Here is a 56,522-nt window from a genome sequence, read left to right on the forward strand (position 1 = left end):
TGCGCTGCGCGCCCCGCCGTCGGGCATAACACCTTCTGCATACTCAATAGGGATTCTAACTATCTCTGGCCTGCCCGCTATCGGTGCGCTGGCGCCGGTGGCATGTTGACCATATCGCTAATTGCGCGTTGCGTAATTACTCATGCGCCGTGCGCTAGCCGGGCGAGGAGGCGTCCATCCCATTGTTCCTGGTGCCGCTGCGCGGCCGGACCATTGGCCTCAAATCCTGGCAGCCCCGCCTTCCCGGGCATACTCACCTACGACGACGTCTGGAGAAGGGGTTATGCCCCTCGGCGGGGCGCGCAGCGCAACGCTGGAACGGATGAGTGCCTTGTCACTAACGCGGGTGGTGCGAGGGCCCGTCTTCGTGCGGACCATTCCGTGTTGGCCTGAGTGGTGGACACCTAAGGGCTAGCGGTTGTCAGCCCGCTTTCTTTTGCCTACTTTTCTTTGCGGCGGCAAAGAAAAGTAGGTGCCGCCCCGCACAGGGGCAACACAAATAAACCAATAACAAAACAAGGAAAGGCCAACACCGTAGGAACAACAACCAAAACCAAGGCGCCGCAGGCAAAAACCCAAGGCCGCCTGCAAGGCAAAAAAAATCACCCACCCTTAACAACAACAGTACAAGTAATCCCAGCAGACAGCACTACCCCATCCGGCACATGATCAATACGAATCCTCACAGGCACCCGCTGTGCCAACCGCACCCAATTGAAAGTCGGATTCACATCGGCCAGCAACTCCCGGCTCTGCGGATTATCGCGATCATAAATCCCGCGTGAAATGCTCTCCACGTGCCCCTGCAAAACCCCGCCGCTCATCAACCGCATTTCAGCCTTGTCGCCAATCTTGACGTGCGGCAACTTCGTCTCTTCAAAATACCCGTACACCCAGAACGAATGACTATCCACAATAGCCAGCTTCGCCGAGCCGGCAGTCGCATAGTCCCCCTGGAACACCGCCAGATTCGTCACATAACCGTCCACCGGTGACACCACCCGCGTGCGCTCCAGATTCAGCTTCGCCGCATCCAGCGCAGCCAACGCCTGCTGATAGGCAGCTTCCGCCGCCGACGCGGTATGCGTCGCGTTATCGCGGCTTTCCTTCGATACCACCAGGCTGTCCATGTCCGCGCGGCGTTGCGCATCGTCGCGGCGCATCTGCAGTTCGGCCTTGCGCGCCGCTACCGCTGCCTCGGCCTGCTCGACCGCGATCTGGTAGTGCGATGGGTCGATCTGCATCAGCAAGTCGCCTTTCTTCACCAACTGGTTGTCGTGCACGGGCAGCGCCACCACCGCGCCCGAGACGTCCGGCGCAATGTTGACGACGTCGGCGCGTACCCGGCCGTCGCGGGTCCAGGGTTCATCCATGTAATGAACCCACAAGGCGCGGCCTATCAGGATCGCAACAACGAAGACGACGGCTGTCGCGACAAAACCCAGAATATTTCGGATGGTCATGATTCGACTCTGATCAACGATAAACGGCGAGACCCAGCACGCCGCACACACACACGAGCAAGCTGGCCCGGAACAGGTTCGGATGCCATACCACGCGATAAAGCCCCGTATAGGCAATCACGCGATCCAGCAACCAGGTAAGCGCAGCACCGGCAACGAACAGCAGCACGATGGCCGGCACGTAAGCATCAAGGACAGCAACTTCACGTGGCATGGCGAACTCCTTCCTGCTTCTCGCTCCGTTTGCCCACCAGCGTTTCCAGCGGCGATTGCGGATCGAGCAGCGCAGTACGAATGAAATGCAGATGACTCAGGATGCGTTGCAGTTGATGACGTTCCTCGCGCGGCGGCGTGAACGTCGTCAGTACTTGCCGGACGGCGGCAGTGGCGTCGGCCGTCGCCGCGAGCGCGGCGTCCATGCGCTGCGCGCCCGGCCGGTTGAAGAGCGCCGCAAGCGCGTTGCGCATCCTGCGTTCGGCAAGGCGCCACGGCATCGTCGCGGCGTAGCGGGCGTCCGGCGGCAGCGCGGTGATCGCGCGCCGCAAATCGATGATCGCGTTACCCACTTCGAGCACGGCGAACAGCCAGCGCAAGCTGTCGCGCCTGACCTCGGGTTCCTTCTCGGCGAGCGCGTTGATCTGGAACAACAGGTCGCGTGCGCCGCTTTCGAAGCGCGAGCGCACGCGTGTCAGGCGCGCGTTGCACGCCGACACGACATGGCGGCGCAGGTCGGTCAGCAGGTGGTTGCGCATCCACGGCAGCGACGGCGGCAGGAGCAGCGCGAATGCGGCCGCACAGGCCAGCATCGACAGAAACAGCGCCAGTGCATCGTTGATCAGCCCGGTCGGATCGTAATGAATCACATTGTCCGGGCCCGCAAGGAAGCAAAAGAAGATGCAGTAGCCAACCCCGTAACCGGCCAGCTTCGGGCGTGTCGTCATGAACACGCCGAGCAGCAGGAACGGCGCGAGCACGGTGCAAAGCAGAGGAAAACCGTCGACGCGCGGATACAGGCCGAACACCACGATCATCCCCATCAGCGACGACAGGAGCGTGCCGCCCGCCATCTGGAACGCCATGCGGGTCGGGTTCGGCGAGGTGGACGCCAGGGCGCAGGTCGCCGCGCCGACCGGCAGCAGCGTGACGCCGCTCGGCCACGCGGTCGCGATCCAGAATGCGCCCAACAGCGCGATCACGAGCGCCGCGCGCACGCCGGCGACACCCGCGGCCAATGCGTTGGTCTTCGGCTCGTAGCGGTCGATCCAGCGCTCGCGCTCGTGCGTATCGACAGCCAGCGACGCATAGGTGGCCGCGTACGCGTGCAGATCGTCAACGAAGCGGTAGAGCAGTTCGGCGGCGGTATCGAAATCGAGCAGCAGCACCTCGGGCTGAGCCTCCAGCGCTTCGCGCGTTGCGCGCACCCGGTTGGGCAACTCGGCCTTATAGGCTTCGAGCTGCCGGGCTGCGTGCGCGGCGTCGGCGGCGCTGAGGACCGGTTCGCCAGATTTGGCGAGCAGCGGCGCGATCTCCTTGAAATACGGTTCGAGCGCTTCGATTGCAACGGACGCGCCGGCGTCATGCAGCCGGTTCATCAACTGATGCAAGGCGTGAAAGCGCGTCGAGGCGGTCATGAACTCGCTGTTCAGCCGCGCGAGGCGCCCGCCTCTCATTCGCGAGGCGGGTGTTTCGAACACGGCGACGCTGCGAATCGCTTCGAAGCCGACTATGTCCGCGACAAAGCGCGCGTTGGTGGCTTCGATTTGCGCGCGGTCGACCTGTCCCGACAGCGACGCCGACACGTATTCGACGAATCCGCTAAAACGGGCGCGTACCGTGGTGCGCATCTGTTCGCCGGTGAAGCGCGGAAACACCAGCCCGCTGACCGCGCCCGAGCAGACGATGCCGACCACGATTTCCGCGACGCGGGTCATGGCGGACAGGAACGCGCCGTCCGGATTTTGTGCCGCGGGAAAGCCGATCAACGCGGCGGTGTAGCCGGCCAGCACAAAGCCATACGTGCGGAAATTGCGGTTGCGCGCGGCGCCCGCGGTACAGATGCCGACCCAGATCGCCGTCGACACGATGAAGAGCTCCGGCTGCTGGGCAAACAGTCCAATCAGCGCCAGCATGACGACGAGCCCGACCAGCGTGCCGCAGATCCGATAGAAGCTCTTCGCAAACACCATGCCGCTTTGCGGCTGCATCACGATGAACACGGTGGTCATCGCGGTACGCGGCTGCGGCAGGTCGAGCTTCATTGCTACGTACAGCGAAAGGAACGCGGCGGCCAGCGCCTTGAACAGATAGATCCAGGTCAGCCCGTCGCTGCGGGCCCACTCGGCGGCGGCCGTGTAGAAGGACGCAGGCGTGAGCGGCTGGCGCGAGGCGGAGGAAGGGGAGGCGGACATGGTCGGCGTGGTCCCTTACTGCGCGGCAGTCTTGTGAGCGGGCGCCGCGCCGCTGAGCGTCGCCGCGTTAGCGGTGGCGGGTGCTGCGTCCGCCGTGTTGCCGGCTGCCTTCGCGTTCGTCGCTGAGGGCACAGCGGTCGCGCTGCCGGAGGCCGGCGCGGCAAGCGCCGCCGCCTTGCCCTTGCCGTGCGCCGGCAGCGTTTCATCGGCTTTCGGGCCGTCGGCCGGATCGGCGAGACCGCCGCCCAATGCGGTCATCAGCGAAGCGTGGGCGCCGAGCCGGTCGGCCTGCACCCGGGCAACGCCTTCCTGAGCATGCAGCAACTGGTTCTGCGCCACCAGCACGTTCAGGTAATCCGTCAGACCGCGCCGGTAGCCTTCCTTCGCGAGGTCATAGTTCTTGCGCGCCGCCGCAACCGAGCGCTGTGCATCGTTCGCTTGCGTCTCCAGAGAGCGAATGCGGACGACCTGGTCGGCCACGTCCTTGAGCGCGCTGACGATGCTCTGGTTGTACTGTTCGACCGCCGCGTCGTAGCCCGCGTCGGCGGCGCCCAGTTGCGAGCGTAGCCGGCCGCCGTCGAAAATCGGCAGCGACAATGCCGGACCCGCCGTCCAGCCGCCGTTCGCCGAGCGCAGGAACTGGAACAACGGCCCCGCCGCGGCATATCCGCCAATCGACGCCAGCAGGTTGATGTCGGGATAGAAGTTGGCTTTTGCGACATCGATGCCGCGCGCCTGCGCCGCCACCGTCCAGCGCGCCGCGACGATGTCGGGCCGATGGCCGAGCAACTCGGCGGGCAATGCCGACGGCAGGCCGGCGGGCGCGTTCAGCGCGAGCGTCGGACGGGTGATCGCGTCGCCCGCGCCCGGGCCTTTGCCGGCCAGCGCCGCAAGCTGGTTGCGCGCGAGCGCGATCTGCTCTTCGAGCGAGTCGATCTGGCGTTCGTATTCGGGCACCGGCGTTTCGGCCTGGCTCACCTCGAGCTGGGTGCCCAGCCCCCCTTTCAGACGGCGCGTGGCGAGATCGACGATCTGCTGCTGTTGTTGCAGCGTCGCCTGGGCGATGTCGAGCAGCGCGTAATCCATCGACATGCCGATATACGCGCGCACCACATTCGCTTCGAGTTCGAGCTGGGCGGCGCGCTCGTCGGCGGCGCTCGCGTGGGCGGCGTCGAGCGCGGCTTCGGCGGCGTTCTTGTCCTTGCCCCACACGTCGAGGTGGTAGGACAGGCCGATCGTGCCGGTGTTGTCCCAGGTATTCGTGTTGGCGAGGGAGCCCGGGCCGTAATAGATATTGTCGGCCCAGTGTTGACGCTCGATCGACAGATTGCCGTTGACCTGCGGCGCCAATGCCGCGCGGGCCACGCCCGCCATCGACTGTGCCTGACGCACGCGCGCCTGCGCGATCGCGAGCGTCGGATTGCCGGCCTGAGCGGCGTCGATCCAGGCGTCGAGCTGCGGATCGTTATAGGCGCGCCACCAGTCGGCGGCGGGCCATTGCGCGTCGGCGTTGGCGGCGCGAATGGCCGCGCCGGCATCGAGCGTGGACGGCGCGACAGTCCGTGCTTGCGGTGCGAGGCCTCCGGTATTGGCGCAACCAGCGATTGTTAGTGAGATCGTAAGAACGGCGATAAAGGCGATCCCTTTTTGTACCGGAGACTGCACGATTTACCCCTTAATTGACTAAAGAACCTTGTGCGTTATTATATTTTTTGAGTTATTCCTGAATAACCCGTAAAGATGCAAGGCATTTTTACTGAAATTGAGACAATCGCTATTGCAAAGCATGTAACAATCCCCCTGTCTCAGTAAGGATATGTATGGATACGCTTCAAAACATGCGCGTATTTGTCCGCGTCGTCGAAGCGGGCAGCTTCACAGGCGCCGCGCAGCACCTGAATACGACCACGGCATACGCGTCGCGCGCGGTCTCCGATCTCGAAGCGCATCTGCGCACGCGCTTGCTCAATCGCACCACGAGGCGCATTGCGCTCACCGAAGCCGGCGAGCGTTATCTGCAGCGTTGCGAGCAGATTCTGGCGTACGTCGATCAGGCCGAAGCCGAAGCGGGCGACGCTCATGCGCGGCCTTCCGGCAAGCTGAAGGTCTATGGCATGGCGAGTTTCGGGCAGCACTATGTGGTGCCGGCGGTCGGGCGTTATCAGCAGCGCTATCCGGAGGTGCAGGTTGAATTGACGCTGGCGTCGCGCGTGCCCGACCTGCTCGACGAGGGCTATGACGTCGCGCTCGTGCTGGCGCAGGATCTGCCGGATTCGGGGCTGGTGTCGCAGCGTTTGGGCGGTGCGTTCAGCATTGCCTGCGCGTCGCCCGCTTACCTCGAGCGCAACGGCGTGCCGCAGACGCCCTCGGACCTCGCCCGTCACACCTGCCTGCAAATGGTCACGCCGGTGTTTCCGACCAGCGAATGGACCTTCGACGGCCCGAATGGCCAGGAGACCCTCGTGCTCGGGGCGGCGACCTTCCAGGTGAATGTCGCCGAAGCGCTGGCGGTGGCGGTGCGCGAGGGGATGGGCGTCGGCCTGCTGCCGATCTACTCGGCGATCAGCGGCTTGCGCAGCGGCCAACTGGTGTGGGTGATGCCGGAGTACACGTCGCAGGAAATGAATCTGTACGCGCTGTACCCCTCGCGCCAGTATCTCGACGCGAAGATTCGCACCTGGGTCGAATTCCTGCGCGACGAACTGCCGGCGACGCTCGCCGCCGATCAGGCCGAACTGCGCAAGTTCGCGCGCACCTGAGCGCCCTGAGCAGCGCGGCGCTGGGCGGCTGGCGTCGGCTCCCTCCGGTTGACAGGCGGCGCCGGGCGCGCATCACTGGCTGTTACAGATGCGCGGCGTCGCAACATTTCCTTACTTCTGCGGCCGATTTGATTTGATAACGTGGGGTCAACGCGCTGACCGACCGTTGGATTGCCGTCAGCAACTGGATTTAACCGGAATAAAGAGGGACTCATGGATATGCATCTGCTCATCGGCGTGGCCGTCATGCTGGGACTGATTGGCGTTGCCGCCTCGCGTAACCTGCTGCGCAACCTGCGCGCGCAGCCGCAACTGGTGCCGATCCGCGCCGAGCGTCGTGATGCCGCCGGCTATACGCGCCGCGGCTGAGCGGCGTCCCTGGATTTCAACCACCCCTAGATTTCAACCACCTTGTCCCACGCAAACTGCGGATTTTCCGGCTGGCCCGTGCGCCGGTCGAGATAGCCGCGCGGGTTGCACACCACCCGGGTGCCCTCGACGGTGTAATCGAACGCCGTATGCGTATGGCCGTGAATCCATAGCGCGACGGGCGAGCGCACCAGCGTCGGCAGGTGGTTGACGAAACCGGCCGAGACGCGGTCGTCCGCATAACGCGCGGCGAGACTGAGCCGGTGCGGCGCGTGGTGCGTGACGACAATGGTTTTTCCCGCAAACGGTTTGGCCAGTTCGCGCTCGAGCCACGCACGCGCTTGCACGTGCAGGGCGAGCGAGTCGGCGGGGGTGAAGTCGCGTGCGGCCGCGCTGTCCAATGCGGCGGCGCCTTCATGCGGGCGCTCGTCGGTACACTCATGCGGCCATGTGAGCTGGATCAGGCCGCGGAAGTCGAGCATGACGCGTTGGGCCGCGGCGATGGACACCGCGAGCGCTTCGTCGTCGGCGCCGTAAAGCGTGAAGTCGGTCCACAAGGTGGTGCCGAGGACGCGCCATTCACCGGCGGGGTCGACCAGCACCTCGTTGTTCAGCAGATGCACATTGTCGACCGATGCCGCCGCGTCGTGCATCGCCGTTTCCAGCGCGCCGAATTCGCCGTCATAGTATTCGTGATTGCCCGGCACATAGACGACCGGCACGGCGCCGTCGAAGGTCTCGGCGGCCCAGCGCGGTCCGGCTGCGTGATTGTGGATATCGCCGGCAAGCACGATCAGATCCGCCTGCGCGTGCGGAATCACCTCCGGTTCGTCGCACTCCAGATGCAGATCGGACAGCACACGAATCTTCACGGGCGGCACTCCTCTCAGGAAACCATTGGGTTGCGCCGGGTTTGCCTCGCAATCCTAGCGTAGCACCTTGCCGGGGTTCATCAGATTGAGCGGATCGAGCGCGCGTTTGAGCGCACGCATCAATTCCACTTCGACGTCCTGCTTGTAGTGCATCGCCTCGTCGATCTTCAACTGGCCGAGCCCGTGCTCCGCGCTGATGCTGCCGCGATGCTGGTGCACGCTGTCATACACGATCTGGTTGAGCGGGCTCTGATATTCGGCGAGAAACGCTTTTGCGTCGATGCCTTCGGGCGCCTGCACGTTGTAGTGCAGATTGCCGTCGCCGAGGTGGCCGAACGTCACCATTCGCGCGCCCGGCACGGCTTGCGCGATGGCCGCGTCGGTTGCCTCGATGAAGTGTCCAATGCGCGAGATCGGCACGGCGATGTCGTGCTTGATGTTGAGACCCTCTTCGGCCTGCGCGAGCGGAATGTGCTCGCGCAGATTCCAGAAAGCCTGCGATTGCGCGAGGTTTTCCGCCACCACGGCATCCTCCACCAGGCCTTCTTCGAGCGCGGTTTCCATCAGCCGCTCGAACAGGGCGCGCGCATGTTCTTCGCTTTCGCTGTCCGAGAGTTCGAGCAGCACGATTTGCGCATGCGCTTGCGCGAACGGATAGCGCATCTGCGGGAAATGCCGGCCGACGAGCCGCAGGCAGAAATCCGACATCAGCTCGAAGCCGGTCAACAGCGGGCCGGCCAGGCGCTGCGTGAGGGCCAGAAAATCGAGCGCGGCGTGGGGCGAGGCGAGTGCGGCGAGCGCCGTGACGCGCGCGGCGGGTTGCGGATGGAGCTTCAGCACCGCAGCGGTGATGATGCCGAGCGTGCCTTCCGCGCCGATAAACAGATCACGCAGGTCGTAGCCGGTATTGTCCTTGCGCAGTCCACGCAGACCGTCCCACAGCTCGCCTTGCGCGGTCACCACTTCGAGGCCGAGGCACAGCTCACGGCTATTGCCATAGCGCAGCACACCCGTGCCGCCGGCGTTGGTGGCGAGATTGCCGCCGATCGTGCAACTGCCTTCGGCGGCGAGACTGAGCGGGAACAGGCGGCCGGCTTCTTCCGCGCGAGCCTGCACGTCGGCGAGGATCACGCCGGCTTCGACGGTGATCGTATTGTTGTGCGGGTCGATGTCGCGCACGCGGTTCAGGCGGCGCAGGCTCAGCACGGCTTGCGCGCCGCTCGCATCCGGCGTGGCGCCGCCGGCGAGGCCCGTGTTGCCGCCCTGCGGCACCAGCGCGACGCGGTATTCGACCGCCAGCTTCACTAGCGCGGCGACTTCGGCGGGCGTCGACGGGCACAGCACCGCGCACGCCGTGCCGGCATAGCGGCGCCGCCAGTCGGTGAGGTAGGGAGCGGTGTCGTGGGAGTCGGTCAGCACGTGGGCGGTGCCGATGACGTCGCGGCAGGCGGCGATAAAGGCGGCGCTTTGGGCCGTGCCTGCTGCTGTCGGGGTAGTTGCCGGTTGGGAAGCGTGTTGGGTCATGATGGTCGGTCAGAAGAGTGGGGCGAGCACGTGAGGGCGCCTTGTCAGCGCTTCATCGATATGGTGCGCACCCAGGCAGGCAGCATGGCGCATCGTCTCAGGCGGCCCGTCTCGCACGCCGTGCCGCGTGCTTGAACGGTGCGACGTAGGCCAGCGCGCAGACGAAGAAGACCAGCGCAAGCAGGGTCTCGAGCCAGCCGAGCCGGGCGGACAAGCCGCGATCGCTCATGCCGCGCACGATACCCTCGGCAAAATACAGCAAGATCAGCATCGACGCCCATTGCAGTGTGTAGAGACGCCGGCGCAGCACGCCGGGCAGGGCGAGCAGCAGCGGCACAGCCTTGAGAACGAGGGCGGTGCCGCCCGGCCGCAGCGGGGCGAGCCACCATTCCCAGGCCACCGAGAGCGCGATCAGCGCCAGCAGTGCGGCGGCTGCGCCAAGCGCAGCGCCGCCGCGTTGGGCGACCGGTGCTGTCGTGGTGTCGCTCGCCGAAGCCGGATCCCGTGTGGTGTTCACGGACGTTCGCTCATGACTGCCGCCGTGCGCGCGATGCGTGCGCCGAGCGCCACCGCGAGCGTTTTTTCGTCAGCGGAAATGCCGTGCCCCGCTGAGTCGGCCCGCGCGAAATGCGATGCGCCGTACGGCGTGCCGCCCGTCAGCGTTGTAGTCAAGGTGGTTTCCGTGTAGGGAATGCCGACGATCAGCATGCCGTGGTGCAGGAGCGGCAGCATCATCGACAGCAGCGTCGATTCCTGGCCGCCGTGCAAACTGCCGGTGGACGTGAACACGCAGGCCGGCTTGCCTGCCAGTGCGCCGGAGAGCCACTGCGGCGTGGTGCCGTCGAGAAAGTACTTGAGCGCGGCGGCCATGTTGCCGAAGCGGGTCGGCGAGCCGAGCGCGAGACCCGCGCACTCTTCCAGATCGCGCAGTTCGACGTAGGGCGGCCCTTCACTCGGAATCTCGGGCTGGGTCGCCTCGCAGACGGTCGAGACGGGTGGCACGGTGCGCACGCGCGCCTGCATGCCGGGGACGCTGTCGACGCCGTGCGCGATCGCCAGCGCAAGTTCACGCGTGGCGCCGTACCGGCTGTAATAGAGCACGAGAATGTCTTTCATAGGCCTGATCGAGTGAGCAGGTATTATAGGGGTTGGGTCCAGAAGACAGGCCGCTCGCAGGCAATCCGGGCCTGCTGTGGATGGTTCAGGAAGGCGAAGGAGGTGTGGCTTGTTGTCCAGAGTGCGTTTCGACCTCGATACGCTCAAACGCCTTGCGCAGTTCGCTGCGAAGCGCAGCGGTGAAGACCGCATTCCCCAGGTGGCCGGCAGTCTGACGTTCACCACCATGCTTTCGCTCGTGCCGCTCGCGACGGTGGCGTTCGCGCTGTTTACCGCGTTCCCGATCTTTGGCTCGTTTCAGATGTCGCTGCAAGGCTTCCTCGCCGACCATCTGATGCCCGCGCAGATCAACGACCAGATTTTCAAATACCTGAACCAGTTCGCGGCCAAGGCCAAAGGGCTGACGACGATGGGCATGATCATCCTCTTCGTCACCTCGGTGATGACGATGATGACGGTCGAATCCGCCTTCAACGTGATCTGGCGGGTGCGCAAGCCGCGGCCCCTGGCGCAGCGCGTGCTGGTCTACTGGGCGATCATTACGCTCGGGCCGATCCTGATCGGCGTCAGCCTGTCGATTTCTTCCTATCTGTTCACGCGTTCGATGGCGTTTAGCGCCGCGCAGCACATCACGCCGGTGATCGATTGGGCGCTGACGGGCGCGGCGCTGCCGCTCACCGCGCTCGCCTTCACGATGCTCTATGTGTACCTGCCTAATTGCCGCGTGGAGTGGCGCGATGCGGTGGTGGGCGGCCTGGGCGCGGCGATTGCGTTCGAACTGGCCAAGCGCGGCTTTGGTTATTACATCCGGCGCATTCCGACTTACACGGCGGTGTACGGCGCGTTCGCGGCGGTGCCGATGTTCCTGCTATGGATGTATCTGAGCTGGTTCATCACGCTCGCCGGGGCGATGGTGGCTTCGGCGTTGCCGGCGATTCGCATCGGCCAGTTTCACCGGCCGCGCTTTGCGGGCAGCGACCTGTTCGATGCACTCGAAATGCTGGCGCGCCTGTCCGAAGCGCGCGAAGCGGGCAAGCCCGGTTACACGCTGCAGGATCTGGCGCGCATGCTGCGCCGGGACATGGACACGACCACCAACCTGCTGGAAAACCTCGAGGAGATCGAGTGGATTGCGCGCCTGCACCAGGACGGCTCGCGTCCGCGCTTCGTGCTGCTGGCCAATCCCGCACAGGTGACGGTGCAGCGGCTTTTCGACCTGTTCGTCATCGACCGCGCGGAACTCGAATACCAGCTCAATCTGGAGTCGACCCGGGTGGACGGCGCGACGCTGCTGGCGGCGCTTGAAAACGACAAGCTGAGCGTTTCGCTCGCCAGCTTGCTCGCGCTGCGAGCCTCGGCGCGTGCCGCGCGGGCGGCGCAAGCCGAGGGCCGCACGGCGGCGATGCCGCATCAGACGGCGTGAGCTGCGTGAGCGGCGCTGGCCGCGAGACGCGCTCTGCCCGCCGCGAATGGTCGGCTACCCTCGCGCTAGAGGGAAATCTTCCCGGTGCAGATATCCTTGAACATCACCCAGTCGCCCATCAGGCTATAGACCGGGTGCCGGAAGGTCGCAGGACGGTTCTTCTCGAAGAAGAAATGTCCGACCCACGCGCACCCGTAGCCGCTGACGAGCGCGGCCGGCAGCCACAGCCAGTCGCCGGTGGCGAGCGCCATCGCCAGACAGCCGATCACGCCGAGCGAGCCGACAAAGTGCAGCCGCCGCGAAACCAGATTGCGATGCTCTTCGAGGTAGAACGGATAAAACTCCGCGAAACTCGCGAAGTGATCGGTGTGAGCGGATTGAGACATCATGGCCTCCGTTTCACTGCGCTCTTATGCGTCCGGCCCGGGGCCTGCGCGGCGCCAACCCGGTACCTGATCCCCAAGCCCTTCCCCTCGCTGAACCGGTTTGTGCGGCACGGCGAGCCCAGCTATCAGCAGATTCCCATACGGACGCTCGAAACCGGGCGGACTTGAACCATTGTGCTGCTATCGCCGAACGCGTGCAACCTGGCCATCCGGCCGATGGCGCGTGATGCCATACGACGGTATCGTCGAACTTACTGAGCCGGCCCGGTCGACACGGCGGACCGGGCGGCAATCTCCGACGCAAAGCTGAACAGCGCGTCGAGCGTGGCATCGGGCTGCTCGCTCATCAGCGCATGACCCGCGTCGAGCGTGACGGTGTCCACGGCTGTGCCGGCCTGCGCAAACGTCTGGGCGAGCGTTTTCGCGGCGCGTGGCGGCGTCATGGCGTCGCGCCGTCCTACGATCAGCCGCACCGGGCAGCGCACCTGGGCTGCGCGTGCGAGGCCGTCCGCGTACGCGTTGCAGGCCGTGAAGTCGGTGTGGAACAGGCCCGCTTCGCCTTTGGCGGAGACCCGTTCCATCAGCCGCTGGTTCATGCCGTGCAGCCAGAAGCCTGGGCCCGGGCAGGAGGGTTTGGCCGCGAGCGTCGAATGCGACCACTGGTTGACCATGGCGATGGCTTCCGGCTCGCGGTTGAGGGCGGCGTCGAGCAGCGCGTCCGAGACGGCCATCGGCACGGCGGTGGCGACCAGCGCGAGACCGCTCGCCCGCTGCGCATAGCGCGCGGCGAACTCCAGCGCGACGAGCGAGCCCATGCTGTGGCCGATCACGCAGGCCCGCGCCACGCCGGCGGCGTCCAGCAGCGCGGCCAGCCAGTCGGCCATGGCGGCGATCCCGGTGAGCGCGGGGCCGGCGCTGCGGTGGTGGCCCGGCAGATCGACCGCCAGCACGCTGAAGCCGTGGTGCGCGAAGTAGCGGGTCTGGAGCGCCCACACGCTGTGGTCGTGCTCGGCGCCGTGGATGAACACGGCAGTCGGCAGGCCAGGGTCGAACGGTTTGCCGCCGGTGTAGGCATAGGCCGCCTTATGCTGGACCTCGAAGATCATGCCGACTCCTTGCGAGCGCCGCCGTCGCCGGCGCTGTTGGGGCTGTCCTTCGGTTTGGCGGCGCCGCTGCCGGGCGGTTTCTGCGCGGCCTTGAGCGCGCGCTTGAGGTCGTCGATCAGGTCATCCGGGTCCTCGAGGCCGATCGACAGGCGGATCGTGCCTTCCGCAATGCCGGCTGCGGCGAGCGCGGCGGCGTCCATGCGGAAGTGCGTGGTCGATGCGGGATGAATCACGAGCGAGCGGGCGTCGCCGACGTTGGCCAGATGCGAGAACAGCCCCAACGCTTCGATGAAGCGCCGTCCGGCGGCGCGGTCGCCGCGCAGGTTGAAGCTGAACACGGCGCCGGCGCCGCGCGGCAGCAGGCGCTGGGCGAGCGCATGATCCGGGTGCGAGGCCAGCTCCGGATAGGCGACGGATTCCACCGCGGCGTGCGCGGCGAGGAATTCGACCACTTTGCGGGTGTTCGAGACGTGGCGCTCCATGCGCAACGGCAGCGTTTCGATGCCTTGCAGCAGTTGCCACGCGGCCTGCGGATGCAGGCACGCGCCGAAGTCGCGCAGTCCTTCGCGGCGGGCGCGCAGCAGGAACGGCGCAACGGTGCTTTCCTCGGCGAACACCATACCGTGGAAACCCTCGTACGGCTCGGTAAATTCGGGGAAAAGGCCGGACGCCTCGAAGTCGAAGGTGCCGCCGTCGACCAGCACGCCGCCGATGGTCGTGCCATGGCCGCCGAGGAATTTGGTCGCGGAGTGATAGACGAAGTCCGCGCCGTGCTCGAAGGGCTTGAGCAGGTACGGTGTGGTAAAGGTCGAGTCGACCAGCAGCGGGACGCGATGGCCATGCGCGATCTGAGCGACCGCGGCGATATCCAGCACGTCGAGCCCCGGATTGCCGAGCGTTTCGCCGAACAGCAGGCGCGTATTCGGGCGCAGCGCCGCGCGCCAGCCGTCCAGATCGCCGGGTTTGACGAAGGTGGTTTCGATGCCGAAGCGCCGCAGCGTGTAGTTCAGCAGATTGTGCGAGCCGCCGTACAGCGCGCCCGAGGCGACGATATGGGAGCCGGCGCCCATCAGCGTGGCAATCGCCAGATGCAGCGCCGCCTGGCCGCTGGCCGTGCCGATCGCGCCGGCGCCGTTCTCCAGCGCGGCGACGCGTTCTTCGAAAACGGCCACGGTCGGATTCGAGATGCGCGAATACACGTGGCCGGCGCGTTCCATATTGAACAGCGCCGCGGCGTGGTCGGTGTCGCGAAACGAGAACGAGGTGGTCTGGTAGATCGGCGTGGCGCGCGCGCCGGTCGCGGGGTCGGGGGCTGCGCCTGCATGCAGCGCAAGCGTGTCGAAACGGTTGGCGGACATCCTGGGCGGCGGAACCACGGGCGGCCCCGCGAAGGGTGAAAGTGGGGGCATCGTATCACCGGGGCGCGCGGCTTCAACTCCGATTTTCCCCATGCGCCTTGCCGGCAGGCGCTTGCCGCCTTGGTGGGCGGGCCGCTTTCCTTTTACGGGTCTTTCCGCTAGGATCGAAAGTCAGTCATGTATTAACGGCTTCACCGGATTGATAGTTGATAGGAGACAACCATGCGAGTCAGCGACATTCTCAAGGTCAAGGGCAACACCCTCTTTACCGTCACGCCGGACACGCCGCTCGTCGACGCAGTCAATGCGATGGCGGAGCACGATATCGGCTCGCTGGTTGTCATGGAATACGGCGATCTGGTCGGCATGCTGACCTTCCGTGAAATCATCCTGACGCTCAGCAAGCATCACGGCAGCGTCGGCACGGCCACCATCCGCAAGGTCATGGACGACCACCCGCTCACGTGCACGCCGGAAACGGATGTGAACGAGGTGCGCCGCATGATGCTCGAGCATCACGTGCGCTACCTGCCGGTCATGGAAAGCCGCACGCTGATGGGCGTGATCTCGTTCTACGACGTCGCCAAGGCGGTGGTCGAGGAACAGGGTTTCGAAAATCGCATGCTCAAGGCATATATCCGCGACTGGCCGGAAGAGCAGGAACCGCAGCAGGCGCGCTAGATTGCCGGCTGAAGCGGCCGCGGCGTCGCCGCCCGTGCGGGCGCAAGCCGGCGCTGACGGCCATCGGATTGCCACAAGCCTGAGGTAATCATGCAAGGGCGTGCGCGCAAGCGTGCGCCTTTTTTACGTCGGGTCCTTTCTCCACTCCCCAGCCTTCATGAGCGATCGTCCCTTACCCGCCGCCCGCCGCGCCGCCCAGCGTGGCGACGCACACGAGTCCCAGTTCCGCTTGCTGGGCGAGCGGCGTTTTGCACCGTTTTTCTGGACCCAGTTCCTGGGCGCCATGAACGACAACGTGTTCAAGATCGGCTTTACCTCGCTCGTCACGTATCAGACCGCGCTTTTTTCCGGGGTCGATGCGAAGACGGCGGCGTTTCTGATCTCGGCGATCTTCATCCTGCCATTCGTGCTGTTGTCCGCCACCTCCGGGCAGATTGCCGACAAGTACGACAAGGCGATGCTGACGCGCTTCGTGAAGACCTTCGAAATCGGCGTTATGCTGATCGGCGGGGCCGGCTTCTGGCTGCATAGCGCGCCGCTGCTGTATCTCTGCACGTTCATGATGGGCGTGCATTCGACCCTGTTCGGTCCGGTCAAGTATTCGTACCTGCCGCAGCATCTGGAGAAAAACGAACTGGTCGGCGGCAACGGCATGGTCGAAATGGGCACCTTCGTCGCCATTCTCGTCGGCACCATCATCGGCGGGGAGGCGGCCGGATTCGTCGAGCACGGCGCCGTGGTGCTGGCGTTTGCCTGTGTCGGCATCGCCCTCGTGGGGCGGGCGGTGTCCGCGTTCGTCCCGGCTACGCCGGCGCCGCAGCCGGATCTGCGGATCAACTGGAACCCGGTTAGCGAAACCTGGCGCAACCTGAAAATTGCCCGTGAGAACCGTACGGTGTTTCTCAGCCTGCTGGGCATTTCCTGGCTGTGGTTTGTCGGCGCCACTTTCCTGTCGTCGTTTTTCCGTTTCGCCAAGGATGTGCTGTCGGCCAATCCCGATGTCGTGACCGTGCTGCTCGGCACCTTTTCGATCGGCATCGGCCTTGGTTCGCTGATGTGCGAGCGGCTCTCGAAACGGCGCATCGAAATCGGCCTCGTGCCGCTCGGCTCGATCGGCATGAGCGTATTCGGCATCGATCTGTTCTTCGCGAGTCACGCGCTGCCGGCGGCGGGCCATCTGCTGAGCGTCGGCGAATTCATGCTGATGCCGGCCAACTGGCGGGTGCTCGCCGATCTGTTTCTGCTCGCGATGTTCGGCGGCTTCTATAGCGTGCCGCTTTATGCGCTGATCCAGAGCCGCAGCCAGCCGGCCTATCGCGCGCGCATCATCGCGGCGAACAATATCCTCAATTCGTTCTTCATGATCGTCTCGGCGCTGATGGCCATGGCGCTGACCTCCGCGGGCGTCAGCATTCCGGGCATTTTCCTTGTCACCGCGCTGCTCAACATCGTGGTGGCCACCTATATCTACTCGCTGGTGCCGGAGTTTCTGCTGCGCTTTGTGGCGTGGATGCTGGTGCATACGTTTTACCGCATCCGCCTCGTGCATGCCGAACGCATTCCGGAAGAGGGCGCGGCGGTGCTGGTGTGCAACCACGTGAGCTATGTCGATGCAATCGTCATCATGGCCGAGAGTCCGCGCCCGATCCGCTTCGTGATGGATCATCATATCTTCAGGGCGCCGCTGGCCGGCTGGGTGTTCCGCCACGCCAAGGCGATTCCGATTGCGCCGTCCCACGAAGACCCGGAAATGCTGAAGCGGGCCTACGAAACCTGCGCGCAGGCGCTCGCCGAGGGCGACCTGGTGTGCATCTTCCCGGAAGGCAAGCTGACCAGGACGGGCGAGCTCAACCCGTTCCGTCACGGCGTGACCGAGATCATCCGCCGCACCCCGGCGCCGGTGGTGCCGATGGCGCTGCGCGGGCTGTGGGGCAGCGTGTTTTCGCGCGCTGCCGATGCGCGCTGGCCGCGGCCGGTGCAAAAAGGCGTGATGAGCCGGCTGACCCTGGCGGTCGGCGAGCCGCTCGATCCGGCGCAGGTGACGCCGGAAGGGCTGCAGGAGATCGTGACCGAGCTGCGCGGGGCGCGCAAGTAAGGCGGGCGTTGCGGGTAGCAGGCGTGGGGCCGTAGCAGATCACCCTGCATAATCCGTTAGGGCAACCTCCTTGCGGCGCGGCCCTCGCCGCGGGGCGCGGCTGGCATAATAGCGGTTTCCCCGCATCTCTTTGGACGACGCCCATGTCCGGCAATACGCTTGGTACGCTTTTCACTGTCACGACCTTTGGCGAATCGCACGGCCCCGCTATCGGCTGCGTGATCGACGGTTGCCCGCCGGGTATGGCGCTGGTTGAAGACGATATCCAGTTCGAACTGGACCGCCGCAAGCCTGGCACCTCGCGCCATGTCACGCAGCGCCAGGAAGAGGACAAGGTCGAGATTCTGTCCGGTGTGTTCGAAGGCGTCACCACGGGTGCGCCGATTGCGCTGCTGATCCGCAATACGGACCAGCGCAGCAAGGACTACGGCAACATCGCGGAAACGTTCCGCCCGGGCCACGCCGACTACACCTACTGGCAGAAATACGGCATTCGCGACTATCGCGGCGGCGGCCGTTCGTCGGCGCGCCTGACCGCACCGACCGTCGCGGCGGGCGCCGTGGCCAAGAAATGGCTGCGCGAGCATTTCGGCACCGAGATTCGCGGCTACATGGCGGCGCTCGGCGAGATCGACGTGCCGTTCGTCGACTGGTCGCACGTGCGCGAAAACCCGTTCTTTGCGCCGAATGCAGACGTGGTGCCGCAGCTCGAAGCCTATATGGACGCGCTGCGCAAGGACGGCGATTCGATCGGCGCGCGCATCAACGTGGTCGCCTCGGGCGTGCCGGTTGGGCTCGGCGAGCCGCTGTTCGACCGGCTCGACGCCGATATCGCGCATGCCATGATGGGCATCAACGCGGTGAAGGGCGTGGAAATCGGCGCGGGTTTTGCCAGCGTCGCGCAACGCGGCTCGGTCCACGGCGACGAGCTGACCCCCGAAGGTTTCGTCGGCAATCACGCGGGCGGCGTGCTCGGCGGGATTTCGACGGGGCAGGACGTTACCGTCTCGATCGCCATCAAGCCGACCTCGAGCATCCGTACGCCGCGCCGCTCGATCGACAAGGCGGGTCAACCGGCCGTCGTCGAGACCTTCGGGCGTCACGATCCTTGCGTCGGCATTCGCGCCACGCCGATTGCGGAGGCGATGCTGGCGCTGGTGCTGGTCGATCATGCGCTGCGCCATCGCGCGCAGTGCGGCGACGTGGTGGTCGGCACGCCGAAGATCGCGGCAAGCGCGCCGTAAGCCGCGAGTTGCGCATCCTGCCGTCCTGGCCGGGATTGTCCCGATGACCGACCCGAATCCCTCCGCCGCCGGCGACGCGCTGGTGCAATTGCGCGCACGGGTCGCTACGTCGCAGGCCAGAGCCGCGGACTGGCTCGCATTAGGCCAGGCCTTGCTGCAACGGGCAGGGCGTAACCGGGACCAGCAGCGCGAAGCGCTGGCCGCGCTGGTACAGGCCTATCAACTCGATCCCGCCGGCGAGCCCACGCTGCTCCATACCATTGCGCAAACCGGATTTGCCGTGCGCGACTGGCCTTTGGTCGACTCGGCCACGGCATTGCTGCTGGCGAGCAATGCCGAAAATGCCAACGCGCTCGTCTGGCGCGCGGCCGCCGTCCAGCAGCGTAACGATTTCGACGAAGCCGAGCGCCTGTTGCGTGAGGCCGTGCGGGTGGTGCCCGGTAATCCGGTCGCGCTGCACAAGCTCGCGTTGTGCATCAAGGAACAGGCGCGCTTTGCCGAAGCCGAGGCGCTTTTGCGGCGCGTGCTCGAACTCTCGCCGAACAACGCGCATGCGACGTTCGACCTCTCCGAGCTGGAAATACGCTCGGGCCGTTATGCCGACGGCTGGGCGAACTACGAAGCCCGGGTCGTCTTCGGCGACGATCTGAACGACGCACACCGCGCGCTTGCCGAGATCAGCCGCTACTGGCAGGGCGAGTCGCTCGCCGGCAAGACACTGGTCGTCTACGGCGAGCAGGGCAATGGCGATTGCCTGTGGGCGGTGCGTTTTCTGCCGCTGCTGGCCGAGCGGGCGCGGCGCGAGGGCGGGCGAGTGATCTTCGGCCACGACGGGCCGCTGCGGCATTTATTCGAAAGAATGCTGCCCGCCGATGTGGCGCTCGAAACCAGCCTCGTGACGCGGCCGGATTTTCACTGCGGGCTGATGAGCGTGGCGTTGCGGCTCGGTGTCTTCGATTCCGCAGGCTGGGGCCGCGCCTATCTGAGCGCCGATCCGGCCCGTGCCGCGGTGTGGCGTGAGCGGGTCGCACAGACGGTGGCCCATGGCGGGCCGAAGGTCGGTCTGGTGTGGAATGGCAACCCGCAACACATCCGCGACGCACGGCGCTCGGTGCCGCTCGACCAGCTCGAGCCGCTGCTGACGGTGCCGGGCATCACGTATTTCGCACTCTCGCCGGGGCGTTCTGCGACCGTCGAGCAATGGCGTGCGCACGGGATCGCGATTGTCGATCCCACGCCGCACTTCGAAGCCGGCTTCGACGACGTAGCGGCGCTACTGGCCAACCTGGACCTCGTCGTGACTATCGATAGCGGTCCGGCTCATCTGGCCGGCGCTCTCGGTGTGCCGACCTGTCTCATGATCGATCACGTCTCGGCGTGGTTCTGGGGCGATCAGACGCAGCGCACGCCCTGGTACGACTCGGTCGAGCTGTTTCGCCAGCCGGCGATCGGCGCCTGGGCGCCGGTGCTGGCGAGCGTGCGCGCGAGACTGGAAGCGTTGGCGGGGCGTTGAGCGAGGGCCTCGCACGCAAGTCCGGTAGACTAAACGCGGACAAAACGCCGACAACATGCAGACGAAAAAAAGCGCCGCTCGAAGCGGCGCTTTGTGCATCCTGAGACTCGGCGCCGGCGCGCCGAGTCACATGTTCGGATAGTTCGGCCCGCCACCGCCTTCAGGCGTAACCCACACGATGTTCTGCGTCGGATCCTTGATATCGCAGGTCTTGCAGTGCACGCAGTTCTGCGCGTTGATCACGAGACGCTCGCTGCCGTCGTCGTTTTTCACGAACTCGTACACCGCGGCCGGGCAATAACGGCTCTCCGGTCCCGCATAGGTATGCAGGTTGACGTTCACAGGCACGCTTGGGTCTTTCAGCGTCAGGTGGGCCGGCTGGTTTTCCTCGTGGTTGGTGTTCGAGATGAACACCGACGACAGGCGGTCGAACGTCAGCTTGCCGTCCGGCTTCGGATACTCGATCGGCCTGCACTGCGAGGCCGGTTTCAGCATTTCGTGGTCCGAATGCTGGTGATGTAGCGTCCACGGCACGTTGCCGCCCAGCACCTTTTGTTCGAGGCCCACCATCAGCGTGCCCAGGTACAGGCCCTTGCTCATCCACTGCTTGAAATTACGCGCACGGTACAGCTCGGTGTGCAGCCACGAGGTCTTGAACGCTTCGGGATAGGCGTTGAGCTCGTCCGACTGGCGTCCGGCCTGCACCGCGTCGAAGGCGGCGTCGGCGGCCAGCATGCCGGTCTTGATCGCGGCGTGCGAACCCTTGATGCGCGAAGCATTGAGGAAGCCGGCATCGTCGCCCACCAGCGCGCCGCCCGGGAACACCAGCTTCGGCAGCGACATCAGGCCGCCCGCCGTGATCGCCCGTGCGCCGTACGAGACGCGCTTGCCGCCTTCGAGGAATGCGCGGATCGACGGATGCGTCTTGTAGCGCTGGAATTCCTCGAACGGCGACAGATAGGGATTCGTGTAGCCGAGGCCGACGACAAAGCCGATCATCACCTGGTTGTTGTCGAGGTGATAGAGGAACGAGCCGCCGTAGGTGTCCGATTCCAGCGGCCAGCCGGCCGTATGGATCACCAGACCCGGCTTGTGCTTCGCCGGATCGATTTCCCACAGTTCCTTGATGCCGATGCCGTAGACCTGCGGATCGGCGCCGTCGCGCAGCTTGAATTTGTCGCTCAACTGGCGGCCCAGGTGGCCGCGCGCGCCTTCGCAGAACAGCGTGTATTTGGCGTGCAGCTCCATGCCGAGCTGGAAGTTCTCGGTCGGCTGGCCGTCCTTGCCGATGCCCAGATTGCCGGTGGCGACGCCTTTTACTGAGCCGTCGTCGTTATACAAAACCTCGGCAGCCGGAAAGCCCGGGAAAATCTCCACGCCCAGCGCCTCGGCCTGCTGGCCGAGCCAGCGCGTGACGTTGGCGAGACTGATGACGTAATTGCCGTGGTTCTTGAAGTTGTCCGGCAGCGCCCATGTCGGCACGCTCTTCGAGCCGGTTTCGGAGAGGAACAGGAAGCGGTCTTCAGTCACCTCGACGGTGAGCGGCGCGCCCTTTTCCTTCCAGTCGGGAATCAGTTCGTTCAGCGCGCGGGGGTCCATCACCGCGCCGGAGAGGATATGCGCCCCGATCTCCGAGCCTTTTTCCAGTACGCAGACGCCGATTTCGACGCTTTTTTCCGCTGCCAACTGTTTCAGACGGATCGCCGCGGACAGGCCGGCGGGGCCGCCGCCGACGATCACCACGTCGTATTCCATCGACTCGCGCGGGCCGTACTGCTCAATGAGACTTGCGGGGGTCATTGATGCTCCTCTTACCGTTAGAATGCTTTTTTCGGGATCGTATTGTGGGCGAACGATTCCGGCGCCGCAACCCAATGAACAAAGATTAGCACGATCGTTCTATTTATGTGATAGGGTGTCGACCCGGACTTCACCGGGTATGCAGCGGGTTTTCAGCAGGTTTTGATGGACCTTCGCGGCCTCGCCGCGCCTCTAACCCAACCGAGCAAGGTAACCACAATGGGCCGTTCGATCAATCTGGAAGGCAAGGTCGCGCTGATTACGGGCGCCTCGAGCGGGCTGGGCAAACGCTTCGCTCAGGTGCTGTCGCAGGCCGGCGCAAAGGTGGTGCTGGCGAGCCGGCGCACCGAGCGCCTGAAAGAGTTGCGCGCCGAAATCGAAGCGTCCGGCGGCGCGGCGCACGTCGTGTCGCTCGACGTGACCGACTATCAGAGCATCAAGGCGGCTGTGGCGCACGCCGAGACCGAGGCGGGCACCATCGATATTCTGGTGAACAATTCGGGCGTGTCGACCACGCAGAAGCTCTCGGAAGTCACGCCGACCGATTTCGAGTACGTCTTCGACACCAATACCCGCGGCGCCTTCTTTGTGGCTCAGGAAGTCGCCAAGCGCATGATGATGCGCGGCAACGGCGCTCAGAAGCCGTCGTATCGCATCATCAACATCGCGTCCGTGGCGGGTCTGCGCGTGTTGCCGCAGATCGGCCTGTATTCGATGAGCAAGGCCGCAGTGGTTCACATGACGAAAGCGATGGCGCAGGAATGGGGGCGCCACGGCATCAATGTGAATGCGATCTGCCCGGGTTATATCGATACGGAGATCAATCACCATCATTGGTCGACCGATCAGGGCCAGAAGCTGATTTCGATGCTGCCGCGCCACCGTGTCGGTAAACCTGAGGACCTGGACGGCCTGCTGTTGCTGTTGGCCGCGGACGAGTCGCAATTCATCAACGGCGCGATCATTGCCGCCGACGATGGTTTCGGGCTTGCTTGAGCGCCCCCTCGGGGGCCCAGGAAAACTTGGGGCGGCCCGGCGTTTTCCTGGCTTTGAACGCCCACCCCTGTTTCAATCAGTAGAAGAAGTACGATGAACGAATATCACCCAGTTTTTGAGATGTCCATGGCGATCCGTTGGGGCGACATGGACGCATTCGGCCACGTGAACAACACGGTCTATTTCCGATACATGGAGCAAGTGCGGATTTCCTGGTTCGAGCAACTCGGCATTGCCGGCGGCAACGGCGAAGGGCAGGGGCCGGTGATCGTCAACGCGTCGATGGACTTTCTCAAGCAGCTCCATTACCCCGGCGACGTGATTGGCCGGATGTCGGTCGGCACGCCCGGCCGCAGCAGCTTCGACACCCGCTTCGAGTTGACGCGCGCCGACGACCCGTCGACCGTTTACGCGCGCGGCGCCGCGCGCTGTGTGTGGATCGATTACGCGGCCGGCAAGTCGGAGCCGATTCCCGATCTGCTGCGCTCGACCATCGAAAACGCCGTGCTCGTCAAGGTGGCTTAAGGCGGCATCGCCCGCACCGCACTGTGCCCACGTTCAGTGCCCGAGCAGCCTTTGCAGCAGCTCGGTCGCATTGCCCGTCCCGTACTTGCGCATCAGCCGCGCGCGGTAGACGTCCACCGTGCGCGAGCTGATTTCCAGCACCCGGCCGATCTGCTTGCTGGTCTTGCCCGTCACGAGTTGCGCGGCGATTTCACGCTCGCGCGGCGTCAGTTCGATCGCGACTCGGCGTGTCGCGCTCAGATCCTCGAAAGTCCACACTCCCGCGGCATGCGGGTCGGCGCGCTCGAGCGAGCGGCCTGTCACGTGGCACCAGAACAACTCCCCGTTGGCGCGCTTCATGATGCGGTCGTCGGCGTAGCTGCCTTGCGCGGTCATGATGGGCGGAATCCGTGCGCCGATACGCTTGAACTCGTCCGCGGACGGATACAGCACCTGAAACGATTGCCCGAGCAGCGACTCGCGCGGGCAGCCGAAGATCGACGCCAACTGGTCGTTGCAGTCTTCAATGACGCGCTCGCGTGACAGGACGAGGCCAATCGGCGCAAGGTGGAAGGCGGTTTGGTAATCCAGTGCGGGCATGAACGGGGCGGAAGCGGAAAATCACTTATGTATTTTTGCGTATTGTGCCGGATGGCCCGCGCATCGTACCCTTTCCGGCAAATCACAAGGCTGCGAAGCCGTAGGTGACGGGCTGGCGGCCCGGCTGTGCAATGTCGGCGCAAGGCTCGCCAGGGATGACTAGAATGACGTTCTGGGCTCGGGTTGTGTCGGGCGCAACCGGCGCGGCGCCTCACGCGTTGCCGGCATCGCCCAGGGGCAGTCAGAGCCAGCTAGAGCCAACCCCGCACGTCACCACGCATCGCACTGATCCGGATTTTCGGGTTTCCATAAAGGAAGGGACACACTGATGAACAAGGTCTATCCAGACGCGGCTGCCGCGCTCAAGGACATCGTCAAGGACGGGCAGACGTTCGCCGTCGGCGGCTTTGGCCTGTGCGGCATTCCCGAGGCACTGATCGCGGCGCTGCGCGACTCCGGCGTCAAAGGCATCACCTGCATTAGCAACAACGCGGGGGTCGACGGTTTCGGCCTCGGCCTGTTGCTCGAGACGCGCCAGATCAGGAAGATGATCTCGTCGTATGTGGGCGAAAACAAGGAGTTCGAGCGCCAGTACCTGGCCGGCGAACTCGAGCTCGAATTCACGCCGCAAGGCACGCTCGCCGAGAAGCTGCGGGCGGGCGGCTCGGGCATCCCCGCGTTCTTCACCAACACCGGCTACGGCACGCTGATTGCCGAGGGCAAGGAAACCCGCCAGTTCGGCGACCGGCACTACGTACTCGAACATTCGCTGAGCGCCGATGTCGCGCTCGTCAAGGCCTGGAAGGCCGACAAGTCGGGCAACCTGATCTATCGCCGCACCGCGCGCAACTTCAACCCGATGTGCGCGATGGCGGGCAAGATCACCGTGGCGGAAGTCGAGGAAATCGTGGAAGTGGGCGAACTCGATCCGGACGCCATCCACACGCCGGGCATCTTCGTGCAGCGCATTGTGCTCAATGCGCATCCGGAGAAACGCATCGAACAACGCATCGTCCGCGCGAAAGGAGCGTAATCATGGCATGGAATCGTGACGAAATGGCCGCGCGGGCGGCGCAGGAACTGCAGGACGGCTTCTACGTGAACCTCGGCATCGGCTTGCCGACGCTGGTGGCGAACCACGTGCCGGCGGGCGTCGAAGTGTGGCTGCAATCGGAAAACGGCCTGCTCGGCATCGGCCCGTCGCCGACCGAAGAGGAAGTGGACGCGGACCTGATCAACGCGGGCAAGCAGACGGTGACGACGCTGCCGGGCTCGTCGATCTTCTCGTCGGCGGACTCGTTCGCGATGATTCGCGGCGGCCACATCAACCTCGCCATCCTGGGCGCGATGCAGATCAGCAGGAACGGCGATCTGGCCAACTGGATGATCCCCGGCAAGATGATCAAGGGCATGGGCGGCGCGATGGATCTGGTGGCGGGCGTCAAGCGCGTCGTCGTGCTGATGGAGCACGTCGCGAAGGGCGACCAGCACAAGATTCTCGAAGAATGCACGCTGCCGCTGACGGGCGTGGGCGTGGTCGACCAGATCATTACTGACCTGGGCGTGATCGAAGTGACGGCGGATGGTCTGAAAGTGGCGGAGCTGGCGCCGGGCGTGACGGTGGAGGAGATCAAGGCCAAGACCGGCGCACCGCTCGATGTGAGCGCTGTGAGCTGATTGGGTCGATCCTCCAGCGGGTTTGGCGGGCGGCTGCTGTGTCATGCACGGCGCCTGCCGATGAGCAGGACCGATGCGAAGCGGGCGAGACTGGTTGAGTCCTCGCCCGCTTTGTTTTGAGGCGGCGGATGTGCGGACCACGCGGGTACGTTTGCTTTCGCCTATGCTGTTTGGCCGATCCTTGGCGCACTGCAAAGCCGTTTACAATTGTCTTCACGATGCCTGTCCATTGATGCGCGCCTCTCCCGGCTCGTTGTGCCTGACGGATGTTCGCTGTGCTTGTTGCCGCTCGCGCCGCTGTTTGTGCCGCCACTTTGGCCGCCCGGGTAACCGGACCGAAGTCCGCGCCTTCACAAGGAAATTTTGATGACCGCCACGTCTCCCGCTTCGCATACCGCTCCCGGGCAGGCTGCGCCCCGCCAACGTTTCGTGCAGTGCGCGAGCCCCGGCGGCTTGCATCGGATGGCCTACACCGAATGGGGCGACCCGGCGAATCCGCGGGTACTGGTCTGCGTGCACGGCCTGACGCGTTCGGGGCGCGACTTCGACCGGCTGGCGGCGGCCTTTGCCGACACCTACCGCGTGATCTGCCCGGATGTGGTGGGCCGGGGGCTTTCATCCTGGCTAAACATCCCCAACTACTACACCGTGCCGCAATACGTCGCGGATATGGTCACGCTGATCGCGCGGCTCGACGTGGAGCAGGTGGACTGGTTCGGCACCTCGATGGGCGGCCTGATCGGGCTGGGTCTCGCGGGCCAGCCGGACTCGCCGGTCCGCAAGCTGCTGCTCAACGATGTCGGTCCGCGTCTCGAGCCGGTGGCGGTCGCTCGCATCGGCGAGTACCTCGGCAAGCCGGTGCAGTTCGACACCCTGCAGCAGGGCATCGATTACGCGGCGCTGCTGGCGCAATCGTTCGGTCCGCTGACGCCGGAAGAATGGCGCGAGATCAACACGCCGCTGCTGCAAGAGCGGGATGGCGCATGGTATTTCCGCTACGACCCGCGGATTGCCCAGCCGTTCGCGGCCACCACGGACGAAATGGCCGCGGCCGGCGAGCTTGCCCTGTGGGGGGCGCTGAAGGCAATCCAGGGGCCGGTACTGGTGGTGCGGGGAGCGGAGTCCGACCTGCTGTCGCATGAAACGGTCGAAAAGATGGTCGCCGAAGGCAACTCGGTGTCCAGCGTCGAAATCCCCGGTGTGGGCCACGCGCCGGCGTTTCTCAGTGCAGAGCAGATCGCGATTGCGCGCAGCTTCTTTATCGGGCCTGCTGCCGACGCGTCATAATATGAGGCTGCGCGGCGCGTTCCTTGAAGGGGCGATGCGCAAGGCATCACCGCTCAACTTTAACCAACATCAGGAATCTCTATGGCAGTCATTCGTCACCACGTCGGCAAGCGGCTCTCGGAAACCGCCGTGCATAACGGCACCGTGTACCTTGCCGGCCAGATCGCCGAGGACGCAGATCAGGACATCACGGGCCAGACGCGCGAAGTGCTCGGCCACATCGACCGTCTGCTGGCTGAAGTGAACAGCGACAAGTCGCACCTGCTGTCGGTGCAGATTTATATCTCCGACATGGTTCACTTCGCCGGCATGAACGCGGTGTGGGACGAGTGGGTTGCGCAGGGCGCCACGCCGCCGCGTGCCACCGTCGAAGCAAAGCTCGCCAACCCGAAGTGCCTCGTTGAAGTGGTCGTTGTCGCTGCGCAGCGCAGCTGAGTCCGCATCTGCAAGTGTTGTTGAATCCCTGTTGATCCGCCGCGCCCGGCGAGCCGTCGCACCATGAATCCCGATACCGTTACGACCGTACCTATCCCCGTGCCTTCTTTCGAAGATGCGATGGCGTTCGTGCGGGAGCACGCGGGAGAAGTGCGGCTGTCGTCGGGTGAATTGCTGGCGGATCACGCAGCCGGGACTGCGGCGATCATGCGCACGCTCAACGTCGATCCGCCGGCGGTGCTGGCGGCGGCCTTGTTTGCGCTGACGCCGCATCTGCAGGACCCGGAGCAGGTGATCGCCGATAACTTCGGCGAAGAGGTCGCGCAGCTCGTGGGCGATGTGCGCAAGCTGCTGCGCCTGGGCACCGTCAGTTTGCGGGCGGCGCAGAACGCGATTCCCGAAGCCGGACGCGATGCCCAGGCCGCGCGTCGAGCGCAGGTCGAGGCGCTGCGCAAGATGCTGCTCGCGTTCGCGCAGGACATTCGTGTCGTGCTGATCCGGCTCGCGTCGCGGCTGCAATCCATGCGTTACTACGCGGCGGCCAAGTTGACGCCTTCGCCCGATGTGGCGCGCGAGACGCTCGATATCTATGCGCCGCTCGCGAACCGTCTCGGCATCTGGCAATTGAAGTGGGAGCTCGAAGACCTCGCGCTGCGCTTCGAAGAGCCTGCCACCTACAAGCGCATCGCCAGGTTGCTCGACGAGAAGCGTGTGGAGCGCGAGACCTATGTGGCCGAAGCGATTGCGCGGCTGCAGCAGGAGCTCACCGCCGCCGGCATTCGCGCGGAAGTCAGCGGACGGCCGAAACACATCTATAGCATCTGGCGCAAGATGCACGGCAAAGAGCTCGATTTCTCCGAGCTGTACGACGTGCGCGCGTTTCGCGTCATCGTGCCGGATATCAAGGATTGCTACACAGTGCTCGGCATCGTGCACAACCTGTGGCAACCGGTGCCGAAGGAATTCGACGACTATATCTCGCGGCCCAAGCCGAACGGCTACAAGTCGTTGCATACGGTCGTGATCGGCGACGACGGCCGGGCCTTCGAAGTGCAGATCCGCACCCACGAGATGCATCAGTTCGCCGAATACGGTGTGGCGGCGCACTGGCGCTACAAGGAAGCCGGCACGCGCGGCTATGGCGGCCAGGTCACCGCGAGCGAGAAATACGACGAGAAGATTGCGTGGCTGCGCCAGTTGCTGGCGTGGAAGGACGACGTGTCCGAGGGCGAGCACGGCGAAAAGCGCGCGGCGCAGCCGTGGGAGCAACTGCGTCAGGCCACCTTCGACGACGACCACATCTATGTGCTCACCCCGCAGGCGCGCGTGATTCCGCTGCCGCAGGGCGCGACGCCCGTCGACTTCGCGTATCACCTGCACAGCGAGTTGGGGCACCGTTGCCGCGGCGCACGCGTGGATGGCGCGATGGTGCCGCTCAACACGCAATTGCAGAACGGCCAGACCGTGGAGATCGTCGCGGTGAAAGAGGGTGGCCCGTCGCGCGACTGGCTCAACCCGCAGCTCGGCTATCTGCATAGCCCGCGTGCGCGGCAGAAGGTGCGCGCATGGTTCAACGCGGTCGAGTACCAGGAGAACATCGCCACCGGCCGGGCGATGGTCGAAAAGACGCTGCAGCGCGAAGGCAAGACCTCGGTCAATCTCGATCAGCTCGCGGCGAAGCTCGGCTTCAAGACCACCGACGATCTGTTCTCGGTGGTCGGCAAGGAAGAGTTCAGCTTGCGGCAGGTCGAGCAGGCGCTGCAGGACGCGCCGCCGCCGGAGCCGGTGATCGAAGCGCCGGAGCAGTTCGAGAAGCGCAGCAGCGGCTCGAGCGTCGCGCATGGTGCGTCGACGGGTGTGCTGGTGGTGGGCGTCGACGCGCTGCTCACGCAACTCGCGCGTTGCTGCCGTCCGGCGCCGCCCGACGGCATCAGCGGCTTCGTCACGCGCGGCAAGGGCATGTCGATTCACCGCAGCGATTGCCCGACGTTTTTGCGCATGGCCGAGCGCGCGCCCGAACGTGTGCTGGAAACCGCATGGTCCGCAGATGTGATGAGCGGACGCGGGCAGTCGGTGTACCCGGTCGATCTGACGATCGACGCCACCGATCGCCAGGGCTTGCTGCGCGATATCTCCGAAGTATTCGCGCGCGAGAAGATGAACGTCATCGGCGTGAAGACGCAGACGCGCCGTAACGCCGCGTTCATGCAGTTCACGGTCGAGGTGTCGAGCGCCGCGCAGATTCAGCGCGCTTGCGCGCTGCTGGGCGAAGTCACGGGTGTCGTGCGGGCGGGGCGCAAAAGCTGAGGCCGGATGCGGCGCTTGCCGCTGCTCTGGTGTTGATAGAAGGGCAGCGGGAATTTTCAGCGTCGGTGTACAAAAGTACTTGCCAAGCGATGTGGCGCTCCATATAATCTCGTTTCTTCAGGCTCGTAGCTCAGCTGGTTAGAGCACCACCTTGACATGGTGGGGGTCGTTGGTTCGAGTCCAATCGAGCCTACCAACGAAAAGAGAAATTCCGGTTCGCCGGGGTTTCGCAAGCTGCAGTAAGCGCCTTGGCGCAAAAAGGCGAATACGGTTATGGCACCGCGAACGTTGACCGAAACCACTTCGGAGCGACGCTAGTCGAGGACCACTTTCGCCAATGTAGTTTGCAGGAAATGTGAATGCGGCCCCTCGAAAGCGGGGCCGCATTTTTTTTGGCTCTTTTAGTTTTTTCACCTCGTTGTATGTGCCGCCGCCGGTCGGCACCACGGAGAACGCAATGGTTTCGATACGTCTGCCTGACGGTTCGGTTCGTCAATACGAGCATCCGGTGAGCGTCGCCGAAGTGGCGGCCTCCATCGGCCCCGGCCTCGCGAAAGCTGCGCTCGGCGGCAAGATCGACGGCGAACTGGTCGATACGTCCGCGCTGATCGATCGCGACGTGTCGCTTGCGATCGTCACGGAAAAAGACGCTGACGGCCTCGACATCATTCGCCACTCCACGGCGCACTTGCTCGCGTACGCGGTGAAAGACCTGTACCCGGAAGCGCAGGTGACGATCGGCCCGGTGATCGACAACGGCTTCTACTACGACTTCGCCTACAGCCGTCCCTTCACGCCGGAAGATCTCGAGAAGATCGAAAAGCGCATGCAGGATCTCGCGAAGAAGGACGAGCCGGTCTCGCGCCGCGTGGTGTCGCGCGGCGAAGCAGTGGACTACTTCAAGAGCATCGGCGAAAAGTACAAGGCCGAGATCATCGAATCGATTCCTTCGACCGGTGAGATCAAGCTCTACTCGCACGGCGGTTTCACCGATCTGTGCCGCGGCCCGCACGTTCCGTCCACCGGCAAGCTGAAGGTCTTCAAGCTGATGAAGGTCGCGGGCGCCTACTGGCGTGGCGATTCGAAGAACGAGCAATTGCAGCGTATTTACGGTACGGCCTGGACCAAGAAGGAAGACCAGGAAGCCTACCTGCACATGCTCGAAGAAGCGGAGAAGCGCGATCACCGCAAGCTCGGCAAGCAGCTCGACCTGTTCCATATGCAGGACGAGTCGCCGGGCATGGTGTTCTGGCATCCGCGCGGCTGGACGCTGTGGCAGCAGGTTGAGCAGTACATGCGCCGCCGCGTGAACGGCGCCGGCTACCTCGAAATCAAGACGCCGATGATCATGGACCGTTCGCTCTGGGAAGCGTCGGGCCACTGGCAGAACTATCGTGAAAACATGTTCACGACGGAATCGGAAAAGCGCGACTACGCGATCAAGCCGATGAACTGCCCCGGTCACGTCCAGGTGTTCAACCACGGTTTGCGTTCGTACCGCGACCTGCCGCTGCGTTATGCGGAGTTCGGCTCGTGCCACCGCAACGAATCGTCGGGTGCGCTGCACGGCCTGATGCGCGTGCGCGGCTTCGTGCAGGACGACGCGCACATTTTCTGTACCGAAGACCAGTTCATCAGCGAATCGATCGCCTTCAACACACTGGCAATGAGTGTGTACAAGGATTTCGGCTTCGATAACGTGGAGATCAAGCTATCGTTGCGTCCGGACGCGCGTGCCGGTACCGACGCAACCTGGGATCGCGCCGAACAGGGCTTGCGCGATGCGCTGACGGCCTGCGGCGTGACGTGGGAAGAGCTGCCGGGTGAAGGCGCCTTCTACGGTCCGAAGGTCGAGTACCACATCAAGGATGCGCTCGGCCGCTCGTGGCAATGCGGCACGCTGCAACTCGATATGGTGTTGCCGGAGCGCCTGGGCGCCGAATATGTCGCGGAAGACAACAGCCGCCGCCGCCCGATCATGCTGCATCGGGCAATCGTCGGATCAATGGAACGCTTCCTTGGCATCCTGATCGAGCACCATGCTGGTGCAATGCCTTCATGGCTGGCGCCGATGCAGGTGGTTGTGATGAATATTGCGGAAAGTCAGGCGGAATACGCCCAGTCTCTGGCCCAATCGTTGCAAAAACAAGGGGTTAGAGTCGAGGCCGATTTGCGCAACGAGAAGATTAGCTATAAAATACGCGAGCACACGCTAGAAAAGGTGCCGTACCTCCTTGTGGTCGGCGACAAAGAGCGTGATGCCCAAACGGTAGCCGTGCGTGCCCGTGGCGGTGTTGATCTGGGTGTGATGCCCGTCAGCGCCTTCATTGAGCGTCTGCATCAGGACGTGCAGTCGTTCAGGTAAACCACCTGGCAGCCCGGCTCGTTTTTTTAATTTTTAGAGGAAACGTAACATCGCTACTGATAAGTCTGCGCACCGCATCAACGGTGAAATCACTGCACCCGAGGTGCGCCTGGTCGGAGTCGAGAACGAACCGCTCGGCATCGTGAAACTCGCTGATGCGTTCCGCATGTCGGAACAGCAAGATGTGGATCTGGTCGAAATCGCTCCGCAGGCGGTGCCGCCGGTTTGCCGCTTGATGGACTACGGCAAGTTCAAGTACTCGGAAGCGAAGAAGCAGCACGAGGCCAAGCTCAAGCAGAAGATCGTCCAGGTCAAGGAAGTAAAATTCCGGCCGGGTACCGATGATGGCGATTACAACGTCAAACTGCGCAACCTCATCCGCTTCCTTGACGACGGCGACAAGACGAAAATCACGTTGCGTTTCCGCGGCCGCGAAATGGCCCACCAGGAAATCGGTATGCGCATGCTGGAGCGTCTGCGTACTGACCTGGACGAAGTCGGTCAGGTCGAGCAAATGCCGAAAATGGAAGGGCGCCAGATGATCATGGTGCTCGCTCCGAAGAAAAAGAAGTAATCAACCCAAGTGGGTTGTCGGGCGGCGCGCCGCGAGGCGCGCGCCGTAGTGGTGAAAAGATTGAGTCGTGCTTTGCCGCCTGCATGGGCAGTCGTGGCGAAGACAAGCAGGTTTCGGAGCGGCGTCTATATAAATGAGCGCCGTTTCTGAAAGGCGGCGGCCAGCAGGATCGGCCGGCTGCATACCAAGTGGAGTGGGTTTCGAAGGGCGGGTCATGGCCATCAGGCCGACCGCACACCCATATCCATCTAATAATGGAGTTGTCATGCCGAAGATGAAGACCAAGAAGAGTGCTGCAAAGCGCTTCGTGGTGCGTCCGGGCGGTACCGTCAAGCGCGGTCAGGCCTTCAAGCGCCACATTCTTACCAAGAAGACCACCAAGAACAAACGTCATTTGCGCGGTTCCACGGCAGTTCATGATTCCGATATGAACTCCGTGCGCGCAATGCTGCCGTTCGCCTAACCCTTAACTAAAACTCACAGGAGCAAATTATGCCTAGAGTCAAACGTGGGGTTACCGCACGGGCCCGTCACAAGAAGATCATCAAGCTGGCCAAGGGTTACCGCGGCCGTCGCAATAACGTCTATCGCATCGCCAAGCAGGCGGTCATGCGCGCAGGCCAATACGCCTACCGCGATCGCCGCAACAAGAAGCGTGTGTTCCGCGCATTGTGGATCACGCGTATCAACGCGGCGGTGCGTCAGCACGACATGACGTACAGCGTGTTCATCAACGGCCTGAAGAAGGCTTCGATCGAACTCGACCGCAAGGTGCTGGCCGACATGGCTGTGTTCGACAAGGCTGCTTTTGCTGCGATCGTTCAGCAGGTGAAAGCCGCCGTTGCAGCCTGATTGCGCTTTGGGCAATTAAACTGCGTGGTTCGTTGCAGCGAAGATCCGGTAGTCTCGGTGACGCTGCAACAAAAACGGGGCTCCTCACCGAGCCCCTTTTTTGTTGGTCGAGCCAGTTTTGCATCGATTGAACACTGACGTTGAAATGATGGGATCAATGGATCTGGACCAGATTGTCGCTGACGCGCAAAAAGCCTTCGGGGAAGCCAACGACGTCACTACCCTCGAGAACGAGAAAGCCCGCTTTCTCGGTAAATCGGGTGCGCTGACCGAGCTGTTGAAGGGCCTTGGCAAACTCGATCCCGAGACGCGCAAGACTGAAGGCGCGCGGATCAACGTCGCCAAGCAGCAGGTGGAAGCCGCCTTGACGGTCCGCCGTCAGGCGCTTGCCGATGCCCTCCTGAACCAGCGCCTCGCCGCTGAAGCCATTGACGTCACGTTGCCCGGCCGAGGCCTCGGAGCAGGCAGCCTGCACCCGGTCATGCGCACGTGGGAACGCGTCGAGCAGATTTTCCGTACGATCGGATTCGACGTGGCCGACGGCCCCGAAATCGAAACCGACTGGTACAACTTCACCGCGTTGAACAGCCCGGAAAACCATCCGGCCCGTTCGATGCAAGACACCTTCTATGTAGACGGCAAGGACGCCGACGGCCGCCAGTTGCTGCTGCGCACGCACACGAGCCCGATGCAGGTGCGCTATGCGCGCACCAACACGCCGCCGATCAAGGTGATCGTGCCCGGCCGCACGTACCGTGTGGATAGCGACGCGACGCACTCGCCGATGTTCAATCAGGTCGAAGGCCTCTGGATCGACGAGAACATCAGCTTCGCCGACCTGAAGGGCGTCTACACCGACTTCCTCAAAAAATTCTTCGAGCGCGACGACATCCTCGTGCGCTTCCGTCCGTCGTACTTTCCGTTCACCGAACCGTCGGCCGAGATCGACATGCTGTTCGAAACGGGCAAGAACGCCGGCAAGTGGCTCGAAATCTCGGGGTCCGGCCAGGTTCACCCCACGGTGATCCGCAACATGGGCCTCGATCCGGAACGCTACATCGGTTTTGCTTTCGGCAGCGGTCTCGAGCGGTTGGCGATGCTGCGCTACGGCGTGCAGGATCTGCGTCTTTTCTTTGAAAACGACCTGCGTTTCCTGCGGCAATTCGCCTGAAGCCGCAAGCTGGATGAGGCAACGGCGAGCTCGATACGCAGCGCGCAAGAGGTCGCAATAGCGCGCAACAACGAGCAACAAGGGTGGCCGCGCACGCTGTCAGATGTAGAGACGCAGGCAGTGCGCGCCGCAAGCAGTGCCACCGGCAGGGCGGCTGGTTACCCAAAGGGTGACTGGAGAAGGGCCCGGCCGGACGTGGACTAACCTGATCAGAACGTACACAGAACCATGCAATTCCCGGAATCCTGGCTAAGAAGCTTTGTCGACCCGCAGATGACGACGGACGAGCTGTCGCACGCGCTGACGATGGCCGGCCTCGAAGTCGAAGGGCTGCGGCCTGCCGCGCCGGCGACCAAGAAGATCGTGGTCGGCCGGGTTCTCGAGGTCGTCAAGCACCCGGACGCGGACAAGCTCAACGTGTGTCAGGTCGACGCCGGCACGGGCGCGACGCTCAACATCGTCTGCGGCGCGCCGAACGTCGCGCCGGGCATCAAGGTGCCGGTCGCGCTGGTTGGTGCGGAACTGCCGCCCGCCGAGGAAGGCGGTGCGCCGTTTGCGATCAGGCTCTCGAAGCTGCGCGGCGTGGAAAGCCAGGGCATGCTGTGCTCGGCCCGCGAACTGAAGCTCTCGGAAGATCATAGCGGCTTGATGATCCTGCCGGAAGATACGCCGATTGGCCAGGACATCCGCGAGACGCTCAACCTCGACGACACCATCTTCGAAATCAAGCTGACGCCGAACAAGGCGGACTGCCTCTCGGTGTTCGGCGTGGCGCGCGAGACCTCGGCCATCACCGGCGCGCCGCTGCGTGCGCTCGAGATCAAGCCGGCCACTGTCAAGCTGAACGAAACGTTGCCGGTCAAGATCTCGGCGCCGGACCTGTGCGGCCGTTTTTCGGGTCGTGTGATTCGCGGCGTCAATGCGCGCGCGAAGTCGCCGCAGTGGATGGTCGAGCGTCTGGAACGCTCGGGCCAGCGCAGCATTTCCGCGCTGGTCGACATCTCCAACTACGTGATGCTCGAACTGGGCCGTCCGTCGCACGTGTTCGATCTGGACAAGATCCACGGCAGCATGGATGTGCGCTGGGGCCGCAAGGGCGAGACGCTCAAGCTGCTGAACGGCAACACCGTCGAACTCGACGAAACGGTTGGCGTGATCGCGGACGAGCAGCACATCGAAAGTCTCGCCGGCATCATGGGCGGCGACAGCACGGCCGTGACGCTCGATACGACCAACATCTATCTGGAAGCCGCGTTCTGGTGGCCGGATAGCATTCGCGGCCGTTCGCGCAAATACAACTTCTCGACCGATGCAGGCCATCGCTTCGAGCGCGGCGTCGACTATGCGACCACCGTCGAGCATATCGAACGCATCACGCAACTGATCCTCGATATCTGCGGCGGCGCAGCCGGTCCGGTGGACGACCAGATCGTCAATGTGCCGCAGCGCGCGCCGGTCAGGATGCGCGTGGCGCGTGCCAACCGCATCATTGGCATTGCGATCGGCGCTGACGAGATCGCGCAGATTTTCACGCGCCTTGGTCTCACGTTCGAACGCGAAGGCGACGAGGTGTTCTGCGTGACACCGCCGTCGTACCGCTTCGACATCGAGATCGAAGAAGACCTGATCGAAGAAGTCGCGCGTATCTATGGCTTCGAAAAGATTCCGGCGCGCCCGCCGGTCGCGAAGAGCGAAATGCGCGCGACCAATGAAACGCAGCGCACCATCCACGACATCCGTCATGCGCTCGCTGCGCGCGACTATGCCGAGACGGTGAATTTCAGCTTCGTCGACGCGCAGTGGGAGCAGGATTTTGCCGGCAACGACAAGCCGGTACGCCTGCTGAATCCGATCGCGAGCCAGCTTTCGGTGATGCGCACGACGCTGTTCGGCAGCCTGATCGAAGTACTGCGTACGAATCTGAGTCGCCGTGCGGCGGACCGCGTGCGCGTGTTCGAGGTGGGCCGTGTGTTCCTGCAGGATCCCGCGATCAAGGCCGGGGAACTGCAGGTCGAGGGCTTCACGCAGCCGAAGATGTTCGGCGCGCTCGCCTACGGTCCGGCGCAGGAAGAACAATGGGGCGCAGCGACGCGCGTCGTGGATTACTTCGACGTCAAGGGCGATCTGGAAGCCTTGCTCGCGCCGGCAGTGGCGCGCTTCGTGAAGGCCGAGCACCCGGCGCTGCATCCGGGACGCAGTGCGCGCATTGAATTGAATGGCCGCGCGGTGGGCTGGATTGGCGAATTGCATCCGCGCTGGATGCAAAAATATGATTTGCCGCATGCGCCGATTCTGTTTGAAATCGAAGCGGAAGCATTAATTCAGCGAGCATTGCCGGTTCCGTCGGAAGTATCGAAGTTTCCGCCGGTGCGTCGCGATATCGCGGTGGTCGTCGATCAAAAAGTCGAGGTTCAGGCACTGCTGGACGAGCTGCAAAAGGCGCTTTCCGAGGACGCTTGCAAGAGCGTCCGCAGGGTTGCGCTTTTCGACGAATTTCGTCCAAAATCAAATACTTCCGGTGGGTTGGCAGCTCACGAGAAAAGCCTTGCGTTCCGTGTGACCTTGCAAGATACTGGCGGAACCCTTCAGGACGAGACGGTCGATCTGGCCATTCAAACCCTGGTGGATCGCCTGGCTCGAGTGTATGGCGCACGGTTGCGCGGATAACCCGTAGATACTTTTTATGCGACAGTTTTCGCATTCTCCGGTTTCTGGGTGGCGCGCCATTTGATAGATATGAATGAAATGAACTCGAGTGATTTCGAAGCCCTTCTTACGGCGCAACGTAGCGCCATGATTCGCGATATTCCGACATCATCCGCTAACACTTCGGCGGAAACGCCCACGCTGACCAAGGCTGAGCTTGCCGAGTTGCTGTTCGACAATGTCGGACTCAACAAGCGGGAAGCGAAGGACATGGTCGAGGCGTTCTTCGAAGTGATTCGCGATGCGCTGGAGAGCGGGGACAGCGTGAAGCTGTCGGGCTTCGGCAACTTTCAGTTGCGCGACAAGCCTCAGCGTCCCGGTCGGAATCCGAAGACCGGCGAGGCAATTCCGATTGCCGCTCGCCGCGTTGTGACGTTCCATGCAAGTCAAAAGCTGAAGGCGCTGGTTGAAAGCGGCGCTGAGGCGAGCTTCACGCGCTGACCGACTGGCGCGTTCCTGCGCAACCCACCACGACGGCTAACTGACGATGACAGCGACGATCGAAAAAGTCGTCTTGCCTCCGATTCCGGCGAAGCGCTACTTCACCATCGGTGAAGTGAGCGAACTGTGCGGTGTGAAGCCGCATGTATTGCGGTACTGGGAGCAGGAGTTCACGCAGTTGAGGCCGGTGAAGCGGCGCGGCAATCGCCGTTATTACCAGCATCACGAGGTGCTGTTGATCCGGCGGATTCGCGAATTGCTCTATGAGCAGGGCTTCACGATCAACGGTGCACGCAACCGGCTCGACTCGCATGGTGCGGTGCAGGGTGGGCCTGCGGATCTCGAAGAGCAGCAGGGCGAAGCGCTCGAGCCACCGTCCGTCACGACCACCGCTACGGTCGATGTCGATCAGTTGCGCAAGGAACTGCTGCACGTGATCGATTTGCTGAGCCACTGAATAGCGTACTTTCGCAGGTTTGTTGAGGACTGGCGGTTCTAATCGATTGAAGTGTCTGTTATAATTTTTAGCTGTTCGGGGCGTAGCGCAGCCTGGTAGCGTACCTGCATGGGGTGCAGGTGGTCGGAGGTTCAAATCCTCTCGCCCCGACCAAAGAAATCGAGGCCTTATGGATGCATGTCCATAAGGCCTTTTTCTATTGTGGCTTCGACGCCCGAACATCGGAACCTCAACCAGTCTCAGTCGCAGACCACCAGGGCGGGACTTGCCTGTCAGAAGATGCAGGTCGCTGCGGGAAACACGAGACCGGTCCGATGTTCCCCGCAGGTGGATCAGTTGCGCTGCTACACGCTTGTATTGCGTCGGCGGGGCGCCCGGTTACCCGGCTTTCGATGCCTGCTCCTTTGTCAGAAGCCGTTGCGCCTGATGATCGCCATGAGCGGCTTCCTGTGCCGTTTGAACTGACGACTCGGTCGCTTCAGCCAGCGCTGCCCGCCCAGCGCTGCTAATGGTCACTGTGGACGATGCCGGGGGCGAAGTCGAGGAAGACGCCGCCTTGGAAGATGTGGCGCTGGTTGTCGATTGTGTAGCTTGAGCGTTGGTGTTCGGCGCAGTTGACTGCGTCGAGTTCTGACTTACAGCCTGAATTGACATAGTTCTCTCCAGAAGTTACGCCGTCTTACGGCAACTTAACTATCGGCAAGCACAGTCCGGTTCTTGAGAACTATATTTTTTTCAAATGATGGCCTGCCTCAGCTTCTCTTAAGGTGCCGTGAGTGCATTTGGTGTACGTGCTCCGATCTGCGTTTTCCTACAGACTCCCAGGTATCCGATGCTTCGTTTGGTTGCATCGAAAACTGTTGTACCGCGCAGCATAATCTCTTTAGGTGTGCCTTGGGTCGAATGCTATTCGCTACGCTAAGCCTGAGCTAAGGTTGATTGAGTAATCTGACGATGTGCATCGAACGCGCGGTGTCGGCTGTGCAAAAACGCCGAGCTTACCCGCAGATGATGCTTCATTGGTCTTCCGGATTTTCCGGTCGACGCATATAGAGAGGATAACTTAGCATGAAGATCACCATTTGCAGTCTCATTCTCGCATCTGCTCTGGCCGCACCGGTTGCAAGTTTTGCCCAGACCGCGAACGATCCGGTGTCACGTGCGGACGTTCAGGCTCAGATTGTTGCGGCTGAGAAGAACGGCACGCTGCATCAATCCCGGAGCCACTATCCAGACCCGCAAAAATCGGCGCAAGCCGCAACAACGGTCGACACGACATCGTACGGCGCGCCGATGGCGGGATCGACTCAATCGCGCGAAGTCCTCTCTCCGGAAGGGCAGCCCAGACTCTTTTCGCATCACTAAGCGGAACCACCCAGTCTGAAAACAACTTCGATATTCAGTTGAAGCAATCAAGGGGCGCCGGTTTTCGGGCGCCCCTTTTTTTCGGCCTTTGAAACTCAGTGTACCTTCTTCATCATCAACTTCAGCAGCACCGGAAGCAGCAGCAACGTCAACGGCAGTTGCACGATCAAGCCGGAAATGATCGCGATCGCCAACGGCTGCTGCATCGCTGAGCCTTGACCGAGTGCGAAGGCCAGCGGCAGCAGCGCCAGGATGGCCGCGATCGTCGTCATCGCAATAGGCCGCAGACGGTTGCGCCCCGCTTCTATCAACGCCTGCTCGAATGGCATGCCTTCATCGCGCGCGAGCCCGTGGAGTTCCGATACATAGAAGATCGCCACCTCGGTTACGATGCCGACGATCATCGTCATGCCCATCATCGCCGAAATGTTGAGTTCGACCCCGGTGATCCACAGACCGACAAACACCGCCCCCGCCGCGAGCAGCGGCATGACCATCACTGCGACCGCGACGCGAAAGCGCTCATAAAGAAACAGCAGCAAACCGAATACGAGCGCTATCGCGGCGCCGAATACGGTCAAGAGGCCCTTGAACGCAATCTGCTGTTGCTGATAGAGGCCGCCCAGTTCGTAGTAGACACCGGCCGGCAACAGGTTCTTTTCGCCCAGCGCCTGCTGTACGTCGGCGATCGTCGAGCCGAGATCGCGGCCGTCGATACGCGCGGTTACCGCGACCATACGCTTCAGGTTGTCGCGGCTGATCTCCGGCTGGCCGGTAACCGCCACAAGATCGGCAACGCGCTTCAGCGCGAACAGATGGCCGTCCGGGGCGCGAATCTGCAATTGGCCGAGTTGCGTGTCGGTCAGTTTCAGCGCACCCGCCACACTCACGCGCACGCCGATGGTCTTCGGCCCGCTCTGGAAATTAGTGGCGACGGTGCCTTGCAGCATGTCCGACACGGACTGCGCGATCGCTTGCGGGTCCATGCCTTCCGCTGCGGCTGCGTCGGGCCGGATGTGCAGTTCGAGCGCATCGCCGGCCGGGTTGATCCCGTTGTCGACGTCGACGATGCCGGCAATCTTGCCGATGCGCAGCGCAACTTTCTGCGCAGTGTCGTCCAGCGTGTTCTGGTCGTCGGAGTAGATCTTGATCTGCACGGGCTGCGGCACCGCGGTCAGGTCGCCGATCAGGTCCTCCATCAATTGCGCCAGTTCGATGCTGACGCCGGGCACCTGGGTTTCGATCTTTGCACGGATCTCTTCCATCACCGTTTCGATCGGCTCGCGGTTACCCGACTTGAGGCGCACGAAGAAGTCGCCCCGGTTTGGTTCGTTCAGGTCGCCGCCGAGTCCCGCGCCCGTGCGCCGTGAATACGTCGCGACGTTCGGGTTAGCCTGGATGATCGTCTCGACCTGGCGCATCAGCCGGTCGGTTTCTGTGATCGAGGTGCCGGGCTCGGTGTGGTAATCGAGGACGAAGCCTCCTTCATCCATGGTCGGCATGAAGCCGCTGCCCACGCGCGTAAACGCCAGCGCAGCTATCACGATCAACGGAATCACACCGATCAGCACGAGAACCGGACGCGCGCTGACGCGTTCGATCAGCCACGTATAGCGATGGTTCATCCACGTCGCAAAGCGTGTCTCGCTGTGTTCCTCCGCATCGCTTGCCTTGAGCCAGCGGTCGCACAGGATCGGCACCGCCAGCCACGTGACGAGGAACGAAATAAACAGCGCGCTCGCCATCGTGACGGAGAGCGCCTTGAAAAACGCCCCCGTTACGCCGGACAGAAAAGCGAGCGGAAAGAAGATGATCAGCGTCGCCGCCGACGACCCCGCGAGCGGCCGGGTGAATTCAAGCGCCGCCGACATGACACGTCCATGGAATGCCTGGGCGCCGGCCTCGCGCATGCGCCGCACGATATGCTCGATCATCACGATCGCGTCGTCGATCACGAGTCCCACCGCAGCGGCCATGCCGCCCAGCGTCATGATGTTGAAGCCCATGCCGAACACGTCGAGCAGCAGGACGGTCGACGCCATCACGACCGGCACGAGCGCGACGGCGATTGTGGTGATTTTCCAGTTGCGAAGGAATACGAATAATGTGAGAGCGGCCAGTACGACCCCGATCATGATCGCATCGCGCACGCTGGTGGCCGACGCAATCACCAGTTCGCTCTGATCGTACCAGTTGGCCAGATGCACACCGGCTGGCATCTGCTGCTGAAAGCCGGCCAGCCTCGCGCGAATCGCCTTGGCCATCGCCACACTGTTGGCGCCCGGTTGCTGATAGATGTTGATCAGCACGGCATCTTCACCGTCGGCGGTGACGCGTATCCATTGCGGCACGACGCCCGGCCGGACATCGGCGATATCGCCGAGGCGAATCTGGTTCGCGCCGCTCGTCGAGACGACCACGTTGCGCAGTTCGTCGAGGCGCGTGATCGTCGTGTCGGCCACGACTAGATAAAGCTTGTAGTGGTCTTCGATCCGACCGGTCGCCATCAGCACGTTGCTAGCACCGATGGCTTTCGACACATCCGCGAGCGACAGCTTGTACGCGGCGAGACGGGCGGGATCGATGGCGACTTCGAATTCGTCTTGTGCACCACCGGCGACGTCGACCCGCGCCACACCCTCGATCGACGACAACAGCGGCCGCATCTGAAATTGCGCCAGATCGTGCAGCGCAGAGAGCGACTGCTGCTTCGACGTGAGGCTATAGGCCAGCACCGGAAACACCGTTGGGTCCATGCGCCGCACTTGCATCGTGGTGCCCGGCGGCAAGCTGCCGAGAATTTCGGTGATCGCCGATTGCGCCTGCAACGTTGCCTGCGACATGTCGGTGCCCCAGTCGAAGTTCAGCGAGATCTGCGCGGAGCCGCGGCTTGTCTGCGATTCGACATCGCGCACGTTCGGCACCCGGCGCAGCGCCTCTTCGACGGGCAGCGTGACCAGCGTCGCCATCTGCTCGGCGGGCCGGTCGCCCGCGTCGAGCGAGACCACGGCGCGCGGAAACGCGACGTTCGGAAACAGCGAGATTGGCAGACGGAACGCCGTCAATGCGCCGGCAATCGCGAGCATCGCGATCACGAACAACAGCGAGCGCCGGTGCATCTGCATCCATTGGCCGAAATTCATGGGGCAGTGCCTCCGGCGGCCTGCACGGCCATGCCGTCCTTCAGTTCATAGTTGCCGCTGACGACGAGCGGTCGCAACGCATTGAGCGCACCGTCGACGCCATAGCGTTCGCCGTCTTCGACCCTGGTGACCACGGCAAGCCGATGCGCCTTGTGGTCCGTGGATATCTGGAACACGAATTGGCCGTCTGCATCGCTCAGCACGGACGAGCGCGGCACGACCCAATACGAACCGGTCCGCGTGGCGATATCGGCGCTCACGCGTGTGCCGGGAATAAACGCCGTCTGACCGAGCGGTACGTTCGCGCCAACATTGACCAACTGGCTTTGCGGATCGACTGAGCCGCCGACCACGACGACCTGCCCCGTCGGCGCCGCTTTCGACAACGCGCTCGACAGGCCGTGCAAGGTCACGACGTCGCCCGGGCGAATCGCCGCGGCATCGGCCGGCTCGACACCCACCATCACATTGGCGCGCGCATCCTTGCCGCTACTCGTGGCGACCAGTTGCAGGATCGCCGCGCCGGCCTGTACCTGGTCACCCTGCGCGGCCGAGATTTGCATCACGATCCCGTCGAACGGTGCGACGATCGTTCTGCTGCCCGTGCCGACGCCCATTTGATCCTGTGCCGCAAGCGCCTGCTGCGCGTCCTGTAGCCCTTTCTTCGCGGCAGCGAGTTGCGACTGGGTGGCAAGCCCATTGTCGTACAGCGATTGCGTGCGGGCGAGTTCGCCCTGGGCAAGGGTTACTGCGCTTTTCGCCTGACTGGCCGCCAGTACCGCGGCCGGGTCGGCCTGCACGACGACGAGCGGTGTGCCGCGCGCAACGGTCTGCCCCGGTTGCACGCGCAACTGGGTAATGCGCGCGAGGTACGGCAGGTTCACGGTGGTGAGATTCGCCGCCGCTGCCGCGACGATGCCGTAGCCGCGCACCGGCTGTGAGAGGGTTGCGCGCTGCACCTGTATCGTCTGCACAGCGACGGCGCCGCTATCGGCAGCGTCTTCGGCGTACGTGGACGGACTCCAGCACGCGGTCGCGGCGACCGCGCAGGCAAGGCTCGCGGCGACGCGGCTCGCCGGTAGCAAGAGACGACTATTTCGCATGGGATTGGGTCAAACTTTGCTCGGGGGTAACGGAAGGGGTGTCGGGAATGGCGCTGCCCAGCAGCGCCTGCAAGGCGACGCGCTGTTCGGCCAGCGCCTCGCGCGAGCTGGCGATATCGATGCGTTTGACGAGCGCCGCGCTCTGCGCATCGGTGTATGCGCCAAGCGTCAGGTTATGCGCGGCGAAGGCCGCAGCGGCATCGCGTGCCGCGTTGTCCACGCCTGGCAGGGCAGTCTCGCTCTGCTGCAATTGGCGCTCGAGAATCGCGCTGTCCGCACGCAAATGGGCGACATCCGCATACGCCTGGTTCAGGCGCGTCTGGTATTCGTCGCGCAGCCGCTGACGGGTCGCCTGTTCGATCGCGACGTTGCCCCGGTTGCGGTTGAAGATCGGCAAACTAAGGTTGATCTGAAAGCCGCTGGTGTAAATTTCCGAAGTGTCACGCGCGCGCACGAAGCCGACCGACAGGCTCGGGAACTGGTTCAGAATGGCCGCGCGGTACTTCTGTTCCTGCGCCTCATAACCGGCTTTTAGCGCGAGCAGATCGGGGCGGCGCTGCGGCAACGCGGCAACCGCGAGGTCGATCGTCGTGCTGTCGACGGGCTTGCCGTCGCCGTCGCCGGTGAGTTGCAGTTGGACATCGGGCGCGAGGCCCAGCAACGCGTTCAGATCGTGATGGACCTGCTCGGCAGCCCGTTGGGCGTCGGTGTATTGCTTGCGCGCGTCGCTGTAGGCGGTCAGCGCGGCGGTCGTCGCGTCGACGGTCAGATTGCCGTCGCGCTGCGCCTGTGCCATGCGCTCATAGCGTATGCGTGACAGATCGCGTTGCTGCGCTAACAGAGGCAGCGTTTCGTCCTGCAGGCGTGCCTTCAGAAACAGTTGCCGGGCCTGCGCGACGACCTGCCATTCCTGCCACAGCAGGCCAAGATCGGTTTTTTCGACCGTCGCATCCGCCGACTTCCGGTTGGCGCCGCGCGTGACGATTGCCATCACATCCATGCTCAAGCCGTAACTGAACGCGCGCGAGAAGCCCGCTTGTCCTGGATAGTCGCTCGACACGGACAGTTGCGGATCGGGCAGCAGGCCGGCGGAAAACGCCTGTGCGCGGGCAATGCCGAGGTCGTCGCGGCTAAGCTTCAGATCCGGGTTGTTCACCACGGCCAGCATCGCGACTTCCTCGATATCGAGTCCGTCGGACGGGTCGAACCGATGAGCCGCGAGTTCTGGCAGCGGCATGCTCGACGGGTCGATCGTGATGCGTTCGAGGGTCCGCGCGGAAGTGGACGTATCCTGTGAAGCGAGCGGCGCACGGTGGTACCACGTGCAGCCCGCGAGCAGCATCACGCAGCCCGCTGCAAGCGCACGCGGCAGACGAAGGCCCGTGGCGAGCGGGCGGGCACGCAAACGGGCATCGTCGCGCGACTGTGGAGTGGCGTCAAAAGCGGGCAATACGGGCTCCTGCATCGGAATGGCGTCAACGGGTGCGTCCCGTCACAGACAGGCAGCAGGCGTGTAGCATTTTCGTAAGCAGGAGCTTAAGTAACACTTAAGGAACCGTTAAGCTGGTCCAACCGATAATGGCGCCAGATAAAATGCGGAGATATCTGCGATGCGATTGCTTTTGGTGGAAGACGACGAGATGATTGCCGAGAGCGTGCTCGATTCGATGCGCCGTGCGGGCTATGCGATTGACTGGGCGCAGGATGGCCGCGCGGCGGAATTGTCGATTGGCAACGGCGTCTACGATCTCGTGCTGCTGGACCTTGCGCTGCCCAAAAAGGATGGCATCGAAGTGCTGAACTCGTACCGCAAGACAGGGGGCGTTGCCCCCGTGATCATCCTGACGGCGCGCGATGCGGTGGATGACCGCATCCGCGGACTGGATGCCGGCGCCGACGACTACCTGATCAAGCCGTTCGATCTCGACGAACTGGCCGCGCGCGTGCGGGCCTTGCTGCGCCGGCGCACCGGTCAGAAACAGCCGGTTTACACGCACGGCGAACTCACGCTTGACCCGGCCGCGCATGAAGCCACCAAGAACGGCGAACTGTTGCCGCTGGTGCCGCGTGAATTCGCGCTGCTGCAGGCGTTGATCGACGAGCCGACCCGCGTCTACACGAAGGCCGAGCTTGAAGAGAAACTCTACGGCTGGGGCGAAGAAGTGGGCAGCAACACCATCGAAGTCCATGTGCATAGCTTGCGGCGCAAGATCGGCGCCGACCAGATCGTCACCATTCGCGGTGTCGGCTACCGCCTGAAGAGGTGCGGGTGACGTCGATCCGGCGCTGGCTGCTGGGCTGGCTAATCTTTGGCCTCGCGGCGGTATCCGCCGTCGCGGGTTACGGCATCTTCCACACCGCACGCGAAGAAGCGAGCGAGCTGTTCGACTATGAACTGCGCACGGTGGCGTTGTCCTTGCCCTCGAAGCTCGAGAGCGCGATCAGCGCCGCGCAGCCGGATCCCGGTTTCCCTGGCATTGCCGATGACCGCCTCGTGATCGAGATCTGGGATCGCGCGGGCACGCTCGTCTACCACTCGCTCAAGGAACCTGCCTTGCCGCGCTATCCCGAGGGGATCCGCACGATAGAGCGCGGCGAATATCATTGGCGCGTCTTCGGCCTGCAGCAGCCGGACCGCTTCATCCAGGTGGCGCAGCCGTTCTCGGTGCGCGAGGATCTGGCGATTCGCCTCGCGCTGCATACGATATGGCCGCTCTGGCTGATGGTGCCGGCCACGATCGTGCTGGTTTTGCTGGTGGTGGCGCGTGGGCTCGCGCCGATTCTCGGCCTGTCGCGCGCGTTGTCGACCCGCTCGATCGATTCGCTCGAACCACTGCGTCTGGACAGCGGCGTGCCGGTCGAACTCCGCCCGCTCGTCGAAGCCCTCAACGACCTGTTGCTACGGTTAAACATCGCATCGCAGGCCCAGCGCACCTTCGTGGCCGACGCTGCGCACGAATTGCGCTCGCCGCTCGCCGCGTTGAAGCTGCAATTGCAGTCGGCCGCGCGCGACGGCACGTTAAAGGCGGAAGGCAAGACGTTGGAGCGCGTCGAAGGACGCCTGAACCGGATCATCCATCTGGTGCAGCAGTTGCTCACGCTGGCGCGCGAGGATGCGTCGCCGGCCACGTTAATGAAACCCGTGAGTCTGCGCCGGCTCGGCGAGCAGGCTGTGGGCGATTTTTCGCTGCTCGCCGAGGCGAAAAACATCGACCTCGGTCTGGAATGTGCGCCATCCGATGCGCCCGATGATCCTTATGTGATCCTCGCTGAGCAACACAGTCTAAGCGTGTTGCTCAACAACCTGATCGACAACGCGATCCGCCATACGCCCGCGGGCGGCAAGGTCGACGTGATCTTGCGGCGTACGTCCAGCGGCGTCGACGTCGACGTCGTGGACAGCGGTCCAGGCATTCCCGAACATGAACTCGAGCGGGTACTCGACCGCTTCTATCGCGGCGAAGATGCGCAGGGACAGGGCAGCGGCCTGGGGCTCGCCATCGCATCGCGCATCGCACAGCGCCACCATGCCACGTTGACGCTGCGCAATTGCGAGGACGGCAACGGGCTGTCGGCATCGGTGACGGGACTTTAGCGTTGCCGCCGGCATCAAAGCCGGCACTGGACGATGGCTCGCTCTCATCGTTCAGCGCATGTACAGCCCGCCATTCAAATCCCAACACGCGCCATTGGCAAAGTAGGCATCAGGCGCGCCGAGCAGCAGCGCAACCTCCGCTACATACGCCGCCGAACCGAGACGGCCGACAGGAATGCTCGAGATAATTTGGTTCAGCTTCTGCGCAGACACGCTCTCGTGCACCACAGGCAGATCAAGCGGACCGGGTGCGATTGCGTTCACTGTCACGCCGCGCGCGGCCAGATCGCGAGCAAAGACCTTGGTCAACGTGATAGCTCCGCCCTTTGCCGCTGCATAGTGAGCACCCGTGGCCGAGCCGCCGTTCTGTCCCGCCAGCGATGCCACATTGACGATACGTCCCGCGCCACGTCCGGCGAAGTACTCGCCAAATACCTGGCAACCGAACAACACGCTGCGCAGGTTGATGTCGATGGCCCGATCGAACTGCGCGGCGCTGATCTCCATCACGGGCACCACCTCAGACGCTCCCGCATTGTTCACCAGGACATCGACATGGCCCCAGCGCGCCACCAGCGCGTCACGTGCCGCTTCGAAATCGGCTTTCGATGTGACGTCCAGCTTCAGTGCGCACGCGCTGCTGCTATCGGCGCTCAGTTGTGCCGACAGCGTTTCAGCCGCATCGATCGCGAGATCGGCAAGCGCGACGCGGTAGCCTGCGTCATGAAAACGCGTCGCGATGGCGGCGCCGAGTCCGCGCGCGGCCCCGGTGACAAGTACGACCCTGTTGGACATGAATAACGCTCCGCTAAAGCACGCGCACGTGCAAGACGCATGGGATTCGATGGATCACGTGGCAAGCGCGGCTTCGAAGCGCGCCGCGATGGCGCACACCAGTTCGTCAGCGCCTTTGCGCCCGACGATCTGCAAACCGGCTTTCAGCGGTGAAGCCGCGAGCGGTATCGGCAAACTGAGCGCCGGATGGCCACTCAGATTGAACGGGCGAATCAGCGACGACATTGCGATGACCGACGTGCCGTTGCGCGCGGCTGCAAGCGTGATGGGCAGGGCAGGCAAGGTGGGCAAAACGAGTACGTCGACGTCGGCGAGCATACGGTCGACTGCCGTGGTGAAATCGCGCCGCACCCGCTCTGCCGCATCGAGCTGCGAGGACGTTGTCGTGGCGGCGGCGCGCAAGCGCGCTTCGAGATCGGCGCCGAGCTTGCCGGTTCCGACCAGGTGTCCGAACGCCCGTGAGGTTTCCGCGTTGATCACCGCGAGTCCTGCTTCGAATGCTTCGCGCAGATGGTCAAGTTCGATGGTGCGCGCGTTGCCTTCAGCCCGATGGATCATGTCGTGCACGGCCGCGAGTATCCCGGCCTCGGCATCGACCGAGACGCATGCAACATTGATGGGCGAGCGCCGGAACGCTGCGCTATCCGTATCGAAGGCTGGCTCGATCCCCGCCATGGCGGCGACGAGCGTTCGCATGTCGCGTGCAAACGGGCCCACGCAATCGAGCGACGATTCGCGAGGCGCGACGCCGGCACGCGACACACGCCCGAACGTCGGCTTAAGCCCGATCACCCCGCAACACGCTGCCGGCCCGCGGATCGAGCCGCCGGTGTCGGTACCGAGTGCGGCGTCCACGAGCTTGAGACCTACCGCCGACGCCGAACCGCTCGACGAACCACCCGGTATCAGCGCCGCGTCTTGCGGATTGCGCGGTGTGCCGGTGAAGTCGTTGATGCCCGTCATGCCGAATGCCAGTTCATGCATGTTCGCTTTGCCGGTGATATGCCAGCCCGCATCGAGCAGGTGCTGCACGACATCGGCGTGGCGCGGCGCGAGTGGGGAGCCGGCGAGCGCGCGGCTGGCTGCCGTGGTCGGGTGGCCGGCAATATCGATCGTGTCCTTGATGGCTATCGTCGCAGCGTTCGTTGCTGCGTTGGAACGTAAGGAGAACTGGCTGATAAACGCTGTCATGATGTCATCTTGTTTCGAGGGTTGACCTGCCACGGTGCATCGAACAAGCGCTCGGTGCGAAAGTGCTGGATGAGCCACTGGTCGCCGCCGCGTGCGGGCGAGAAGTCCACTTCCAGGCGCGCGGAGATCAGCTCCGCTTTGCCGTCCACGTAACCCGAGGCCTGCAGCATTACCCAGCGTCCTTTGGCCAACGGGCCTGCGACCTCGATGGTTTCCGCCGTCAGAAAGTGCACGTTGGTCGTGAAGTGCGGGGTGGGTGGAAGATAGCGTTCTAGCATCGCGACTATTTCGGTTCGCCCGTGCAAGCGGCCAAACTTCTGTGCGTATTGCGGGCCGATTCCTTCCCAGATCGCGTCGTCTGTGAATAGCGTCTCCAGTGACTCGCCGTTACATGCGGCCGAAGGCACATCGCACAGCGCCATATAGCGGGCGATTGTCCTGCGCACCGCGCGTTCGGCTTCGAGCGTGGCGATACGGGCCTGGAGTGCTTCCAGCATGGCCTCTTGTCGAAGGTTATCGGCTTGCGTCATGCGGGCTCACTCCTTCATGTTCGCCACGGGCGGCACGACTAACGCCCGGCCGACGCGTGCTTCGATCTTGCCGTAGCGCCACAGGTTGTAGTCGCCGACGGGCGTGGTGCGAAACAGGTTGCACACGGCAACCGTCGCGTCCAGGGCCGCCACGTCGGCCATGATGTAGAAGGTCCACGGAGCGGCTGCGGATTGGCCGACGCAGAGTCGATCGTCGTCCATGATGCCGAGGATGCGGACGCTCTCCATTGCTTCGACTGCCGCGAGCATCTGGCTATAGGCCTGCCAGACCTCGCCGATTCCGTCGCGTGGCAGATCGAAGAAGTTCTGCGTAACGCCGCAGCAAAACAGCACGCGCAGGGGCAAAGAGCGATTGTCGGTCATTGAATGTAGCGTCCTTTAGAGCAGGCTATTAGCGGCGGGCAAGGGCATATCGTGGACACGGTTGCAACGTCAAAGGCTTCAACGTCCAGGCGCGCGCATCGGCTGCCCGCAAGCGGCCGCTGCGCTTTCATCAGGGAATCAAAGCAGAAAACCGATTGCACTGAGCGCTTCAGTCGAATCGATCAGGCGAATGACCTTTTCGATGAGGCGCGGCTCGCCGCTCGCAAAGCTGATGGTGTGCGAAAGATCCGCGGCAAAGAGCGTCGTGGCGCCACGCTTGCAGGCGACGATCACTTGCGCCGATTTCACCCGAACCACGTCCGATGCAACGTTTTCAAGCGTGAAGCGCGACACGGTGCGCACGGTTCGGGCCGCATCGGCTGCGGATGCGGAATATCCTGAGGTCATCCGTTGCACGCGCTTTTCGCGCATGTCCTGATCGTCGTAGGCATAGTTCAACGACGCTGCGTAGTCGGTGGTGTCAGGATCGATCGGCACCACATAGCATCCTGAGGTATCCCACAGATCGAGCCAGGCGCGGTAGTCGCGGCGGTCGAGCATCTCGGCTTCGCGCCAGATGAACCCGACGGCTCGCGCGAAAGTTTGCTGCGAGAAGAGTGCGTTGCGATCGTCCATCATGCCTGCTCCATCATTGCGCGCCATTGCCTGTACGCTTCGCGCATGCCCGTCTCGTCGGTCGCGTGTGCGGTCTTTTCGCCGTTCGCGGCGGTGGTCTCGCGGTTCAGCCCGCGGTTGACGAGGATCGGCACCTCAGCGCCAGCATGCGAACCGCGCTGCACGCGCTCCCATGCTTCCGCATCGTCGGGGCTGCCGAAGCCGAAGGGGCCCTGGAAGTGCTCGTGAATGCGCAGACGCACGCGGTTCGCTTCATCGGGTCCGCCGTCCATGGCGAGCGCAACGTGACGGATTTCCGTTTCCTCGGCAGACAGGGGGCGCAGCACACGGAAGAACGCCATCGACAACGCCAGATTCGGAAACAGATTCAGGTTGAAGCCGACGCCCATCAGCGAGCGTACGATGCGCCGGACTTCGTCGGCAGGATGACGCTCAGCCAGTTGCGTGGCGAGCTCGTTGAAACGCTCGGGTAGCGGCGCACCGTCGTCAAGATCGAGATCGACCAGCTCCGGCACGAGCACCGCGAGACTATGGCCGTTGCCGAGCGAGCGGCAGAATGCTGCGTCGCTCGTCATGAAACTGGTGATCGCAGCGGCCGTTTCGTCGTCGATCGACTTCATCCACGACTTGTGCACGACCGGGAAGTGATACAGGTCCGTGGTGTTTTCGAGCTGGATTTTCCAGTTGCCCTTGAACCTGAACTTATGCTCGCCGTTCGCCTTGACCGGATAGCCGGCGCCCTGCTTCATGAACAGGTCGATCCACGGCCTGGCGTTGCCAAGAAAATCCTCCAACGGCTCGATCTCCTCGTTGAAGCTGGCGAAGATCAACCCTTGATAAATCCCCACACGCAATGCTTTAAGCGGTAGATCGCTTTTCTCGCAGACGCCTTCGTAGCCGTCGCCATAGGGCAGCGCACGCAGCGTGCCGTCGAGCGCGTACGACCAACTGTGATACGGGCACGTAAAGCCTTTCGCGTTGCCCTTGTGTTCCTCGCAGACGGTCGCGCCGCGATGACGGCAACGGTTTTGCAGAACGTGTACCGTGCCGCTCTTGTCGCGTACGACGATGACGGGTTGACGTCCGATCGTCGTGGTGCGGAAATCGCCCGCGCCCGGCAGTTCGCTTTCGTGCGCGACCCAGATCCACGTCTTGTAGAAAATGCGCTCGAGTTCCGCTTCGAAGATCTCGGGGTCGTAGTACATGGAAGGGGCAATGCGGTCGGCCTGGGCGCGCCGATGCAGTGCGTCGGTGTTGATGGTCTGATAGAGGGTGTCGCTCATCGATGTCTCTGGGTTGTCACGGTCGAGTCGCTTTGAAGTCGCATTCAGGCAAGGGGCGCAGTGTGACTGGCGCTACCGTTTTGATAGTTTCGGGCGGTAGCCAATATCGGTCAAATCGATCTAAAATAAGTTGTCGAATAAATGACGCAAATAATAGGTCGCCCCATGACTTCGCTTGACCATATCGATCTCAACCTCCTGCGGGTTTTCCAGGCCATCGTGGAAGAGCGTAGTCTGACGAAAGCGGGTGAGCGCCTCGCGCTTTCGCAGCCGGCCGTGAGCTATGCGCTGGGCCGGCTGCGCACGCTGTTCGACGATCAGCTTTTTATCCGCACCCGCTCGGGTATGCAGCCCACGCCGATTGCGCTGGAACTCGCGAGCATTGTGGGCCGCGCGCTCGACACGGTGCGCGAGGCGCTGCGCTATGCGGAGTCGTTCGACCCGGCGGTGAGCACGCGTACGTTCCGGCTGTCGCTGTCCGATGCGGGTGAAATGGCCTACCTGCCCGTTATCTGCAAGGCACTGCACGAGCAGGCGCCGCGTACCCGGCTCATCGTGCAGCCGATGCCCGTGGAGGAGATCGAAGACGCGCTGCGTTCGAGCAAGCTGGACTTCGCCATCGGCAATCTTCCCGAGTTGATGGCGCACACACGTCACCAGTTGCTATTCGAAGAGGACTACGTCTGCATGACGCGGCGCAGACGTGGCTTGCCGGCGGGCAAGAAGCTCAGTCTCGAGCATTTCCTCGGCGCCTCGCACATCCAGGTGCGCTCTCTCGAGCACAGCCACCACGCTTTGGACGACGCGCTGCGGGCCCAGGGTGTCGGCCGCAATATAGCGCTCGAATTGCCGCACTTCGTCGCGTTGCCGAACATCCTGATGGTGACGGACCTTTACGCGACGCTGCCCAAGCGTCTTGCGCAGATCCTGAACAAGGCCAAGGCGTTTCAGATCTACGATTTGCCGGTTCGTTTGCCTGCAGCCTCGGTGACGATGCATTGGCACGAGCACTTTCACGATGAGGATGGCATCGTGTGGATGAGAAACCTGTTGCTCGACTCGGTGCGAAAATTCGATCAGTTGTAAGCGATGAGGGCTGCGCGCGGCCTAGAGATCAAGAATGAGCACGGGCGAGCGGGAACGCGAAACACAGCAGCAGATGACAGAATTGCTCGCGCGCTCGGCCTTGCTCAGGCAGTGGTCGCGATGCTCGGGTTCACCGCCCACGACAGGCACCATGCACGTCCCGCATACGCCTTCGCCGCATGAGGTATCCACCTCGACACCGATCTGCGCCAGCGCGTCGACGATCGTTTGTCCACTCTTGACCTCGACGCTCGCCCCTGTTTTTGCAAGCCTGACTTCGAACTGATCGTGCCTGCCGCGCACGGGTTCACTGTCTGGTGTGCCGGGTTGCGCGCCGAACCGTTCGAGATGAATGGCCGCTTCGGGGAGGTAGGCCGCCGCCGCGCGAACCACGCGTTCCATGAAAGGCGCCGGTCCACAGGTATAAAGATGCGCACCGCTCCTGGCCTTCGCGATGCATGCGTGCAAGGCCTGGTCTAACGCGTCACGGGGCACTTGCAGATGAACTTCGACGTGCTCCGCAAAGGGCGGCGCCGACAATTGCGCCAGGAAGGCGGCCTGTTGTGGAGCGCGGGCAAAATAGTGCAGCTTGAACGGCACGCGCTGCCTGACGAGGCGATACGCCATCGAAAGAAGTGGCGTAATGCCGATGCCCGCGGCGATCAGAATGTGTTCGCGGGCCTCGCCGGCGAGCTGAAAGAGATTGCGCGGCGCGCTGATCGACAGCTCCATGCCGGTCACCACGTCGTCATGCAATGACCGCGAACCGCCGCGCGACGCCGGTTCCTTTTTCACGGCGAAGCTTAGCGCGTCGCAACGGTCGGGGTCTCCGCACAGCGAGTATTGACGCGTGACACCGGCGGGGCTCGTGACGTCGATGTGGGCGCCGGGTTCGTAGGGGTCGAAGGGCAAGCCATCCATTCTCGAGATGCTGAACGATCTGATGTCTTGCGCTTCGTCTCGCAGCGCATTGACGCGAACCTTGAATCGGTTGATTTCCATGTTGACGATCTATCGGGTGTAACAGAGAACAAACAGCGGCGCGACCGGTCACGTTGACGGGGCGCGGGTCTCGTGCGTGAACTGCAGCGTGATCACGGTAACGAGGCCGAGCAGCATGACGAACAGCGAAACAGGCCAATAGGCGTGGTAGTGCGACAGCAGCGCAATGGCGATCAGCGGAGACATGCCGCCTGCAAAGATCGATGCCACCTCGTGCCCGAGCGCCACGCCGGAGTAGCGCACCTCCGTGCTGAACAGTTCGCCTACGAGCGCGGGGAGGGTGCCGATCATCGCGCCGTGGCATACCGCGGTGCCTAGTACGAGGGCAAGATAGATCAGTGGTGCAGAGTGCGTGTTGAGCAACCAGAAGAACGGAAACGCCATCACCATGAGCGACACGGCGCCGATCATATAGACGGGTCTGCGTCCCAGCTTGTCCGAGAGCTTGCCCCATGCGAGCATGGCGCCCATTTCGACGACCATGGCCAGCATCACTGCGGTGAGCATCGTCGAACTGGCGATGCCGGCGAACTTGCCGTAGACCAGCGAAAACGCAAGGAAGATATACGCGCCGCCGTTTTCAGCCACGCGCAGGCCCATCGCCATCAGGATTTCTTTAGGATGCCGTTTGATCGCTTCGAGCACCGGCATATGCGCTGTCTTGCCCGCATGCTCGGCGTTTTCGAAGTCGCGGCTTTCCGGCAGGTTGTAGCGGATGTAGACGCCGAGCGCGAAGATCAGGAGGCTCGCGAGGAACGGCAGGCGCCAACCCCAGGCGAGGAATTGCGCATGGGGCAGCATCTGTGCGGCGAGGAACGCACCGGAAGATAGAACGAAGCCGCCGCCCACGCCCAGTTGACTCCATGCGGCGTAATAGCCGCGCTTTTCCGGCGGAGCATTCTCGCTGATCATCAGCACGCCGCCGCCCCATTCGCCACCGGATGCCACGCCTTGCAGCAGACGCAGCGCGACGAGCGCCGCCGGCGCCCATAGTCCGACCTGTGCATAGGTCGGCAACAAGCCGATCCCGAAGGTGGCAACTCCCATGATCAGCAGCGTCCACACCAGCGACGCCTTGCGGCCGTAGCGGTCGCCAATGTGGCCGAACACAATGCCGCCCAGCGGTCTTGCAACAAAGCCGATGGCGAATGCGGCAAAGGCGCCCAGCGTGCCGATCAGCGGGTCGGCATTGGCGGGAAAGAACAGTTGCCCGAATACAAGCGCCGCCGCCGTGCCGTAGACGAAGAAGTCGTACCACTCCATCGCGTTGCCCGCCACGGAGGCGACGACGATCCGGGTGAGGGTCCTGTTGTTGAACGCGGGGGTCTCGATTGCGGTGGTCGACGGTTGCACGGATGCCATGTTCTCTCGCGAGGAAATAGTCGGGCGTCGCGATCTCGACGAGAGGGCTTCGCATGGCAAGCAGTGTCGGCGCGCCGTTTCGCTGCGTCAAATTCGCCGAAAATGGAGTCGGATATCAGTGCGGCAAATGATTTCTAGAAGCCGGGCTGGTGAAACATCTCGTAGATCGCGTCGCGCAGCCACGCGATGCCCGGGTCGGCCGAGAACTGCACATGCGAGTGCACCTGGATCTCGATGGGCGGCAGCGAGAACGGCAACGGCAGAATCCGGAACGCCTTGTGCTGGTTGAAGCGTTGCGCAATGCTCCGCGGGAAGATCACGGCGAGATCGGTGTTCCGGACGATTTCGGGCGCTACCACGAAATGCGGCAAACGCAGCACGATCTCGCGCTTCAGATTCAATTCCTCCAGCCATTGCTCGACCATCCTGTGACCGGTTGCGTTGGTGCTGGCGTAGACGTAACGCAGACCCGCGAGGTCTTCTTTGGTGGGCTTGCCTGTTCGTAGAGGGTGGCCGGCGCGCACGACGCAAACGTGCTCGTCGACGAATAGCGTCTTG

51 protein-coding genes and 2 tRNA genes (1 of these 53 running past the window's edge) are annotated in these 56,522 nt (G+C 63.4%); 28 read left to right on the forward strand and 25 right to left on the reverse strand.

The features are described 5' to 3' along the window. Window positions 1-602 precede the first annotated feature (602 nt). The 4 genes from AC1ECK_RS33925 to AC1ECK_RS33940 are packed head-to-tail and all read right to left on the reverse strand — an operon-like array spanning window position 603 to window position 5,536. Window positions 603-1,463, reverse strand: a complete 861-nt coding sequence (locus tag AC1ECK_RS33925) for an efflux RND transporter periplasmic adaptor subunit (RefSeq protein WP_480327226.1) — start codon at window positions 1,461-1,463, stop codon at window positions 603-605. 13 nt (window positions 1,464-1,476) lie between these two features. After that, the gene (locus tag AC1ECK_RS33930; protein WP_137959045.1) at window positions 1,477-1,677 is read right to left on the reverse strand and encodes a DUF1656 domain-containing protein; all 201 of its coding nucleotides are present in this window, start codon (window positions 1,675-1,677) and stop codon (window positions 1,477-1,479) included. After that, entirely contained in the window at window positions 1,667-3,871 is a 2,205-nt protein-coding gene (locus AC1ECK_RS33935) for an FUSC family protein (RefSeq protein WP_480327228.1), read from the reverse strand. The genes AC1ECK_RS33930 and AC1ECK_RS33935 overlap by 11 nt, the downstream gene beginning before the upstream one ends. Window positions 3,872-3,886: 15 nt before the next feature. Beyond that, window positions 3,887-5,536: an efflux transporter outer membrane subunit gene (locus AC1ECK_RS33940; RefSeq protein WP_480327230.1), complete on the reverse strand. Its 1,650-nt coding sequence runs from the start codon at window positions 5,534-5,536 to the stop codon at window positions 3,887-3,889. 155 nt (window positions 5,537-5,691) lie between these two features. Between AC1ECK_RS33940 and AC1ECK_RS33945 the strand changes: the two genes are divergently transcribed. Both AC1ECK_RS33945 and AC1ECK_RS33950 read left to right on the forward strand, forming a co-directional pair. Continuing rightward, entirely contained in the window at window positions 5,692-6,630 is a 939-nt protein-coding gene (locus tag AC1ECK_RS33945) for a LysR family transcriptional regulator (protein WP_480327232.1), read from the forward strand. Between the two features lie 213 nt (window positions 6,631-6,843). Beyond that, window positions 6,844-6,999 (forward strand): hypothetical protein, encoded by a 156-nt coding sequence (locus tag AC1ECK_RS33950; RefSeq protein WP_480327234.1) that lies wholly within the window; start codon window positions 6,844-6,846, stop codon window positions 6,997-6,999. Window positions 7,000-7,025: 26 nt separating this feature from the next. On the opposite strand, the gene AC1ECK_RS33955 is transcribed toward AC1ECK_RS33950, so the two are convergent. From AC1ECK_RS33955 to wrbA, 4 genes are all read right to left on the reverse strand, one after another. Continuing rightward, window positions 7,026-7,871 carry a metallophosphoesterase gene (locus AC1ECK_RS33955; RefSeq protein WP_480327236.1) on the reverse strand — a complete coding sequence of 282 codons (846 nt, stop codon included), beginning with the start codon at window positions 7,869-7,871 and terminating at the stop codon, window positions 7,026-7,028. A 54-nt stretch (window positions 7,872-7,925) separates the two neighbouring features. Then, window positions 7,926-9,395: an FAD-binding oxidoreductase gene (locus AC1ECK_RS33960; protein WP_480327238.1), complete on the reverse strand. Its 1,470-nt coding sequence runs from the start codon at window positions 9,393-9,395 to the stop codon at window positions 7,926-7,928. Window positions 9,396-9,492: 97 nt separating this feature from the next. Next, window positions 9,493-9,912 carry a DUF2069 domain-containing protein gene (locus AC1ECK_RS33965; protein WP_480327240.1) on the reverse strand — a complete coding sequence of 140 codons (420 nt, stop codon included), beginning with the start codon at window positions 9,910-9,912 and terminating at the stop codon, window positions 9,493-9,495. Then, window positions 9,909-10,511 carry an NAD(P)H:quinone oxidoreductase gene (wrbA, locus tag AC1ECK_RS33970; RefSeq protein ID WP_480327242.1) on the reverse strand — a complete coding sequence of 201 codons (603 nt, stop codon included), beginning with the start codon at window positions 10,509-10,511 and terminating at the stop codon, window positions 9,909-9,911. Before wrbA ends, AC1ECK_RS33965 begins: the two co-directional genes overlap by 4 nt. A gap of 109 nt (window positions 10,512-10,620) precedes the next feature. Here wrbA and AC1ECK_RS33975 point away from each other — a divergent pair, with 109 nt between their 5' ends. Then, window positions 10,621-11,934 (forward strand): YihY family inner membrane protein, encoded by a 1,314-nt coding sequence (locus AC1ECK_RS33975; protein WP_480327244.1) that lies wholly within the window; start codon window positions 10,621-10,623, stop codon window positions 11,932-11,934. 65 nt (window positions 11,935-11,999) lie between these two features. On the opposite strand, the gene AC1ECK_RS33980 is transcribed toward AC1ECK_RS33975, so the two are convergent. From AC1ECK_RS33980 to AC1ECK_RS33990, 3 genes are all read right to left on the reverse strand, one after another. Beyond that, window positions 12,000-12,320 (reverse strand): Mpo1-like protein, encoded by a 321-nt coding sequence (locus AC1ECK_RS33980; protein WP_480327350.1) that lies wholly within the window; start codon window positions 12,318-12,320, stop codon window positions 12,000-12,002. Between the two features lie 251 nt (window positions 12,321-12,571). Then, window positions 12,572-13,426: an alpha/beta fold hydrolase gene (locus AC1ECK_RS33985; protein WP_480327246.1), complete on the reverse strand. Its 855-nt coding sequence runs from the start codon at window positions 13,424-13,426 to the stop codon at window positions 12,572-12,574. Further along, the gene (locus AC1ECK_RS33990; protein ID WP_480327248.1) at window positions 13,423-14,784 is read right to left on the reverse strand and encodes an O-acetylhomoserine aminocarboxypropyltransferase; all 1,362 of its coding nucleotides are present in this window, start codon (window positions 14,782-14,784) and stop codon (window positions 13,423-13,425) included. The genes AC1ECK_RS33985 and AC1ECK_RS33990 overlap by 4 nt, the downstream gene beginning before the upstream one ends. Before the next feature lie 222 nt (window positions 14,785-15,006). On the opposite strand from AC1ECK_RS33990, the gene AC1ECK_RS33995 reads away from it, so the two are divergent. The 4 genes from AC1ECK_RS33995 to AC1ECK_RS34010 all read left to right on the forward strand — a co-directional run bounded on the left by AC1ECK_RS33995 (window position 15,007) and on the right by AC1ECK_RS34010 (window position 20,317). Continuing rightward, window positions 15,007-15,465 (forward strand): CBS domain-containing protein, encoded by a 459-nt coding sequence (locus AC1ECK_RS33995; protein ID WP_480327250.1) that lies wholly within the window; start codon window positions 15,007-15,009, stop codon window positions 15,463-15,465. A 157-nt stretch (window positions 15,466-15,622) separates the two neighbouring features. Next, window positions 15,623-17,560, forward strand: a complete 1,938-nt coding sequence (locus AC1ECK_RS34000; RefSeq protein WP_480327252.1) for an MFS transporter — start codon at window positions 15,623-15,625, stop codon at window positions 17,558-17,560. A 143-nt stretch (window positions 17,561-17,703) separates the two neighbouring features. Beyond that, window positions 17,704-18,804, forward strand: coding sequence for a chorismate synthase (gene aroC, locus AC1ECK_RS34005; RefSeq protein ID WP_480327254.1), 1,101 nt, complete (start codon window positions 17,704-17,706; stop codon window positions 18,802-18,804). 43 nt (window positions 18,805-18,847) lie between these two features. Continuing rightward, window positions 18,848-20,317 carry a tetratricopeptide repeat protein gene (locus AC1ECK_RS34010; protein WP_480327256.1) on the forward strand — a complete coding sequence of 490 codons (1,470 nt, stop codon included), beginning with the start codon at window positions 18,848-18,850 and terminating at the stop codon, window positions 20,315-20,317. A 126-nt stretch (window positions 20,318-20,443) separates the two neighbouring features. Here the strand turns inward: AC1ECK_RS34010 and AC1ECK_RS34015 are convergent, their stop codons facing one another. Further along, window positions 20,444-22,117: an electron transfer flavoprotein-ubiquinone oxidoreductase gene (locus tag AC1ECK_RS34015; protein ID WP_480327258.1), complete on the reverse strand. Its 1,674-nt coding sequence runs from the start codon at window positions 22,115-22,117 to the stop codon at window positions 20,444-20,446. Window positions 22,118-22,336: 219 nt separating this feature from the next. Here AC1ECK_RS34015 and AC1ECK_RS34020 point away from each other — a divergent pair, with 219 nt between their 5' ends. After that, window positions 22,337-23,113 carry an SDR family oxidoreductase gene (locus AC1ECK_RS34020; protein ID WP_480327260.1) on the forward strand — a complete coding sequence of 259 codons (777 nt, stop codon included), beginning with the start codon at window positions 22,337-22,339 and terminating at the stop codon, window positions 23,111-23,113. A 93-nt stretch (window positions 23,114-23,206) separates the two neighbouring features. Beyond that, on the forward strand, window positions 23,207-23,638 hold the full coding sequence (locus AC1ECK_RS34025) for an acyl-CoA thioesterase (protein ID WP_480327262.1): 432 nt from the start codon (window positions 23,207-23,209) through the stop codon (window positions 23,636-23,638). Window positions 23,639-23,671: 33 nt separating this feature from the next. Here the strand turns inward: AC1ECK_RS34025 and AC1ECK_RS34030 are convergent, their stop codons facing one another. Further along, a complete protein-coding gene (locus AC1ECK_RS34030) occupies window positions 23,672-24,217 on the reverse strand; it encodes a LuxR C-terminal-related transcriptional regulator (protein ID WP_480327264.1) in 546 nt (181 codons plus the stop codon). A gap of 328 nt (window positions 24,218-24,545) precedes the next feature. Between AC1ECK_RS34030 and AC1ECK_RS34035 the strand changes: the two genes are divergently transcribed. The 16 genes from AC1ECK_RS34035 to AC1ECK_RS34110 all read left to right on the forward strand — a co-directional run bounded on the left by AC1ECK_RS34035 (window position 24,546) and on the right by AC1ECK_RS34110 (window position 39,854). Continuing rightward, window positions 24,546-25,250, forward strand: a complete 705-nt coding sequence (locus AC1ECK_RS34035; protein ID WP_480327266.1) for a CoA transferase subunit A — start codon at window positions 24,546-24,548, stop codon at window positions 25,248-25,250. A gap of 2 nt (window positions 25,251-25,252) precedes the next feature. Further along, entirely contained in the window at window positions 25,253-25,894 is a 642-nt protein-coding gene (locus AC1ECK_RS34040) for a CoA transferase subunit B (RefSeq protein WP_480327268.1), read from the forward strand. A gap of 366 nt (window positions 25,895-26,260) precedes the next feature. Continuing rightward, entirely contained in the window at window positions 26,261-27,181 is a 921-nt protein-coding gene (locus tag AC1ECK_RS34045; protein WP_480327270.1) for an alpha/beta fold hydrolase, read from the forward strand. A gap of 81 nt (window positions 27,182-27,262) precedes the next feature. Next, window positions 27,263-27,616, forward strand: a complete 354-nt coding sequence (locus AC1ECK_RS34050; RefSeq protein ID WP_480327272.1) for a RidA family protein — start codon at window positions 27,263-27,265, stop codon at window positions 27,614-27,616. Window positions 27,617-27,679: 63 nt separating this feature from the next. Beyond that, window positions 27,680-29,923 (forward strand): RelA/SpoT family protein, encoded by a 2,244-nt coding sequence (locus tag AC1ECK_RS34055; protein WP_480327274.1) that lies wholly within the window; start codon window positions 27,680-27,682, stop codon window positions 29,921-29,923. A 119-nt stretch (window positions 29,924-30,042) separates the two neighbouring features. Further along, a tRNA-Val gene (locus AC1ECK_RS34060) sits at window positions 30,043-30,119 on the forward strand. Between the two features lie 261 nt (window positions 30,120-30,380). Then, window positions 30,381-32,288, forward strand: a complete 1,908-nt coding sequence (gene thrS, locus AC1ECK_RS34065) for a threonine--tRNA ligase (protein ID WP_480327276.1) — start codon at window positions 30,381-30,383, stop codon at window positions 32,286-32,288. 49 nt (window positions 32,289-32,337) lie between these two features. Further along, window positions 32,338-32,862, forward strand: coding sequence for a translation initiation factor IF-3 (gene infC / locus AC1ECK_RS34070; protein ID WP_074263967.1), 525 nt, complete (start codon window positions 32,338-32,340; stop codon window positions 32,860-32,862). Between the two features lie 265 nt (window positions 32,863-33,127). Continuing rightward, complete coding sequence (gene rpmI / locus AC1ECK_RS34075) at window positions 33,128-33,325, forward strand: 50S ribosomal protein L35 (RefSeq protein ID WP_111935491.1); 198 nt, start codon at window positions 33,128-33,130, stop codon at window positions 33,323-33,325. A gap of 29 nt (window positions 33,326-33,354) precedes the next feature. Further along, window positions 33,355-33,714, forward strand: a complete 360-nt coding sequence (rplT, locus tag AC1ECK_RS34080; RefSeq protein ID WP_006052502.1) for a 50S ribosomal protein L20 — start codon at window positions 33,355-33,357, stop codon at window positions 33,712-33,714. A 157-nt stretch (window positions 33,715-33,871) separates the two neighbouring features. Then, entirely contained in the window at window positions 33,872-34,885 is a 1,014-nt protein-coding gene (pheS, locus tag AC1ECK_RS34085; protein ID WP_480327278.1) for a phenylalanine--tRNA ligase subunit alpha, read from the forward strand. Window positions 34,886-35,113: 228 nt separating this feature from the next. Further along, window positions 35,114-37,552, forward strand: coding sequence for a phenylalanine--tRNA ligase subunit beta (gene pheT, locus AC1ECK_RS34090; RefSeq protein WP_480327280.1), 2,439 nt, complete (start codon window positions 35,114-35,116; stop codon window positions 37,550-37,552). Window positions 37,553-37,621: 69 nt separating this feature from the next. Continuing rightward, a complete protein-coding gene (locus AC1ECK_RS34095; protein WP_480327282.1) occupies window positions 37,622-38,032 on the forward strand; it encodes an integration host factor subunit alpha in 411 nt (136 codons plus the stop codon). 46 nt (window positions 38,033-38,078) lie between these two features. Then, window positions 38,079-38,489 carry a MerR family transcriptional regulator gene (locus tag AC1ECK_RS34100; RefSeq protein ID WP_480327284.1) on the forward strand — a complete coding sequence of 137 codons (411 nt, stop codon included), beginning with the start codon at window positions 38,079-38,081 and terminating at the stop codon, window positions 38,487-38,489. A gap of 76 nt (window positions 38,490-38,565) precedes the next feature. Beyond that, window positions 38,566-38,642, forward strand: a tRNA-Pro gene (locus AC1ECK_RS34105). Window positions 38,643-39,557: 915 nt separating this feature from the next. Continuing rightward, window positions 39,558-39,854 (forward strand): DUF4148 domain-containing protein, encoded by a 297-nt coding sequence (locus AC1ECK_RS34110; RefSeq protein WP_480327286.1) that lies wholly within the window; start codon window positions 39,558-39,560, stop codon window positions 39,852-39,854. A 95-nt stretch (window positions 39,855-39,949) separates the two neighbouring features. On the opposite strand, the gene AC1ECK_RS34115 is transcribed toward AC1ECK_RS34110, so the two are convergent. The 3 genes from AC1ECK_RS34115 to AC1ECK_RS34125 are packed head-to-tail and all read right to left on the reverse strand — an operon-like array spanning window position 39,950 to window position 45,550. Continuing rightward, window positions 39,950-42,997, reverse strand: a complete 3,048-nt coding sequence (locus tag AC1ECK_RS34115; RefSeq protein ID WP_480327288.1) for an efflux RND transporter permease subunit — start codon at window positions 42,995-42,997, stop codon at window positions 39,950-39,952. Continuing rightward, window positions 42,994-44,100: an efflux RND transporter periplasmic adaptor subunit gene (locus AC1ECK_RS34120; RefSeq protein ID WP_480327290.1), complete on the reverse strand. Its 1,107-nt coding sequence runs from the start codon at window positions 44,098-44,100 to the stop codon at window positions 42,994-42,996. Before AC1ECK_RS34120 ends, AC1ECK_RS34115 begins: the two co-directional genes overlap by 4 nt. Beyond that, complete coding sequence (locus AC1ECK_RS34125) at window positions 44,090-45,550, reverse strand: TolC family protein (protein ID WP_480327292.1); 1,461 nt, start codon at window positions 45,548-45,550, stop codon at window positions 44,090-44,092. Before AC1ECK_RS34125 ends, AC1ECK_RS34120 begins: the two co-directional genes overlap by 11 nt. Window positions 45,551-45,710: 160 nt before the next feature. On the opposite strand from AC1ECK_RS34125, the gene AC1ECK_RS34130 reads away from it, so the two are divergent. Both AC1ECK_RS34130 and AC1ECK_RS34135 read left to right on the forward strand, forming a co-directional pair. Next, complete coding sequence (locus tag AC1ECK_RS34130) at window positions 45,711-46,373, forward strand: response regulator (RefSeq protein ID WP_480327294.1); 663 nt, start codon at window positions 45,711-45,713, stop codon at window positions 46,371-46,373. Beyond that, window positions 46,370-47,695: an ATP-binding protein gene (locus tag AC1ECK_RS34135; RefSeq protein ID WP_480327296.1), complete on the forward strand. Its 1,326-nt coding sequence runs from the start codon at window positions 46,370-46,372 to the stop codon at window positions 47,693-47,695. Before AC1ECK_RS34130 ends, AC1ECK_RS34135 begins: the two co-directional genes overlap by 4 nt. A gap of 51 nt (window positions 47,696-47,746) precedes the next feature. Here the strand turns inward: AC1ECK_RS34135 and AC1ECK_RS34140 are convergent, their stop codons facing one another. The 6 genes from AC1ECK_RS34140 to AC1ECK_RS34165 all read right to left on the reverse strand — a co-directional run bounded on the left by AC1ECK_RS34140 (window position 47,747) and on the right by AC1ECK_RS34165 (window position 52,514). After that, window positions 47,747-48,490: an SDR family NAD(P)-dependent oxidoreductase gene (locus AC1ECK_RS34140; protein WP_480327298.1), complete on the reverse strand. Its 744-nt coding sequence runs from the start codon at window positions 48,488-48,490 to the stop codon at window positions 47,747-47,749. A 54-nt stretch (window positions 48,491-48,544) separates the two neighbouring features. Continuing rightward, window positions 48,545-49,681 carry an amidase gene (locus AC1ECK_RS34145; RefSeq protein ID WP_480327300.1) on the reverse strand — a complete coding sequence of 379 codons (1,137 nt, stop codon included), beginning with the start codon at window positions 49,679-49,681 and terminating at the stop codon, window positions 48,545-48,547. Further along, complete coding sequence (locus AC1ECK_RS34150; RefSeq protein WP_480327302.1) at window positions 49,678-50,211, reverse strand: nuclear transport factor 2 family protein; 534 nt, start codon at window positions 50,209-50,211, stop codon at window positions 49,678-49,680. Before AC1ECK_RS34150 ends, AC1ECK_RS34145 begins: the two co-directional genes overlap by 4 nt. Window positions 50,212-50,217: 6 nt before the next feature. Then, the gene (locus tag AC1ECK_RS34155) at window positions 50,218-50,595 is read right to left on the reverse strand and encodes a hypothetical protein (RefSeq protein WP_480327305.1); all 378 of its coding nucleotides are present in this window, start codon (window positions 50,593-50,595) and stop codon (window positions 50,218-50,220) included. A 138-nt stretch (window positions 50,596-50,733) separates the two neighbouring features. Further along, a complete protein-coding gene (locus tag AC1ECK_RS34160) occupies window positions 50,734-51,234 on the reverse strand; it encodes an aromatic-ring-hydroxylating dioxygenase subunit beta (protein ID WP_480327307.1) in 501 nt (166 codons plus the stop codon). Beyond that, window positions 51,231-52,514 (reverse strand): aromatic ring-hydroxylating oxygenase subunit alpha, encoded by a 1,284-nt coding sequence (locus AC1ECK_RS34165; RefSeq protein ID WP_480327309.1) that lies wholly within the window; start codon window positions 52,512-52,514, stop codon window positions 51,231-51,233. The genes AC1ECK_RS34160 and AC1ECK_RS34165 overlap by 4 nt, the downstream gene beginning before the upstream one ends. Window positions 52,515-52,679: 165 nt before the next feature. On the opposite strand from AC1ECK_RS34165, the gene AC1ECK_RS34170 reads away from it, so the two are divergent. Then, on the forward strand, window positions 52,680-53,600 hold the full coding sequence (locus AC1ECK_RS34170) for a LysR family transcriptional regulator (protein WP_480327311.1): 921 nt from the start codon (window positions 52,680-52,682) through the stop codon (window positions 53,598-53,600). Between the two features lie 21 nt (window positions 53,601-53,621). Here AC1ECK_RS34170 and AC1ECK_RS34175 read toward each other — a convergent pair whose 3' ends face one another. From AC1ECK_RS34175 to AC1ECK_RS34185, 3 genes are all read right to left on the reverse strand, one after another. After that, complete coding sequence (locus tag AC1ECK_RS34175) at window positions 53,622-54,602, reverse strand: PDR/VanB family oxidoreductase (protein WP_480327313.1); 981 nt, start codon at window positions 54,600-54,602, stop codon at window positions 53,622-53,624. Window positions 54,603-54,650: 48 nt separating this feature from the next. Then, on the reverse strand, window positions 54,651-55,964 hold the full coding sequence (locus tag AC1ECK_RS34180; protein WP_480327315.1) for an MFS transporter: 1,314 nt from the start codon (window positions 55,962-55,964) through the stop codon (window positions 54,651-54,653). 134 nt (window positions 55,965-56,098) lie between these two features. Beyond that, window positions 56,099-56,522: the final stretch of a LysR family transcriptional regulator gene (locus AC1ECK_RS34185; RefSeq protein WP_480327317.1), read on the reverse strand. The gene runs 497 nt beyond the window's last position; the window shows 424 of its 921 coding nt (coding positions 498-921); its start codon lies beyond the right edge, outside the window; the stop codon is at window positions 56,099-56,101.

Source organism: Paraburkholderia sp. SSBN10T, from assembly GCF_056619545.1.

What these genes read in the sequence shown, in the direction of transcription:
- AC1ECK_RS33950 (WP_480327234.1), top strand. Translation starts at nt 6,844, where the DNA reads ATGGATATGCATCTGCTCATCGGCGTGGCCGTCATGCTGGGACTGATT.
- AC1ECK_RS34175 (WP_480327313.1), bottom strand. Translation starts at nt 54,602, where the DNA reads ATGGAAATCAACCGATTCAAGGTTCGCGTCAATGCGCTGCGAGACGAA.
- AC1ECK_RS34155 (WP_480327305.1), bottom strand. Translation starts at nt 50,595, where the DNA reads ATGACCGACAATCGCTCTTTGCCCCTGCGCGTGCTGTTTTGCTGCGGC.
- AC1ECK_RS33990 (WP_480327248.1), bottom strand. Translation starts at nt 14,784, where the DNA reads ATGTCCGCCAACCGTTTCGACACGCTTGCGCTGCATGCAGGCGCAGCC.
- AC1ECK_RS33980 (WP_480327350.1), bottom strand. Translation starts at nt 12,320, where the DNA reads ATGTCTCAATCCGCTCACACCGATCACTTCGCGAGTTTCGCGGAGTTT.
- AC1ECK_RS34145 (WP_480327300.1), bottom strand. Translation starts at nt 49,681, where the DNA reads ATGACAGCGTTTATCAGCCAGTTCTCCTTACGTTCCAACGCAGCAACG.
- AC1ECK_RS34010 (WP_480327256.1), top strand. Translation starts at nt 18,848, where the DNA reads ATGACCGACCCGAATCCCTCCGCCGCCGGCGACGCGCTGGTGCAATTG.
- AC1ECK_RS34165 (WP_480327309.1), bottom strand. Translation starts at nt 52,514, where the DNA reads ATGAGCGACACCCTCTATCAGACCATCAACACCGACGCACTGCATCGG.
- AC1ECK_RS33985 (WP_480327246.1), bottom strand. Translation starts at nt 13,426, where the DNA reads ATGATCTTCGAGGTCCAGCATAAGGCGGCCTATGCCTACACCGGCGGC.
- AC1ECK_RS33960 (WP_480327238.1), bottom strand. Translation starts at nt 9,395, where the DNA reads ATGACCCAACACGCTTCCCAACCGGCAACTACCCCGACAGCAGCAGGC.
- pheS (WP_480327278.1), top strand. Translation starts at nt 33,872, where the DNA reads ATGGATCTGGACCAGATTGTCGCTGACGCGCAAAAAGCCTTCGGGGAA.
- AC1ECK_RS34020 (WP_480327260.1), top strand. Translation starts at nt 22,337, where the DNA reads ATGGGCCGTTCGATCAATCTGGAAGGCAAGGTCGCGCTGATTACGGGC.
- AC1ECK_RS33925 (WP_480327226.1), bottom strand. Translation starts at nt 1,463, where the DNA reads ATGACCATCCGAAATATTCTGGGTTTTGTCGCGACAGCCGTCGTCTTC.
- AC1ECK_RS34040 (WP_480327268.1), top strand. Translation starts at nt 25,253, where the DNA reads ATGGCATGGAATCGTGACGAAATGGCCGCGCGGGCGGCGCAGGAACTG.
- rpmI (WP_111935491.1), top strand. Translation starts at nt 33,128, where the DNA reads ATGCCGAAGATGAAGACCAAGAAGAGTGCTGCAAAGCGCTTCGTGGTG.
- AC1ECK_RS34100 (WP_480327284.1), top strand. Translation starts at nt 38,079, where the DNA reads ATGACAGCGACGATCGAAAAAGTCGTCTTGCCTCCGATTCCGGCGAAG.
- AC1ECK_RS34015 (WP_480327258.1), bottom strand. Translation starts at nt 22,117, where the DNA reads ATGACCCCCGCAAGTCTCATTGAGCAGTACGGCCCGCGCGAGTCGATG.
- thrS (WP_480327276.1), top strand. Translation starts at nt 30,381, where the DNA reads ATGGTTTCGATACGTCTGCCTGACGGTTCGGTTCGTCAATACGAGCAT.
- aroC (WP_480327254.1), top strand. Translation starts at nt 17,704, where the DNA reads ATGTCCGGCAATACGCTTGGTACGCTTTTCACTGTCACGACCTTTGGC.
- AC1ECK_RS34045 (WP_480327270.1), top strand. Translation starts at nt 26,261, where the DNA reads ATGACCGCCACGTCTCCCGCTTCGCATACCGCTCCCGGGCAGGCTGCG.
- AC1ECK_RS34160 (WP_480327307.1), bottom strand. Translation starts at nt 51,234, where the DNA reads ATGATGGACGATCGCAACGCACTCTTCTCGCAGCAAACTTTCGCGCGA.
- AC1ECK_RS34055 (WP_480327274.1), top strand. Translation starts at nt 27,680, where the DNA reads ATGAATCCCGATACCGTTACGACCGTACCTATCCCCGTGCCTTCTTTC.
- AC1ECK_RS34180 (WP_480327315.1), bottom strand. Translation starts at nt 55,964, where the DNA reads ATGGCATCCGTGCAACCGTCGACCACCGCAATCGAGACCCCCGCGTTC.
- AC1ECK_RS34035 (WP_480327266.1), top strand. Translation starts at nt 24,546, where the DNA reads ATGAACAAGGTCTATCCAGACGCGGCTGCCGCGCTCAAGGACATCGTC.
- AC1ECK_RS34120 (WP_480327290.1), bottom strand. Translation starts at nt 44,100, where the DNA reads ATGCGAAATAGTCGTCTCTTGCTACCGGCGAGCCGCGTCGCCGCGAGC.
- AC1ECK_RS34130 (WP_480327294.1), top strand. Translation starts at nt 45,711, where the DNA reads ATGCGATTGCTTTTGGTGGAAGACGACGAGATGATTGCCGAGAGCGTG.
- AC1ECK_RS34050 (WP_480327272.1), top strand. Translation starts at nt 27,263, where the DNA reads ATGGCAGTCATTCGTCACCACGTCGGCAAGCGGCTCTCGGAAACCGCC.
- AC1ECK_RS34140 (WP_480327298.1), bottom strand. Translation starts at nt 48,490, where the DNA reads ATGTCCAACAGGGTCGTACTTGTCACCGGGGCCGCGCGCGGACTCGGC.
- AC1ECK_RS34115 (WP_480327288.1), bottom strand. Translation starts at nt 42,997, where the DNA reads ATGAATTTCGGCCAATGGATGCAGATGCACCGGCGCTCGCTGTTGTTC.
- AC1ECK_RS34150 (WP_480327302.1), bottom strand. Translation starts at nt 50,211, where the DNA reads ATGACGCAAGCCGATAACCTTCGACAAGAGGCCATGCTGGAAGCACTC.
- AC1ECK_RS34110 (WP_480327286.1), top strand. Translation starts at nt 39,558, where the DNA reads ATGAAGATCACCATTTGCAGTCTCATTCTCGCATCTGCTCTGGCCGCA.
- AC1ECK_RS33930 (WP_137959045.1), bottom strand. Translation starts at nt 1,677, where the DNA reads ATGCCACGTGAAGTTGCTGTCCTTGATGCTTACGTGCCGGCCATCGTG.
- wrbA (WP_480327242.1), bottom strand. Translation starts at nt 10,511, where the DNA reads ATGAAAGACATTCTCGTGCTCTATTACAGCCGGTACGGCGCCACGCGT.
- AC1ECK_RS34170 (WP_480327311.1), top strand. Translation starts at nt 52,680, where the DNA reads ATGACTTCGCTTGACCATATCGATCTCAACCTCCTGCGGGTTTTCCAG.
- AC1ECK_RS33995 (WP_480327250.1), top strand. Translation starts at nt 15,007, where the DNA reads ATGCGAGTCAGCGACATTCTCAAGGTCAAGGGCAACACCCTCTTTACC.
- AC1ECK_RS34000 (WP_480327252.1), top strand. Translation starts at nt 15,623, where the DNA reads ATGAGCGATCGTCCCTTACCCGCCGCCCGCCGCGCCGCCCAGCGTGGC.
- AC1ECK_RS34095 (WP_480327282.1), top strand. Translation starts at nt 37,622, where the DNA reads ATGAATGAAATGAACTCGAGTGATTTCGAAGCCCTTCTTACGGCGCAA.
- rplT (WP_006052502.1), top strand. Translation starts at nt 33,355, where the DNA reads ATGCCTAGAGTCAAACGTGGGGTTACCGCACGGGCCCGTCACAAGAAG.
- AC1ECK_RS33935 (WP_480327228.1), bottom strand. Translation starts at nt 3,871, where the DNA reads ATGTCCGCCTCCCCTTCCTCCGCCTCGCGCCAGCCGCTCACGCCTGCG.
- AC1ECK_RS34030 (WP_480327264.1), bottom strand. Translation starts at nt 24,217, where the DNA reads ATGCCCGCACTGGATTACCAAACCGCCTTCCACCTTGCGCCGATTGGC.
- AC1ECK_RS33945 (WP_480327232.1), top strand. Translation starts at nt 5,692, where the DNA reads ATGGATACGCTTCAAAACATGCGCGTATTTGTCCGCGTCGTCGAAGCG.
- AC1ECK_RS34025 (WP_480327262.1), top strand. Translation starts at nt 23,207, where the DNA reads ATGAACGAATATCACCCAGTTTTTGAGATGTCCATGGCGATCCGTTGG.
- pheT (WP_480327280.1), top strand. Translation starts at nt 35,114, where the DNA reads ATGCAATTCCCGGAATCCTGGCTAAGAAGCTTTGTCGACCCGCAGATG.